Here is a 56,038-nt window from a genome sequence, read left to right as displayed (position 1 = left end):
TGTAGGGATCGGAGAAATCATACTTGGCCTTGCGTGCGTCGGTGATGCCGACCTCGTTGATGACGGCGTCGTAGCGGTTGGCGTCGAGCCCCGCGATCAGGCCATCCCACTTGCCCTCGAGAAACTGCACCTTGACGCCGAGCTTCTCGGCGATCGCCTTGGCGATCTCCACGTCGAAGCCGACCAGGGCGCCGGATTCGTCATGATAGGTGAAAGGCGCGTAGGTGCCCTCCGTGCCGACCTTGATCACGCCCGCCTGCTTGATCTGGTCGAGATTGGCGCCGGCATGACCGGCTGTGACTGCCAGAACCTGCAGCGTTCCGGCGACGAGAAGCGATTTGAGCCATTTCATTTTTCTGTGATCCCGTTTTGACCGGTGCCCCGGCGCATGGTGAGAGCGGCAAACTGGCAGATGGAAGCTCGAGAAATAAGGAACCAGATTTCAAAAATCGACCGTTCCAGAAATCCAGTTCTCAAAACCAGCGAAAAATCCGCCAAGCCAAGCCTCACGGATCGATAACAGAAACGTTTTCGGCAGGCATATGCATCCGCCGGCACTACGGAACCATTCGCGCTTCTGGCACGTTGCTGGCTGTTGTAGGGCGCTGCGACGTCATTTCAACCGTCATCCAGTGCAACGACCGCCAAAAGGAGCCGGCATGATCGAGGATGTGGCAGGACGGACACTGGTCCGGGCGGCAATGAAGGCTCCCTATCTCGAGCGCGACGAGGAGCATCTCCTGGCCATACGCTGGAGGGAAAAAAAGGATCAGGACGCGCTGCATCTGATCACCGTCGCCCATATGCGGCTGGTGATTTCGATGGCTTCCAAATTCCGCCACTACGGTTTGCCGCTCGGCGACCTCATTCAGGAAGGCCATGTCGGCCTGCTGGAGGCGGCTGCCCGCTTCGAGCCCGCCCGAGAAGTGCGTTTCTCCACCTATGCCACCTGGTGGATCCGCGCCTCGATGCAGGACTATATCCTGCGCAACTGGTCGATCGTGCGCGGCGGCACCAGCTCCGCGCAGAAGGCCCTGTTCTTCAATCTGAGGCGGCTGCGCGCGCGGCTTGCCAACGGCGCCGAGCCGCTCTCCAATGCCTCCCTGTACCGTGAGGTTTCGGCCGCGCTCGGCGTGCCGGAAGCCGACGTGGCGATGATGGATTCGCGTCTTTCGGCCCCCGACAGCTCGCTCAACACCCCGCTTGCCGACGAGAACGGCGCCGCCGAGCGGATGGATTTCCTGGTCTCGGAGGATCCGCTTCCCGACGAGGTCGTCGGCGAAACTATCGACGTCGAGCGCCGCGCGGTCTGGCTGAAGAGCGCGCTCGGCGCGCTCAATGCGCGCGAGCTGCGCATCATCGAGGAGCGCCGCCTGAGCGACGACGGCGCCACCCTGGAATCGCTTGGCGAGGCGCTCGGCATCTCCAAGGAACGCGTCCGCCAGATCGAAGCCCGCGCCATGGAAAAGCTGCGGGCGGCGCTGGTGAAGCAGAACCCCGAATTCCTGGCGGAAGCCGCCTGAAAGCCAAGGCAGCGACTCGAAGTCGTCGGGAGGCCATCAGGTCCCGGCGGCTTTTCTGCATCCGTAGCCATGGATTGTGAATTCTTTAACAGACCCTCGCGGCGTAAACTGTCTTCCTGACTGCACCAACTTTAGCGGATGGGGGTTTGCCATGCTGCGATGCTGCGCGTTCCTTGCAGCCTTGGTTCTCGTGTGCTTCACCGCGTTCGAGGCTCACGCCGATCGAAGGGTTGCCTTGGTCATCGGCAATGCCGAATACCGAAATATTCCGGCTCTCAAAAACCCGGACAAGGATGCTCAGGACGTCGCGAACACGTTCCGGCTGGCCGGCTTCGACGTGTTCGTGGCCAAGGACTTGACCAAGCTTCAGTTCGAGGAGCGGTTCCGCAACTATCTCGCCGCGGCGGACGGTGCGGATCTGGCCGTCGTCTACTATTCCGGCCACGGTTTTCAGATCGGCGGCGAGAATTTCCTGATCCCCGTCGATGCCTCGCTGAAGGATGCCGCCGACATCGAGGTCCAGGCGATCAAGCTCGACGACGTTCTGGAGCAATTGCGCTCGAAAGCGAAGATCCAGGTGATCATCCTCGACGCCTGCCGCAACAATCCTTTCCCCCGCCAGGATTACTGGCTGAGGGACCAGCTGATCGTCGCGGGCGACGCCGGCCTTGCGCAGGTGAAGAGCTCGCTGAACACGCTGATTGCCTTCGCCACGGAGCCGGGCGCGGTCGCCTATGACGGGCGCGGTGCCCTCAGCCCGTTCTCATCTGCCTTTTCGCGCCATGCACTGGCGCCCAACCAGGAAATCCGCACGGTGATGGCGGCCGTTCGCCGCGACGTGGTCAAAGCCACCAACGGCAAGCAGGTTCCGTGGGAGAATTCCTCGCTGGTCGACGAGGTGGTGCTGATGCGCCACGATGACGCCGAGGGTCAGGAGGTCACGGCCAAGCAGGAGCAGCCGGATCCGGAGAGCGGCATCCACCTCACCGGCGCCGCCGAGGCGATCGGAAATCGCGATATCAGCATCCCGGTTGGCGTCGGTCCGGTTCCGCTGAAGCTCGATTTCCCGAGCAACGATCCCGCGGTGAGCCTGAAGCTTGCAAGCTATCCGGCAACGGGAACGCTGTCGCTGCCGGACAGGACCCTGTCTCCGGATTCCAGCCTGAGGGCCGGTGAAATCGATAATTTGCGTTACGAGCCGCAGATCGGCTCAGCTGCTCCGGTCGAGATTGGCTTCCAAATCCGCGGCGGCAACGCGTCCAAGGCAGCGATGATGAAGCTGTCGCCGAGCGTCGACCCCTGCGACCAGGCGGCGGGCGCACCGCTCGACCTGCAGGGCGTCGCGCCCGGCCGTTTGCAGAACGAGATCGCCGGCGAGGCCGCGGAGGCCTGCGAGGCGGCGGTGAAGGCCTACCCCGACGTCGCTCGGTTTCGCTACGAGCTTGGGCGGGCGCTGCTGGCGTCCGGCAAGGTCGACGAGGCCAGGAAAGCTATCCAGGAAGCTGCCGACAGGGGGCACGTCCGCGCCATGTTCGAGCTCGGCCATATCGCTTCGTCCGGAATAGGACCGGCCGCGGACTCCGCGAAAGCGATCAGCTTCTATTCAGAAGCATCCGACAAGGGAGACCCCTATGCGATGGCCGCTTGGGGGCGAGCCTTGTTCAATGGTGTCGACGTCGAGCAGAATACCGGCAAGGGATTGGACCTGCTGCTCAAGGCGGCGGCCATGGGGCACGTCAACGCGATGAACGATCTCGCCGTGATCTTCAAGGATGGCCGCAACGGCGTGCCCGCCGACGAGGCCCGCGCCTTGGCTTTCCTCAAAGCCGGCATCGCGCGGCAAGAGGCATATTCGATGAGCATTCTCGGCCTTCCCGCGCGCAGCACCTTAACGGTCGCAGTGTGCAAGCCGAAGGTCGTGACGAAAATAGTCACCAAGGTAAAGGTTGTCCGCACACCCGCGCCGAAGACGCCGACGGTGACAGTCCCGACAGTGGTCAAACCACCTCAGACCGATACCGGGCCGGCGCCCTGGCGCGGCAGTAGCGGCGATCATTCGGGGTCCGGCGGCGGCCAAAGTGGTGAGGGCAGCGGAGGCAGCACCGGCGGCCAGACCAGCCCTGAAGGCGGCAGCAGTGGCGGGCTCTGATTGCTGCGGCAGCCGCGCGCCCGCCGAATAGAAGCGCGCGGCTGATTCGTTGCGGAAGCACGAAACGGGATGACGACCCTACTTGTCGGTGACGATCTTGACCTTGTCGCCGGCCGACACGCTCGCGCCCGGCGACATTGCGTTGAGCACCCGGAACAGGTCGAGCTTTCGGTCGACGCCGACCATCTGAGCGGCAAGCGTGCCCATGTTCTGGCCGGGCTGCACAGTGACCACCCGGATATGCAGCGGCTTCAGCGCCGCCTTCTCGGCCGCGCTCAACGTGCGGAAGGAGCCGCTGACGGAGCGCGCGACCGGCTCCAGCGCGGTGCTGGCCGAGGGTGCCGCAGTCAGCAGCCGGTAGACCTGTCCGCCGGCCCGGATGACCGCGATATCGAACTGCCAGCCTTGCGCACTGGCATGCGCCATCGCCGCCTCGTTGCCGTTGACCGTTTCCTGGCGCACGCTGGCATCGTCCAGTCCGGCGACCCAGCCGCTGCGGATATAGTCGGTGAGCGACACCGACTTGTCGATCGCCACGCCATCGAAGCGGATGGCGATATCGCCCGGACCGGTCGCGGTCACGGCGGCGGCCGAATTGTCGATGACGAAGCCTTCCGGCACCGAGAACGACACGCCAAGGCCGGGATGCAGGAAGGTCTGGCCGCGCACATAGCCCTCTTCCGGCGTGTCGCCGTAGAGCAGCCCGTCTATGCCGGCGAGAAAGGCATCGCGGTCGCGCGTGCCGACGCCGGGCGGTCCGAAGTTGCGGGCGAGTCGCTGCGCCAGCTCGATGCGCTGCGGCGTGTTGGGATGCGTGGCCAGGAAGTCGAGGCTGGCATCCGTGGCGCCGCTGACCGAGCGGAAATCGGTATAGGCCGACATCGACTGCAGGAAGCGGCCGGCCGCATAGGGGTCATAGCCCGCTTCGCCGATCGACTTGATGCCGATCGCGTCGGCCTGCAGTTCCTGGTTGCGCGAAAACTGCGCAAGCCTCAGCTTGCCGCGGATGAGAGCGGCCTTGGCGGTCGGGCTGTCGCCGAGCACATCGGAGACGACCTTGGTCGCCAAGCCTTCCTCGGCCTCGAGCTGCTGCCGCTGCAACCCGTGATTGGCGGTGACGTGGCCCATCTCATGCGCGATGACGGCCGCAAGCTCGGAGGAGTCATTTGCCAGCGCCAAAAGTCCGCGCGTGACATAGAGATAGCCGCCCGGCAGCGCGAAGGCGTTGACGTTGGGCGAGTTGAGGATGGTGATGCGATAGGTCTGGGTCGGATTGGCCGAGACCACCGTCAGATTGCCGACGACCTTGGCCACCATGCGCTCGAGCTTCGGATCGGAATATTCGCCGCCATAGGTGGCGAGAATCCGCGGATGCTGCGCTTTGGCCATTTCGGCCAGCCTGGCGTTGGCGACGACATTGTCGACGGTGATCGGCTTGTCGGAGGGCTGGAAGCCGGACTCCTGCACGTCCGGCGGCGTGAACATCTGGCAGCTCGCCAGCGCCACGGCAAAGCCGGCCATCGCGAAAAATCGCGCCAGCGGCTTAGTCCATACTCTCTCGATGCCGGCCGTCAGATCGGCTTCCTTTCGTAATCTTTCGGCAAATCACGGCCCACTCGGACCAGCATGGCCGGACCTAGCCACACTCCCCCGGACAAGGCAAGCAAACGCCTGATCACCCGCGACCGGTTTGGCCGTAAATTATGTCCGCTTCCGGGCAATGTGTTGTCATCCGGCAACGCTGCCGCCTCGATCGCCGATATAGCGCCGGAAGGCCTCCGGTCCAGCACCGTCGAAGAAATCGGCGGCCGACCCTCTTGCCGCGACCCTGCCCTCGTCGACGAACGCGATCCGCTGGCCGATGCGGCGCGCGTCCTGCGGCTGGTGCGTGACGAAAAGCACGGTCATCTGTCGCTCGGCGTGGATGCCGGCCATGAGATCGAGCATGTCTTCGCGCAGCGCCGGGCCGAGCGAGGCGAAAGGCTCGTCGAGCAGAAGCACCGGACGGTCCCGTATGAGCACCCGCGCCAGCGCGACGCGCTGCCGCTCGCCGCCGGAAAGCTCGCGCGGCAGCCGCTTTTCCTTGCCGGCGAGACCGACACGCCCCAGCGCTTCCGCGACCGCGCGGTGGTCGTCGGCCGTGAGCTTGAGCGATGGCGAGCGGCCAAGCCCGACATTGCCCTCGACCGAAAGATGGGCGAACAGGTTGTTTTCCTGGAACACCATCGACACCGGCCGCGCCGAGGGCGGCGCATTGTCGACATCGATCCCGCCGATCAGCACCTTGCCAGCATTGGGTGATTCGAAGCCGGCCACCAGATTGAGCAGCGTCGACTTGCCTGAACCGCTCGGCCCCATGATGGCAGTGATCCTGCCGGCGGCGAATTCGACATCGAACCGGAAGGATGCCTCGCCATAGCTGAAGGATACGCCGTCCAACGTGACGGCCAGGCCCTTCGTGGCCGCGATGCCATTATTATCCCTCGTCATGCCTTTGCCTCCCGCCCCAGCCAGTCGGCGGCGACAACCAGCATCAGGCAGACGAGGCCGAGCAAAAAGGCCAGCCCCGCGGCGTCGGCGGTCCGGTAGCTGCCCATGCGCGCGAGTAGAAGATAGGGCAAGGTCTGGACCGAATCGCTGCCGAACAGCGCGATAACGCCGAGATCGCCGAGCGACAGCGCCATGGCGAACGCAAAGCCGGTGGCCAAGGGCCGCCGCAGCGACGGCCAGTCGACCAGCCGCAGCCGGTTCCAGCCGGAAATGCCGAGCGCCAGGCAGAGTCGCTCGTGGCGCTCGCTCGCCGCGTCATAGGCAGGGCGGACGGCGCGAATGGCAAATGGCATCGCCATCACCGCATTGACCGCGACGACCATGACAGGTGCGATGGCGAACACATCGGTGATGTTGCGCAGAGCCAGGAACCAGCCGGCGCCGATCACGATCGGCGGCACGACCAGCACGAAACCGGCGCCGGTGTCGGCGGCGTGTTCGAGCAGCGACATGGCGCCGCCCGCGCGGCGCCGCAGGGCCAGTGCGCGTCGGGCGGCAATCAGCGACAGCGACAGCATCACGCAAAGCAGCGCCGAGAGAAAGGAGAGCCCGGCGCTGGTGAGCGTCGCGCGGCGCACGGCGTCCTCGCCGGCCAGCCGCCCAAGATCCGCCTCCAGCCCGGCGAGCACGGTCGCCGCCATCGGTCCGGCGACGAACAGCAGCGCAAGCACGATCAGGCCGGCATTCAACACGGCCTCGGTGGTGCTGGCCGCAAGGTAGCGGCGTGGCGCTACCGGCAGATTCGTATCGCCGGCCGTGTTGGCGCCGAGTCGCGTCAGCATGGCGACCACGACGAAGGTCAGCACGATCTGCAGAAACGTTAGTGTCACGGCCCGCGCGGGATCGAAATCGAAGCGCAGCGCCTGGTAGATCGCGACCTCCAGCGTCGTCGCCGCCGGCCCGCCGCCCAGCGTCAGCACGATGGTGAAGGAGGTGATGCACAGCATGAAGACCAGCCCGGCGACCCCCGGCAGCGCCGTGCGCAGCGCCGGCCATTCGATCAGCCGGAAGGCCGACCGAGCGTCCATACCGAGCTGGCTCGCCAGCCGCCACTGGTCGGCCGGCACGGTGCCGAGCGCCTCGAGGAACAGGCGCGTGGCCAAGGGCAGGTTGAAGAAGACATGCGCGACCAGGATGCCGGAGAGGCCGTAAATGCCCGGCCATTCCCCACCGCCGAACGTGCCGAGGATGCCGGCAAAATAACCGGCATGGCCGTAAAGCGCCAACACGCCGAGCGCGGCGACGATAACCGGCAGCGCCAGCGGCACCGTGAACAACTGCAGGATCAGGCGACGTCCGGGAAAGTTGGTGTGCCTGGACAGGGCGCGGCCGACGAACACTGCCGGCAAGACCGAAAGCAATGTCGACAGCAGCGCCTGCCAAAGCGTGAAGCGGGCGACGCGGAGCAGATAGCTGTCGAAGGCCGCGGCAGCGCTGGACGGACCGCTCGCGCCTTCGAGGATCAGGCCGGCGAAGGCGCCGCCGATGAGCAAAGTGATGGCGACAAGGGCGATGATGCCGGCGGTGATGCGAGGGTCAGGGCGCGGCGTGGATTGCACGCTGCACCACGTTGGCTCGAGCTAGCGAACGCCACGTTCCGTCGCACCCCCCTCTGTCCTGCCGGACATCTCCCTCTCTAGGAGGGAGATTGGCAGCTTTGCCGCTCTTCCTACACCGTCGGCGGCTAGCGAAATCACCGATGACCGCGAATTTCCCCCTTTGCGGGGGAGATGGCCGGCCGGACAGAGGGGGGTGCTCAAGCGCCATCCTGCGTCCTACTTGCTCATCGCCGCCAGCCATTCATCCACCCAGGCCTTGCGGTTGGCCGCCACCTCGTCCGGGCTGAACAGCAGGGTTTTGGTCGGCTTCACCAGCTTTTCGAAGGCCGGGTTGAGCGGCTTGTCGGTCTTGCCGGCCGGGAACATCCAGTTGGTCTCCGGGATGATGTCCTGGAACTTGGGCTCGGTCATGAAGGTTATGAATTTTTCCGCCAGCGGGTTCTTCGCGCCGATTTTGGTGATGCCGGCGACCTCGATCTGCAGATATTCGCCCTCCTCGAAGGACGCCGCCTGATAGCGCTCGGTGTTCTCGGCCACCATGTGGTAGGCCGGCGAGGTGGTATAGGAGAGAACCATCGGCGCCTCGCCCTTGGTGAACAGACCATAGGCCTCGCTCCAGCCCGGCGTCACGGTCAGCACCTTCGGCTTCAGCTTGGCCCAGGCTTCCGGCGCCTTGTCGCCATAGACCGACTTGACCCACAGCAGCAGCCCGAGGCCCGGCGTCGAAGTGCGCGGATCCTGGATGATGATCTTGTCGGGGCCGGCGCCCTCGACCAGTTCCTTCAAGCTCTTCGGCGGGGTCTTCAGCTTTTCGGTGTCGTAGACGACGGCGAAATAGCCGTAGTCGAAAGGCACGAAGGTGTCGTCTTTCCAGCCGCCGGGCACATTCAAATCGGCCACCGCGCCATGCGGCGCGAATAGGCCGCTCGCCTTGGCATCCGCGGTCAGGTTGGTATCGAGGCCGAGCACGACATCGGCCTTGGTGCCGGCGCCCTCCAGCTTGACGCGATTGAGCAGTGCCACGCCGTCGGCAACCGAGACGAATTCGAGATCGCAGCCGCATTCGGCCTCGAATTCCTTCTTCACCGCGGGCCCGGGACCCCAGTCGGCGGTGAAGCTTTCGTAGGTGTAGACGGTAAGCTTGTCTTTCGCCTCGGCAGGCCCGACGCCCACCAAAAGCGAAACAAGGCCGGCTGCAAGAACAAGGTTGGACAATAGCGAGCGCATCGGCGCCTCCTTCGTTCGCGTTAAAGGAATTCAGGCGTCGGATGGTCCGAAACGTCTAATCCCTCCGCCGGTACAAACCGGATCAGGTTCAGCGGGTTGGCTTTGTGCCTCTCAGCCGGTTCGCAAAATCAGCGTCCGGCACCCCGTTAGAGCATTTCGAGACATAGGCCCGGCCGATGCGGCGCGCAAGCGGAAGTTTCCTGGGCATCCATCAGGGTTCACCGCGGTAGCGAAGTGCGATTCCGTTTGGACGCGCCCGCTTCCGTTTCGTTGGCCGGGCTGGTAAGGGCGACGGCCATGGGCACATTCACCATCCTGCTTGGCGGCGATCTCGTCCGCACGCCTCGGCTCGATCGCCAGATCGAAGGCTCCCGCATCATCGCCGCCGATGCCGGTATCGGCCATGCCGATATGCTTGGCCTGCTGCCGGAGCTCTGGGTCGGAGATTTCGACTCGGTGCCGGCGAGCCTGCCGGAGAATCTGGCCGCCGTGCCGCGCAAGATTTTCCCGACCGAGAAGGATATGACCGACGGCGAGCTCGCCATTGCCGAGGCGCTGGCGCGCGGCGCCACCAGCCTGGTGCTGGCCGGCGCCTTCGGCGGCAAGCGCGCCGATCATGCCTTTCTGCATTTGGCTCTAAGCGTGCGGCTGGCCGAGGCGGGCACAACCGTGCTGCTGACCAGCGGCGCCCAGGAGGGCGTGCCCATCCTGCCGGGCAAAGCCGGCTTCGACTACGCCAACGGCACGCTGTTCTCGGTGCTCGGCTTCTCCGACCTCGCCGGCCTGACGGTCTCAGGCGCCAAATGGCCGCTGGACGGTGTCGAGGTGGCGTTCGGCTCCTCGCTTACCATATCAAATGAGGTCAAGGGCCGGCTCCATATCGCGCTCGAGCGTGGCCGGGCGCTGCTGCTCGCCCACCCCTATCCTCTTCCCGAAAGCTGACATGGCCCCGCCTCTTCTCAATCTGGATGGCATAAAACTGACTTTTGGCGGCACGCCGCTGCTCGACGGCGCGGTACTGAGCGCCTCCGCCGGCGAGAAGATCGCGCTTGTCGGCCGCAACGGTTCGGGCAAGTCGACGCTGCTCAAGATCGTCGCGGGGCTAATCGAACCGCAGGACGGCGAAGTATTCCGCCAGCCCTCGGCAACGGTGCGCTACCTGCCGCAAATGCCCGATATGGATGGCTTCGCCAGCGTGCGCGCCTATGTCGAAGCCGGCCTCGGGCCGGCCGACGACCCGCATCGCGCCACTTATCTGATGGAGCATCTCGGCCTGACCGGCGAGGAGCGGCCGAACGACCTTTCCGGCGGCGAGGCGCGCCGCGCAGCACTCGCTCGCGTCATGGCGCCGGAGCCCGATATCCTGCTCCTCGACGAGCCGACCAACCATCTCGACCTGTCGGTCATCGAATGGCTGGAAGAAGAGCTTGCCCGCACCTCGTCGGCCGTGATCCTGATCTCGCACGACCGCCGCTTTCTCGAGCGCGTCTCGCGCGCCACCGTCTGGCTCGACCGCGGCCAGACGCGCCGGCTGGACAGGGGGTTCGCGCATTTCGAGGAATGGCGCGACCAGGTGCTTGAAGAGGAAGAGCGCGAACAGCACAAGCTCGGCCGCCAGATCGTGCGCGAGGAGCATTGGCTGCGCTATGGCGTGACCGCCAGGCGCAAGCGCAACATGCGCCGGCTCGGCGAGCTGCAGGCCATGCGCCAGCGTTTTCGCAGCCATCGCGGCGCCGAGGGTTCGGCGACGATGGTGGCAAGCGACGCCGCTGAATCCGGCAAGCTGGTGATCGAAGCCAAAGGCATCGAGAAGAGTTTTGGCGACCTCACCGTGGTCAAGGGCTTTTCGACCCGTATCCAGCGCGGCGACCGTGTCGGCCTTGTCGGCCCGAACGGCGTCGGCAAGACGACGCTTCTCAAGATGCTGACCGGCGAGCTGGCGCCGGATGCCGGCACCGTGCGGCTTGGCGTCAATCTGGAAATCGCAACGCTCGATCAGAAGCGCGAGGCCGTCGACCCGCAGGAGACGCTGGCGAACTACCTGACCGACGGGCGCGGCGAGAACCTTGTGGTCAATGGCGAGCAGCGCCACGTCGTCTCCTATATGAAGGATTTTCTTTTCAAGCCGGAGCAGGCGCGCACGCCGGTGCGCGAGCTTTCGGGCGGCGAGCGGGCGCGACTGCTGCTGGCCCGGGTGCTGGCGCGGCCGGCGAACCTTTTGGTGCTCGACGAGCCGACCAACGACCTCGACATGGAGACGCTGGAGCTGCTGCAGGAACTGGTCGCCGGCTTTGCCGGAACGGTCGTCCTGGTCAGCCACGATCGCGATTTCCTTGACCGCACAGTCACCAGCGTGATCGCGCCCGACGGCGCCGGACGCTGGATCGAATATGCCGGCGGCTATTCCGACATGCTGGCGCAACGCGGCGGCTCGAAGCTGGAGGAGCGCAAGGCAAGGCCGAAGGCTGAAGCGAACGAAGCGACGGCCAGGGCCGAACAGACCAGCGCGAAAAGCCCGGCCAAGAAGCTCTCCTTCAAGCAGAAGTTCGCGCTGGAATCCCTGCCGAAGAAGATCGAGGCGGTGAGCGCGTCCATCTCAAGGCTGGAGAACAATATCGCCGACCCGTCCTTCTATGAGCGCGATCCGGTCTCGTTCCAGAAGACCATCGCCGCGCTCGACAAGGAGCGCACCACGCTGGCCTCACTTGAGGAAGAGTGGCTGGAGTTGGAGATGCTGCGCGAGGAGATGGAAGGCTAGCCGCTATAGGCAAGCCTCAGAGGCAGGCCTCGCAGATCGCAGCGATATGGCGTCTGTCGGTGCCGCAGCAGCCGCCAAGCACGGCTATCTGGCCGAAGCGGTCGCGCATGGCGCGGTAGCGCCGGCCGAGGTCGACAGGATCGCCTGGATCGAGTTCGGTCGCCGCATCCAGCTCGGCATGGCTTTTGGCGGAGGCGTTGGCCCGCACGCCGCGAATGCGCCTGATCCAGCGTCCGTCGCCGGCAAGGACGGCGTCGAAATGGCTCGGATGCGCGCAGTTGATCATGAAATATGCGGGGGCGCCGTCCGTTTCGTCGTCAACGGTCTCGATGGCGTCTCTCAGGCTCTCCCCCGAAGGCAGGCGTCCGTCCGTCTCGACGGTAAACGAAATCACCGACGGGAGCCCCACCGCCATCGCGGCACAGGCTATTCCGGCAGCCTCCTGCGCATAGGTCATCGTAATGGCGCTGACCATATCGGCGCTGGCATCGCGGAATGCCTTGACCTGATCGCCGTGATAGATCTCGGCCTCGGCGGGCGACATGACTGTGTCAACGTGGTAGCCGTCGCCACGGGGCCCGACCACCCCATTGACCAGCACGGTCATGCCACGCGCAACATAGGGCGCAGCCAGCGCCCGCGCCCATGACACTGCCTGCATGTCTATGCCCGACAATGCGACTTTCGAATAGCCGAGCTTTTCGCCCCAGTCCGGATTGGCGCGCCACGTCGGAGTATCGAGCACGAAGCCGACGCCGTGTTTGTCGGCGATGTCGAGATACTGGCGGAAATAGCGGGCCAACGTCGTCCGCCCCTCCTCCTCGCCAAGAAGCGGAAAGGCGGCGAAGCAGGGCAGATCGAGGCCTTCCAGGAAAACAAGTGAGGTCTCGAGGCCGCCATCGGTCAGGAAAACGGCTTCACCCAGCTCACGAACGTCGATCTTCGCACTGGTCATCGCCGTCTCCGGTCAGACCTGCCGCTTGCGCGACTATAGCATTTGAGGGCGAATTTGCCATGCCGGTCCGGTCGCGAAGGTCGCGCTGGTCCAAAGCTATCCATTGCAGCACTCGCGTGATGCGCATATTCTATGCGCATGTTGCGGAGGCTATCATGCGCAAGATTGCCGCAAATGCGGTCCGCCAGCCGGCAAATCTATCGATCGATTCACAGCTCATGAAGGAAGCCAAGGGGCTCAACGTGAATGTATCTCGTGCCGCCGAAGCCGGGATCGCAGAAGCCGTGGCAGCCGAGAAAACGCGGCTGTGGAAGCTCGAAAACCGCGCCACCATGGATGCCTGGAACGAGTATGTCGACACGTACGGCGTTCCGCTCAAGGAGCATCGGCAGTTCTGATGGCGCGCTATGACGCCTTTGCCGCCAGCGGCATCGAAGGCGGCTACCTCCTCGAGGTTCAATCCGACCTGCTCGACAATTTCAAGACGCGCGTCGTCGTTCCGCTTTTGCCCCTCGCGTCGGCGCCGCCGCCAATGCGGAAGCTGCATCCGGTCTTCGAAATCAATGGACGCAAGCTGGTCATGGCCACCCATCTGATCGCTACGGTGGCTGCGACGGAACTCGGGGAAAACCGTTTCAACCTCGCGAAGCATCACGACGAGATCGTTGCAGCGCTCGACATGCTGTTTCAGGGCTTCTGAGCCGCTCGGCCTCAACCGGACGTCTTCGTCGCCCAGGCCTTCAGCGCCTCATCAAACACCTTCTCGCCCGGAATGCCCTTTTCCATGGTGAGCAGGGCACGGCGTCCGGTCTTGTAGACCACCGGCACGTCGATCCAGGCCTGCCCCCTGAGCAGCGTCAGGTTGGCGTCCTCGTCGGCCTTGGTGTCGTTGAGGGCGACGAGGAAGAAGCCGTCGGCGATCTTGGCCGGGATGCCGATCAGCGGGCTGCCGGCGTCCTGTTCCGAGCTCTTCATGGCGATGCGCAGGATGTTGTCGACGCCGCCGCCGTCAAATCCTTCCGGCGTCAGGAAGATCATCTCGATGATGTGGCTGGCCGGCAGCGTCTGGTCGGTATTGCGCCGGATGGTCATGCGCAGCTGGATGTCCTTGCCGGGTATCGTCGCCTCGGCGCGGATCGCCGGCTCCGGCGGCAGGTCGCCGCCCGGCGATTCCTGCACCAGCGACCAGACGATGCTGCCGGGCTCGGCGGTGCCCTGCTGCGTGCTGGTGCGCTCCTCATAGAAGATCGCTTTCTGGCCGACCGGCACGGTCGCTTGGGCCGTCGCAGGCGCAGTCCCGGACGCGGGTGGCGGAGTCGTGCCAGCGGCAGGCGGAGTGGCCGCCGCGGCCGGAGGCGTGGTTCCGGCGGCCGGCGCGGGCGGATTGGCGGCGGCACCGGCGGGCGCCGACGGCGTGGTCCCGGCAGGCGGGCTCGCGGGCGGGGTTTGCGCAGCCTGCGGAGTGTCGGCGGCGGGCGGGGTCGCGGCCGGAGTTGGCGCGGCGGGCGGCGTGCCGGCGGCGGGCGCCGGCGTCATCCCAGGCGCGGCTGGCGGCGGCGTGGTCAGCGCGGCGACGGATTCGCCCTCGCCGATGGTGCTCTGGCCGCCGGCCGGACCAGGATCTACTTCCTTGCCCTCGGGCGTCAGCCGCTGGGTGAATTTCGCTGTTTCGGCCGGCTCATTGGCTGCAGCCGCGTTATTGCCCGCAGCCGGCGGCGCGGCCGCCGTCTCGGCGGTCGGCTTTGTCGGGACGGCAGGCTTGACCAGAGGCTCGGTCGAGACGGTCTGGCTGCTGCCGCCCTTCAAGCCGAGCATGGAGCTGAACGCATCCTTGTTCAGCCAAACGCCGTACCCGCCGCCGGCCAGCACCAGCAATGCGACAACGGCAGCAATCAACCCGCCATAGCTGCGCTTGCGCGGCGCAGGCCGCAGCCGCTGGAAAGTATCGGCCGGCTGCTCGTCATTGGCAAAGACATCGCTGTCCTCGTCCGGTTCGGCGGCGTTCATCCCGGGCAGGCCGACATCGTCCTCGCGCGGCGAGGGCATGGGCGGCGGTGCCGCGGGCACCTTGTGCCAGCCGCCGGGCTCAGTCTTCGTTGCCCCTTGCCAGCTTGGTTCCGTCTTTGCTGCGCCTTGCCAGCTCGGTTCCGCCTTCACCGGCGCCGGTGCGGGCGCCGTCTTGAAGGGCTCCGTCTTGAAGGGCTCCGGCTTGGCAGGTTCGGGCTTCGCCACCGACGGCTGCCGGACGTGGCTCGGCTGGTTCTTGTTGCGGTCGATCGAGGAGAAAATATGTTCCAGCTCCGCCAGGGGATCTTCCGCTGGAGCCGGCTTGGGCGCCGGAGCAGGCTTGGCATACTCGCGCTCGACGCTGGCGACGGCATCTTCGAGCGAACGTTTCTGCTTGCTGATGACCTCGGCCGACAACGGCGGAGAATAGTTCGCGAGTTTCTTCGCCAGCATCTCACGAGCATTCTCGTAAATCCGCTTGCGCAACTCGGGCGAGGGCTCGCTGTGCTTCGCAAGCTGTTTTTTCAGAACACCAACGAAATCTGCCATGCGTCAGTCGACCTGCAATTCTTTCCCGGCCCGGCCGCAAATCAGCCGTAGCGCCTGGAAGCGCTGTGAAACTAGTCTTGAAACGGATCGGTCACAAGTATCGTGTCGTCCCGCTCCGGGCTGGTGGAAAGCAGTGCAACCGGGGCGCCGATCAGCTCCTCGATGTGGCGGACATATTTGACGGCTTGCGCCGGCAGATCGTTCCAGCTCCTGGCGCCGGCCGTCGTTCCCTTCCAGCCTTCGAGCGTCTCATAGACCGGCTCGACGCGCGACTGGGCGCCCTGGCTGGCCGGCAGATAGTCGATCAACTCGCCATCGAGGCGATAGCCGGTGCAGACCTTGATCTCGTCCAGCCCGTCGAGCACGTCGAGCTTGGTGAGCGCGATGCCCTTGATGCCGTTGACGGCCACCGCCTGGCGCACCAGCACGGCGTCGAACCAGCCGCAGCGGCGCTTGCGGCCGGTGACGACGCCGAATTCGTGGCCGCGCGTGCCGAGGAACTCGCCGACCTCATTCTTCTGCTCGGTCGGGAACGGCCCTTCGCCGACGCGCGTCGTATAGGCCTTGGTGATGCCGAGCACATAGCCGATCGCGCCGGGGCCGGTGCCGGAGCCGGCGGCCGCTTGCCCTGCCACGGTGTTGGATGAGGTGACGAAGGGATAGGTGCCGTGGTCGATATCGAGCAGCGTGCCTTGCGCGCCCTCGAACAGGATGCGCGCACCCGCGCGGCGCTTGTCGTCGAGCACCTTCCAGACGCGGTCCATGTAAGGCAGGATCTCGCCGGCCACCGAGGTCAGCTCCTGCATGATCGCCTCCTGGGTCGCTTCCGGATGGCCGAGCCCGCGGCGCAGCGCATTGTGATGCGTGAGCAGCCTGTCGACCTTCAGGGGAAGCGTTTCCAAATCCGCCAGATCCATCACCCGCACCGCGCGCCGGCCCACCTTGTCCTCATATGCGGGACCGATGCCGCGGCGGGTCGTGCCAATCTTGGTTCCGGAATTCGAGGCGGCGTCTTCGCGGAACCCGTCCAGCTCCCGGTGCAGCGACAGGATAAGCGCGGTGTTTTCGGCGATTTTCAGGCGCTCGGGCGTCACCTCCACGCCCTGCTCCTTGAGCTTCTTTGTTTCCGCGACGAAGGCATGCGGATCGAAGACCACCCCGTTGCCGATGATCGACAGCTTGCCCTCTCTGACCACGCCCGACGGCAGGAGCGAAAGCTTGTAGACCTTGCCGTCGACGACCAGGGTATGACCTGCATTGTGGCCGCCCTGGAAGCGCACGACCACGTCGGCGCGCTCCGACAGCCAGTCGACGATCTTGCCCTTGCCTTCGTCGCCCCACTGCGAGCCGACGACCACCACATTGGCCATGTTCTTTTCCCTTGAGATGCCGCCTTGGCGGCTTGAAACGACAGGCCTCTATAGCCTCATGTGCAGGCCGATGCGACCCCTTCTTTGTCCCCGAAACCACCCAGGGCACAACAAACCAGGCACAACAAATTCCGGCTTTCGCATCATTTACTTGGCCTCGCCATCGCAATAGGCCGGCATCCTTCTTCCACCGCGCCTGCCGGTCCAGGATTAAGCAATGCATCGAGCCGCCTATCTGTTCCTGCTCTCCACCATGCTGCTGTGGGGCGGCAATTCCGTGGCCGGCAAGCTTGCCGTCGGCCATGTGTCGCCGATGACGTTGGTTTTCCTGCGCTGGGTGCTGGCGGTGCTGATCATGCTGCCCGTCGGCTGGCGGACGTTTCGCGAGGACTGGCCTGAACTGCGCCGGCATTGGCTGCTGGTCGCCGGGCTCGGCGCCTGCGGCTTCACGATCTTCAACGTCATCTTCTACACGGCGCTGAACTACACGACCGCCATCAATGTCTCGATCGAGCAGGCCGCCATACCGATCGTCATCATCCTTGCCAACTTCGTGCTGTTTAGGCTGCACGTGCAGCGCCTGCAGATCGTCGGCGTCGCGCTCACCATCCTCGGCGTCGCCCTGACCGCTAGCCATGGCGACCTCGGTCAGCTGCTGAAGCTCGAGCTCAATTTCGGCGACGCCATCATGCTGGTCGCGGTCCTCTGCTACAGCCTCTATTCGGTGGGGCTGCGCCTGAAGCCGGCCGTCCGCTGGCAAAGCTTCATGCTGGCTCTGTCGCTCGCCGCGCTTTTGACCTCGGTGCCGTTCTTTGTCTGGGAAGTGGCGGCGGGCCGCGTCATCGTCCCGGACGCGCGAGGATGGGCGGTCGCGTTCTACACCGCGCTCGGCGCGTCCGTCGTCTCGCAGATCTTCTACATCAAGGGCAACGAGCTGATCGGCGCCAATCGCGCCGGACTGTTCATCAATCTGGTGCCAATCTTCGGCACCCTGCTTTCGGTGCTGATCGTCGGCGAGCAGTTCCAATTCTATCAGGGTCTTGCGCTTGTGCTCGTGCTCGGAGGCATCGCGCTGGCCGAATACAGCGGCAGCAGAGCCGTTCTGTAGGGGAAATGCCCCGCATGCCGAAGCATGCGGAACATGATCTTTCAGGCGGCGCCGACATCGAAGTGCAGCGGTTTGGCCGAATCGATCGATTGGTGCGCCCGCAGCTGATCGAGCACCCTTTCCGGGAAGGGTGCGTCGAGATAGAGCAGCGCGATCGCATCGCCGCCCGGCCGGTTGCGGCCGAGCTGGAAGTTGGCGATGTTGACGCCGTTCTCGCCGCAGACGGTGCCGAGCAGGCCGATGATGCCGGGCGCGTCGGCATTGGTCGTGTAGAGCATGTGCTGGCCGACCTCGGCATCGAGGTTGATGCCCTTGATCTGGATGAAGCGCGGCTTGCCGTCCGAGAAGCAGGTCCCGGCGATCGAGCGGGTCATGTGCTCGGTCTTGACGGTGAGCTTGATATAGCCGTCGAAGACGCCAGATTTGTCGCGCTTGACCTCGGCGACGATGATGCCGCGCTCCTTCACCATGATCGGCGCCGAGACCATGTTGACGTCGGAGACCTGCGGCCGGATCAGGCCGGCAAGAGTGGCGCTGACCAGCGCACGCGTGTTCATCGTCGCGGTCGAGCCGTCGAACAGGATCTCCACCTCCTTGATCGGATCTTCAGTGACCTGGCCGACAAAGGCGCCGAGCACCTCGGCCAGTTTGACGAAGGGTTTCAGTCGCGGCGCTTCCTCGGCGGTGATCGAGGGCATGTTGATGGCGTTGGAAACGGCGCCCTTGATCAGGTAATCGGCCATCTGCTCGGCCACTTGCAGCGCAACGTTCTCCTGCGCCTCGGTGGTCGAGGCGCCGAGATGCGGGGTTGCCACGACATTCTGCATGCCGAACAGCGGATTGTTCTCCGCCGGCTCGGCCTCGAAAACATCGACGCCGGCGCCGGCCACCTTGCCGCTCTTCAGTGCCGCGACCAGGTCGGCCTCGACGACCAGCCCGCCGCGCGCGCAATTGATGATGCGCACGCCGTCCTTCATCTTGGCGATCGCGGCCGCATCGATGATGTTGCGCGTCTTGTCGGTCAGCGGCGTGTGCAAGGTTATGAAGTCGGCGCGCGCGAAAAGCTCGTCGAGCTCGACCTTCTCGACGCCGAGCTCTTCAGCGCGGCTGTCCGACAGGAACGGATCGAAAGCCACGACATGCATCTTCAGGCCGACGCCGCGCGTCGCGACGATCGAGCCGATATTGCCGCAGCCGATCACGCCCAGCGTCTTGCCGGTGATCTCGACGCCCATGAAGCGGTTCTTCTCCCATTTTCCCGCATGCGTCGAGGCGTTGGCCTCCGGGATTTGGCGCGCCAGCGCGAAGATCATCGCAACGGCATGCTCGGCGGTGGTGATCGAATTGCCGAAGGGCGTGTTCATCACGATGATGCCCTTGCGGCTCGCCGCCGGAATGTCGACATTGTCGACGCCGATGCCGGCGCGGCCGACGACCTTGAGCCTGGTGGCGGCATTGATCAGCTTCTCGGTGACCTTGGTTGCCGAGCGGATGGCGAGGCCGTCATACTGGCCGATCACTTCGAGAAGCTTTTCCTTGTCCTTGCCGAGATCGGGCAGGTAGTCGACCTCGATGCCGCGGTCCTTGAAGATCTGCACGGCGGTGGTTGAAAGTTTATCCGAGACGAGAACGCGGGGCGCCATGGCGGCCTCCTTGAAGAATGGGATTGATCCGTTTGGGATCGGCGGCCCGAAGGCCGCCGCGAATGACTCAGGCGGCCGCTTTCAGCGACGCCTTCTGCATGGCGAAGGCCCAGTCGAGCCAGGGCAGCAGTGCTTCGAGATCGGAGGTCTCGACGGTCGCGCCGCACCAGATGCGCAGGCCGGGGGGCGCATCGCGGTAGGAGCCGATGTCGTAGGCGACACCTTCCCGGTCGAGCGTCGAGACGATACCCTTGGCGAAAGCCGCCTGACCGTCGGCATCGAGCGCCGCCACGTCCGGATCGGTGAAGGACAGGCACACGGAAGTGTTCGAGCGTGTCGCCGGATCGACGGCCAGATGGCCGAGCCACGACGACCTGTCTGCGAACCGGTCCAGCACCGCGGCGTTGGCGTCGGCGCGGGCGATCAGCGCTTCCAGGCCGCCGATCGACTTCGCCCATTGAAGCGCATCGAGATAGTCCTCGACGCACAGCATCGACGGCGTGTTGATGGTCTCGCCCTTGAAGATGCCCTCGATCAGCTTGCCGCCGGAGGTCAGGCGGAAAATCTTCGGCAGCGGCCAGGCGGGCTTGTAGGTCTCCAGCCGCTCGACGGCGCGCGGGCTGAGGATCAGCATGCCGTGCGCGCCCTCGCCGCCCAGCACCTTCTGCCAGGAGAAGGTGACGACGTCGAGTTTGTCGAAGTCGAGCCGCTGCGCGAACGCCGCCGAGGTGGCGTCGCAGATGGTGAGACCCTTGCGGTCGGCCGGAATGAAATCGCCGTTCGGCACGCGCACGCCGGAGGTCGTGCCGTTCCAGGTGAAGACCACTTCGCGGTCGAAATCGATCTGCGTCAGATCCGGCAACACGCCGTAGCCGGCCTCGAACTTGCGCACATCGGCGAGCTTGAGCTGCTTGACGACATCGGTCACCCAACCGGAACCGAAACTTTCCCAGGCGACCATGTCGACACCGCGCTCGCCAAGCAGTGACCACAGTGCCATCTCGACCGCGCCGGTATCGGATGCCGGCACGATGCCGATCCGGTAGCCGGCCGGGACCTTGAGGATTTCGCGCGTCAGCTCGATCGCCTGCTCGAGCTTGCCCTTGCCGATCCTGGCGCGGTGGGAGCGTCCGAGCGCAGCAGCTTTCAGCGCCTCGACCGACCAGCCGGGGCGTTTTGCACAGGGACCTGAGGAGAAATTGGGATTTGCCGGACGGAGTCCGGGCTTGGTAAGCGTCGTCATCGTGGTCTATCCTTCCAGATAGTGGCCCCTCGTTGGGGAGGGGTGGCCCACGGACGGCGATATGCTTTCAGCCTTCCGGCGTCAAGAGCAAAGTTTTTGTCGCAGTCGGGATATTTGTCTGACGGCACCACGCGCTGGAAACGAAAAGAACGGCGGACCGCTCGATCCGCCGGCGGCAATTTCCGAGTTCCCTCGCTCACCAAAGATCGTAGCGCAGCCCGAGCTTGACCGTCTGATAGTCAATGCCCTTGCGGATATTGAAAGCGCCACCATCATAGGCGACGTATTTCGCCGCTGGGACGGAAAAGTATTCGTAGCCGAGATCGACCGAAACGTTCTTCGTGACTTGGTAAGAGAGCCCTGCGCCGATGGAATAGGCCAGATTGAACTTTGCCGCAGTATCGGTCTGCCCTTCATAGCCGGCCGGATCGTCGCAGAAAAATCCGCCGGTGCCGGCGCTGTTCGTAGGAACCTCCACGCAGTCGCGCGCGCCGATGCTTCTGTAGTATTTGTTGTAGGCGAGCCCGATGCCGCCGCCGATATAGGGCGTGAGCCCGACATAGGTGCCCAGGTCTACATAGCCATTGGCCATGATGCTGTAGCCCTTGTTGGAAGCGTTGTCGGAAAGGTCGCAGGCCTGGCTGGTCGCAACGGAATTGATCGTTCCGAAACCGTCGTCCACAAGCGTGTGCCCGTCGCAGGTGGCTCCCAGTCTGTCATGGGCGGCGAATTTGTCGGTCGGCAGGATTCCACCGTTCAACTCGACCCGGAGGTAGTCGTTGACGTGATAGCCCATGCCGATGCTGCCGCTGAACAAGCTGGACTCATCGCTGAAGCTGTTGAGCGGTCCCGACGAGGTTTCCTCATGCTTGAACGGGTGGCTGAAAGCGTAGCCGACGTCGCCGCGGAGGTACCAGCCGGAGCCTACCTCGACCGGCTGATAGTCCGGCGCCTGATCGACATAGATCGGCGGATCGTAGTCGGCCGACACCGCCTGTGTCGCCGGCATCAGCACGATTGCGGCGAGCGCCAGTGCGATACGCGATTTTGATGTCATGGTCCCCGGCTCCTGAGATTGGCACCAGTCGCGAACGCGAGCACAGCTGCCGTTTCAGGAGCATTGTTAACCATAGTGGTTAAGTGCCGGTTAAGGATAACAGGGGGTTACCGAATTGATTTCGATGCTGTTTTACCGGCCACCCACAAAAGAAAATCGCCCGGCTGACGCCGGGCGATCGGCAGAATTCCAGGATCTTCGAAGCGACTACTTGGTGTAGATCGGCTCCGGCTCCGGCTGGTAGGCCACCGGTGTAGTGCACCCATTGTTGCCGCCGAATTGGTAGCGCAGACCGCCGCGCACCTCATGCGTGTTGATGCCGTGGTCGAACCCCGGCCCGGAACTCGTCGAATCGAACTCGAACATGCGCCCGCCCTGGATGTGAGTGAAGCGGTAGCCTGCGTCGAGGATCACCCTGTCGGTCAGGCAGTAGGAAGCGCCGGCCATGAGCGCATAGGCGAAGCGCCAGTTAGACGAACCCGGGTTGGTTTCGGTGGTATTCGGATCGTGGACCGTGTCCCACTTGACGTGCGCGCCGCCGATGCCGGCGCCGACGTAAGGCGTGATGCCGTGATAGGTGCCGATGTCGACATAGGCATTGGCCAACAGCAGCAACGCGCTCATCCTCGACACCTCGGTGGATGTCGTTACGAGGTCCGAGGTCTGGCCGTTGAAGTCCGACTTGAACCAATAGTCGGCCGTCAGATCGGTTCGGAAGTAATCGTTGATCTTGTAGCCGACGCCGCCGCCGAGCGAGAAACCGCCCTTCAGCTTGCCGAAATCGAAATCGTTAGTGCCGGGCGGTGGCCCGTATGTAATGTAGTCGATGCCGCGCAAGGTCGACTTGTGGTAGTCGATGTCGCCGCGAATATACCAGCCGCCAACGTCGATCGGCTGAGCCTCGACCACCGGCGGCGGAGCTTCCTCCACCGGCGGTGGTTCCCCCAGGTCGGCGGCGAGGGCCGGTCCGGCCACTCCCGCCAACAGCGCGGCAAACAGTGCCATTCTTGCGGTATCGAACATGCTGTCACCCCTAAGAAGCCTCGGGACGACATCGCCCGAAGATGAACCTCGGCGTGGATAATGAATTGCAAAGGTTAAAAGCCGTTTAACCGTACCGATTAACCACGAATCCCTACAATTTTAGAGGGTATTCCGTTGTCCGGGGCTGTTGTGAGCGCGCGAAAAAGCCCGCCTGGCGGCGGGCTTGCAGGTGCGATCGTCCGATTCGCGGCGGCGATCAGGCGGCGCTACGGGTATCCGAAATGATGCCGACGATCTCGTTGACGACGGCCTCGACCAGTTGCGGATCGTCGCCTTCGGCCATGACGCGGATGAGCGGCTCGGTGCCGGACGGCCGGATAACGAGGCGGCCGGCCTTGCCCAGGCGGTTGCGCCCTTCCTCGATGGCTGCCTTGACCGGCGCCTCCTCCAGCGGCTTGCCGCCGGAGATGCGGACGTTCTTCAGAAGCTGAGGCACCGGCTCGAACTTTTTCGACAGCTCGCTGACCGGCCGGTTCTGCCGCTTGATGCAGGCCAGCACCTGCAGCGCCGAAACCAGGCCGTCGCCGGTGGTCGAGAAATCGGACAGCACGATATGGCCGGACTGCTCCCCACCGACATTGAGGCCATGCGCGCGCATGTGCTCGACGACATAGCGGTCGCCGACCTTGGTGCGGTGCAGCTGCAGCTTCATGTCGCCAAGGAAACGCTCGAGACCGAGATTGGACATCACCGTCGAGACGACGCCGCCGCCGGCCAGCCGCCCGCTCTGGTGCCAGGACTCGGCGATCAGCGCCATGATCTGGTCGCCGTCGACGATGGCCCCGTTCTCGTCGACGATGACCACACGGTCGGCGTCGCCGTCGAGCGCGATGCCGATATCGGCGCGCACCTCGTGCACCTTCTTCTGCAGGCCGGCCGGATGGGTCGAGCCGCACTCCTTGTTGATGTTGAAGCCGTTCGGCTCGACATTGATGGCGACCACCTCGGCGCCGAGCTCCCACAGCGCCTCCGGCGCCACCTTGTAGGAGGCGCCGTTCGCGCAGTCGACGACGATCCGAAGCCCGGAAAGCGACATCGAGCGCGGCAGCGTGCGCTTGGCGAATTCGATATAGCGGTCGTGGACGCCGTCGACGCGCTTGGCGCGCCCCAGCCCGTCGGAATCGGCAAGCGACAACTCGATATCCTTGTCGAGCATGCCTTCGATGCGCTCCTCGATCTCGTCGGAGAGCTTATAGCCGTCGGGGCCGAACAGCTTGATGCCGTTGTCGTAATAGGGGTTATGCGAGGCCGAGATCATCACCCCGATGTCGGCGCGCAGCGAGCGCACCAGCATGGCGACCGCCGGCGTCGGAATCGGCCCGAGCAGGAACACGTCCATGCCGGCGGCGCACAGGCCCGACACCATCGCGTTCTCGATCATGTAGCCGGAGAGCCGCGTGTCCTTGCCGAGCACGACGCGGTGCCGATGGTTGCCCCGCTGGAAAGAGAGGCCGGCGGCCATACCCACCCGCATGGCCACCTCGGCCGTCATGGGAAACTTGTTGGCGCGTCCGCGAATGCCGTCGGTGCCGAAATACTGCCCTGCCATACCTGCCAAAGTCCCCGTCGGTTTCAGCCGCCCGTATTGCCACAATTGGGCCGCATCCGATCATCACGTTTCGTGATTATATATTACCATTCCTTAGAAAATCATTGTCGCGGACGGGTCAAGTGATTCGGCGGCCTGCCACGACCTCTCGTTGTAACGGGAATATAAAAGCTCGGACAACTTTTCCGCCCGACATGGTTGGAAAAACCTTATTTGCTCGAACCGAGCGCCAGCAATTTAGCACCCTGTCGGCAGGAACACACTTTGTGAGGGCATCCGCGCGGGAAGCATCTGGCGCAGCCCGAAGTTGAGAGCTATTGATTTGGTATAGAGACCATTTGGCGCAGCAAGGGAGAAAAACGCCATGCTTATTCATAGACTTGCAACATTGACGGGCATCGCCGTCGCAACCCTGTTCCTGGCGGCGCCGGCCAACGCCCTGACCATGGCCGAGTGCAGCACCAAGTACAACGCAGCCAAGGACGCCGGAACGCTCAACGGCCAGACCTGGAACCAGTTCCGCAAGGCCCAGTGCGGCAGCGACGCTTCCGCCGCGACCGACACCAAGGCGGCGACCGATACCAAGGCGGCGACCGAGACCAAGGCTTCTGACACCAAGAAGGCAAAGTCGGCAGCTGCCTCGGACGACACAGCCAAGGGCCTGACCGCAAAGGAATGCAGCACCAAGTATCAGGCCGCGAAGGCGGCCGGCACGCTGAACGGCATGAAGTGGAACGATTTCCGCAAGGCTGAATGCGGCCCCGGCGCCACTGCCGCGGCGGCCGCCAAACCTGCCGCCAGCAAGACTTCCACCGCTGCCGCTGACGGTGGTTCGGCCAAGGGTCTGACCATGGCCGAATGCAGCAGCAAGTACCAGGCTGCCAAGACCGCCAACAAGCTCAACGGCATGAAGTGGAACGACTTCCGCAAGGCCGAATGCGGCGCCGGCGACGACGACGACACCGTGCCGGCTCCGACCGAGGCGACTTTCACCAAGGAACCGGCAAAGCCCAGCGTGGCTGCGCCGAAGGGCGTGACCTTCCCGACCGCCATCTCGCCGAAATTCGCCAACGAGACGCCAGCCAAGGCCCGCATGCACACTTGCCTCGAGCAGTACTATGCCAACAAGGACGCCAACACGCTGAACGGCCTGCGGTGGATCCAGAAGGGCGGCGGCTTCTACAGCCTCTGCAACGCCAAGCTGAAGAGCTGATCGCTCAGCGCTTACCTCCAAGACAAAGGCCCGCGCATCGCGAGATGCGCGGGCCTTTTCGTTGGACGCGCTTAAAGAGGCATATCGGCGCCGCAAAAGAACCCCCGCCGGCGAAGCTACCAATCTCCCCCTATATGGACTGAGGACATCGCGAACAGGTGTGCGAAGACATCGCGAACAGTTTCGTGCGTTTTGCGCCGGAGGTTTGGGGTGCCATGCGAGGCCAGAAGCGTGATGAGCCAGAAGGAAGATTGGCGCTTGCGCCGGACGCCGATCTTGCAGGTGCGGTCCGCGAGCGACTCGCCAATCGTCTGTGACCTCCCAAACAAAAACGCCGCGGTCTGAGCCGCGGCGTCGTTTTTTATGTTTCGTTTTCGATCGAGCCTTAGCCCTGCGGCTGCGGCTCCATGCCGCCTTCGGGCTCGGGGCCCTTCTTGCGACGGCCGCCTGTGCCGGCTTTCGGCACAGCCGAGCCGCGGCTGGGCGGCGTGTCGTCGCCAAGGTCGCGGGCGGGCTTGTGGCCGGCGATAAGCTGCTTGATCTCCTCGCCGGTCAGGGTCTCGTATTCGAGCAGCCCTTCGGCCAGCGCGATCCAGTCCTTCTTCTTCTTGGTCAGCACGGTCTTGGCGGTGGAATAGGCATCGTCGATCAGCCGGCGCACCTCGGCGTCGATGATCTGCGCGGTCTCTTCCGAGATGTTCTGCTGGCGCGCCACCGAATGGCCGAGGAAGACCTCTTCCTGGTTGTCGCCATAGGCGACATGGCCGAGCTTGTCGGAGAAGCCCCAGCGCGTGACCATGGCGCGGGCCAGCTTGGTCGCCTGCTCGATGTCGGAGGATGCGCCGGAGGTGATGTTCTCCTTGCCGAACTTGAACTCCTCGGCGACGCGGCCGCCCATCATGATCGCCAGCCTCGAGATCATGTATTTGTAGCTCATCGAATAGCGGTCGCCTTCCGGCAACTGCATGACCATGCCGAGCGCGCGGCCGCGCGGGATGATGGTCGCCTTATGCAGCGGATCGGCCGTCGGCACGTTGAGCGCCAGGATGGCGTGGCCGGCCTCGTGATAGGCGGTCAGCTCCTTCTCGGCCTGCGTCATCGCGGACGAGCGGCGCTCGGCGCCCATCATGATCTTGTCCTTGGCGTCCTCGAACTCGGCCATGGTGACGAGCCGCTTGTTGCGACGCGCCGCCATCAGCGCGGATTCGTTGACCAGGTTCATCAGGTCGGCGCCGGAGAAGCCGGGCGTGCCGCGCGCTATGACCTTGAGGTCGACATTGGGCGCCAGCGGCACGTTGCGCACATGCACCTTGAGGATCTTCTCGCGGCCGACGATGTCGGGGTTCGGCACGACCACCTGGCGGTCGAAGCGGCCCGGCCTTAGCAGCGCCGGGTCGAGCACGTCGGGCCGGTTGGTGGCGGCGATCAGGATGATGCTTTCGTTGGACTCGAAGCCGTCCATCTCGACCAGCAGCTGGTTCAGCGTCTGCTCGCGCTCGTCATTGCCGCCGCCGAGGCCGGCGCCGCGATGGCGGCCGACGGCGTCGATTTCGTCGATGAAGATGATGCAGGGGGCGTTCTTCTTGGCCTGGTCGAACATGTCGCGCACCCGGCTTGCGCCGACGCCGACGAACATCTCGACGAAATCCGAGCCGGAGATGGTGAAGAACGGCACATTGGCCTCGCCTGCGACGGAGCGGGCGAGCAGCGTCTTGCCGGTTCCGGGAGGGCCGACCAGCAGCACGCCGCGCGGGATCTTGCCGCCGAGCCGCTGGAACTTCTGCGGATCGCGCAGGAACTCGACGATCTCCTCCAGGTCCTCCTTGGCCTCGTCGACGCCGGCGACGTCCTGGAAGGTGACGCGGCCATGCGCCTCGGTGAGCAACTTCGCCTTCGACTTGCCGAAGCCCATGGCGCGGCCGGAGCCGGACTGCATCTGGCGCATGAAGAATATCCACACGCCGAGGATCAGGATCATCGGCAGCCACGAGATCAGATAGCCGAACAGCGAGTTCGAACCGTCGCTTTCAGGCCGCGCGTTGATGGTGACGTTCTTGTCCTGCAGCCTGGAGACCAGCGACGGATCGCCCGGCGAATAGGTCTGGAAGCCGTTGGCGTTGTCCGTGTAGTTGCCCGAGATACGGGCGCCGGCGATCGTCACGCTCTTGACCCGGCCGGAAGAGACATCCTGCAGGAACTGCGAATAGGCAATCTCGCTCGAAGCGCCGCGCGTCTGCGGCGTCTGGAAAAGATTGAACAAGGCGATGAGCAGGACCGCTATGATCGCCCAGAGCGCGAGGTTGCGATAATTCGGATTCATCTATTGTCCTGTTGGCGTCCGCGCGCGAACCCACGATGGTGATTGGAGGCTTGGGCCTAACATAGGGAGAGCGTCTCCCCTTGCCAAGCAGAACAGCATGCCTCGGTTAAGCTTTCGCCCATGCTCCGCCGCGATCATGGCCGCGAAAAGGCGAGGGCGGCAGCGGCGGCGCGCCGATCAGCGCGGCGACGGCGGCAGCGGGCCGGAGATCGAAGGACGGCAGGAAGCGGGTGAAGGGCGACACCGCAGGAACGATCGCCGTCGCCGGCGGCGCGGCTTCACCGCCAGCCAAATCAAGGCGTTCGCCGCCGCGCCACAGCGCGGGCTCGGCGGCCAGCGCCTTGCGCAGCAAGCTCGCCGGAACGTCGCCTTCCGGGGTAAATCGCTTGGCGGCGCCGGGACCTGCTGGCGCGATCACCAACCCGCTCGGCCTGTCGCTCAATGTGATCCTCCGCCGACCGTCCCATAGGGCCTGCTCAGCAGCCGGAACCGCGGGCAGATTGCGGGCCTCGCGGTGGAGGAAGATGCCGGTGCGGCGCGCGTCGACCACCGTCCGCGACAATGTGGCGCAAAGCGTCCCCGACCGCAGATGCTCGAACAGCGCCCGGCAACGCGCCTCGTCGACAAGGAACGTGACGCCGCCGACCGTGGCGAGCAGGATGCGAAATGCATAGACGGCGGCTTCGCTATCCTCACCACTTGCGAAATCGCGATCGAGGCGGATGAGCCCCGGAGCCGGCTGGCTAGCGAAGGCGCCGATCAGCGCCGCCGCACGCTGGCCGAGGTTCTCGCGCTCGGCGGCTGCCTGTCCGGCCTTCGCGATTGCTTCCTTGAAACGCGCCTCGCCGTCTCTGCCTGCAAGCGAGATGCGCAGGCGCGGCCGCTCGAAGCGCCGGTCGACATTGGTCGGATCCTCGGTCCAGCCGATGCCGCGACGCTTCAGCATCTCCCGCAATGCCGCGCGGCGCGTGGCGAGCAGCGGGCGGGCGATCCAGACCCGCCAATCGTAGAGCGTGGCGGGCGCCATGCCGGCGAGCCCGCGGCCGTCGCGTGGATCCTCGTCGCGGGCCTCCTCTTCACGAACTTGCCGCATCAGCACGGTCTCGGCCTGGTCGTCGGCGGTATGTCCGGTCACCACCGCGCGAATGCCTGCCGCTTCGGCTGCCTCGGCCAGCAGCCGATAGCGCGCCTCGCGCGCGGCGGCCGGCAAGCCGGTCGACGGCTTGCGACCGGACCAGACGAGCGTGCGATGCGCGATGCCGTGCTCGGCGCAAAGTCGGGCGACAGCTTGCGCTTCGGCTGCCGAGCTTGGTCTGAGGTCATGATCGATCGTCACCGCAAGCAGCCTTGCCGCGGGCAGGGTTCGGTCGAGGTGGTGCTTGAGCAGATGGAGAAGGGCGGTCGAGTCGCTGCCGCCGGACACGGCCGCAACGGCGCCGTGGGAGAAGTCGAAGTCTTGGAAAAGGCGATCCGAAAGGTCAGTCTCGGTATCGAACATCACTGCGCGTCGTCCAAAAGCGGTCCCGATTCTGGGACAACGACACGCAAGCTAGCACGAGGCCAGCGCCTTTTCCTGCTTGATGCGTTCCTTCAGCGTGCCGGAAACATCCGGGTAGCGCTTGCCGATCTCGTTGAAAGTGGCGCAGGCCACGTCGTTCTGCTTGAGGCCGACCAGCGATACGCCGAGCTTGAGCAGCATGTCGGGCGCCTTCTTGGCCTTCGGATAATCCTTGCTGGCGGCCAGGAAAACCTCCGCCGCGTCGCGGTATTTCTGCTGGCCAAGCAGGGATTCGCCCAGCCAGTAATGCGCGTCCGCCGCCTTGGCGTCCTTGGGAAAGCGCGAGATATGGTCGCGGAAACCCTGCTCGGCGGTGGGATAGTCGCCCGACAGGATGAACTGGTAGGAGTTGCGGTAGAGCTCGTCCGGATTGTTGGTCGAGGGCAGCGAGGCCATGACCGTGCCGCCGGACTTGCCTTTGCCAGCCTTGCTGCCGGTCTCGGCGGCAGGCGCGTTTGCCGTAGCCGCGGGAGCTTCCGTCTGCGAGCCCGCCTGCGGGGCGGGGTCGGCATTGACGACATTGCCGTTCTTGTCGACGGTAATGGTGCCGAAGGTCTTCGGCGGCGCGCCGGTGATCAACTTTCCCGGGTCGCCGGTCTGAGACTCGACGATGACGTCGCCGACGCTCTTGCCGCCGCCGTCCTGCGGAGCCGTGCCGGCCGGAGCTTGCGTCGCCGGAGCCGTTGCGACGTTGGTGTCGGTGCCGCTGTCGCCGGCGCCAGCATCGCCCATATTCGTGTTGCCGCTGCTGCCGTCCTGCGGCGCGGTTTCCGACTTCTTCTGGCCCGTTGGCTTCGCACCCTGCGAGCCGCCTTCGAGCTGCTGGAAGCGGAACTCGTTGTCCTCCTGCTGCTTGCGCATCTGCTCCTGCATTTGCAGGATCTGGAAATTGAGCTCCTCAAGCTTGCCGTTCATCTGGCGGATCTGATCCTCCAGACCGGTCATGCCGGCGCCGTCCTGCTGGGCGACTTGCGCCTGCTCGGTCTTCTTTTTGTCGCCGAAAATGCCCAGCGTCGGCAGATGGAAAGTGAAGCCGCTGTCCGAGGATTGCCCGCTGTCCGCCGGTGCGGCGATGCCTGCGATGCTTGATAGGAGCAGCAGCGCAAGCGTGCCGCTCAGGACCGTTCTGAAATGCATTATGTCTCTCGCCGTGAAAATCTGTTGGCCCGATGCGCCTTTCCAAATCGGAGGGGGATAAAGCGCCCTCGCGCTCTTAGCAGGACGCGAGACTTCGGCCAAATTTTGTTTCAAGCTGTCGCATATGAAAAAGGCGGCTCGGAGGCCGCCTTTCGTTCAGCGATGTTGTATTTTTGCCGCCCACAGCGCCGCGCGTCGTCAGACGCGCCAAGGACGCTGTGGCGCTTATGAGCGTTTCCGAAAATCGATATCGATTTCCGGCGCGGCGCGTCAGGAACCGGCGCCCGAGAGCGTGGTGACGGCGCGGCGGTTCTGCGACCAGCACGAGATGTCGTCGCAGACGGCGACCGGGCGTTCCTTGCCGTAGGAGATCGTCTTCAGACGGTTGGCCGCGACGCCCTTCGAAACCAGGAAGTCGCGGGTGGCAGCGGCGCGGCGGGCGCCCAGCGCCAGATTGTACTCGCGCGTGCCGCGCTCGTCGGCATGGCCTTCGATGACGATGGCATACTGCCTGTACTGGTTGAGCCACTGCGCCTGGCGCGAAAGCGTCGTCTGCGCGTCGGCGCGGATCGACGAGGAGTCAGTGTCGAAGAAGATGCGGTCGCCGATATTGACGGTGAAGTCCTGCGCCGAGCCGGGCGTGGCAGAGCCGGCGCCGTTGAGGCCGAGATCGGCGGCGCTGTTCGGGGTCTTCTTCGAGGCGCAGCCGGTGATGGCCAGAGCCGCCACCAGCGCGATCATCGCCGGATTTCTGGTAAGTGCTGCGATACGGCCCATGCCGCCTCTCCTTCGCATTCGAGTGATTTCGTTGATCACCCAGTAACCACGTTTGGGTTAACCGGCATTCAAGAAACACGGTTAATTTTTCGTTTCGAGCCGCCGTCCTCGGCCGAGTTAGCTAGGCTCACAATGCGCGGCGACCGTAGGCGGAAATGCGGCCAAAACATGAAAAAAGGGGAATTGAGAAACTGAAGAACTGAGGAGTTGAAGGAAGAAATTAGGCCAGCTTCTCTCTGAGATTTACCAGCGCCCCGGGTCCTCCATTTTCCTCAGTTCTTCAGTTCCCCGTTCTTAAATTCTTCCGTTCCTCTGCCTACTCCAGCAGCGGCGACCAGGCCGGATCCGAGGCGAAGTTCGAGGTCGGGATCTGCTGCTCGTTGCGGCCGGTAAGATCGACCGTGACCAGCTTCGGTCCGCCGGCGGAGTCGCGGAAGAACATCAGCACGCGGCCGTTCGGCGCCCATGTCGGCCCCTCCTGCTGGAAGCCGGAGGACAGGATGCGCTCGCCCGAACCGTCGGTCTTCATGACGCCGATCTGGAACTCGCCGCCCGACTGCTTGGTGAAGGCGATGAGGTCGCCGCGCGGCGACCACACCGGCGTGGAATAGACGCCGTCGCCGAACGAGATGCGGTGCGGGTTGGAGCCGTCCGCACCCATGACGTAGATCTGCGAGCGGCCGCTGCCGCCGCCGCGGTCGGAGGTGAAGACGATCTGCGAGCCGTCGGGCGAATAGGAGGGCGAAGTGTCGATGGCGGTCGAGTCGGTGAGCCGCGTGGTCGAACGGCTTCTCAGATCCATGGCGAAGATGTTGGAGTTGCCGTCATCGCGCAGCAGGCTCATGATCACCTTCTGGCCATCGGGCGAAAAGCGCGGCGCGAACGTCATGCCGGGGAAATTGCCGACCAGCTCGCGCTGTCCGGTCTCGATCTGCAGCAGATACACCTTCGGCTGTCCGCTCTCATAGGACATGTAGGTGATTTCCTGCCGGTTCGGCGAGAAGCGCGGCGTCAGCACGATCGAACGGCCGTCCGACAGGTAGCGGACGTTGGCGCCGTCCTGGTCCATGATGGCAAGACGCTTCTTGCGCGCGTTCTTGGCGCCGGATTCGTCGACGAAGACGACGCGCGTGTCGAAATAACCCTTCTCGCCGGTCAGCCGCTCGTAGATCGCATCGGCGATGATATGGGCCACGCGCCTGGTATTGGCGTCATTGGCGAAGAACTGCTCCCCGGCCATCTGCTGGCCGGCAAAGGTGTCCCATAGCCGGTATTGGGCGCGAATGCGGCCGTCGGCTTCCTTGCCGACGCTGCCGGTGACCAGCGCCTGCGCATTGATCACCTTCCAGTCGTCGAAGCGCGGCGTGGCGTCCGGGCCGGAGATCTTCTCGATGAAGGCGCTCTTGTCGATCGGCGCGAACAGGCCGGAGCGCTTGAGGTCGGCCGTGACGATCTCGGTGATCTGGGCGCCGAGCTCACCATTGGACTGGAAGTCAGTGATGGCGATCGGCAGCGGCTCGACATTGCCCTTGTTGACGTTGAGCTCGACGAGCGCCCAGGCCGGCAAGGTGGCGGCGGTCGTCATGCCCAGCGCCATGGCTGCAATCGTCAGGAGCGGCTTGAGGAAAGATCTCATGTCTTCTCGCTTCTCTTCTTTGATGGTTCAGACGCAAGGCCTATAGGCCAAGCATCTCCCTTGGGTCGAAGGTGACCCGGATGTCGTTCCAAATGTCCTGCTTGCCGGCGGGAACCTGCAGGCCGGCCACGTCGCATTTTTGAACCGCGCGCACTGCGCTTTCGTCGAACTGCCGGTTGCCGCTCGACTGCTCGACCGACGGGCGGCCGTCGAGCTTGCCGTTGGTATCGAGATTGAAGCGGACCACGACGACGAAGTTCTCCGAACCTTCCAGTCCAACCGGCAAGGTCCAGCAGCCGCCGAGCTGAGCTTCGAGCGCGCCTTGCTCGGATTTGGACAGCTTCTGGCCCTGATCCTTCTCGCCGCCGAGCGACGACTGCTGGGTGGAGCGCTTGGCGCCGCCACCCGACGGCTTCTGCTTGTCCAGAAGTGCTGAAATCTCGTCGGCGTTGAACTGCTTTTCATCCGACTTCGGCTTCGAGGAAGCTTCCTTCACCGGCTTTTCCGCGTCCTTGCGCTCCGGCGCCTTGGCGCTTTCGGCGGGAGCGGGCTGCGGCTTCGGCCGCGCTGCAGGGGCGGGTGCCGAGTCCGGAAGCTGTGCCTCCTCGGTCGGCTGCTCCTTGGCGATCGCCTCGGCGACGGCGTCCGGCTTGACCTCTTCCTTCTGGATGGCGGCGGTCGTGTCCTTCGGCGGCGCTGGCGTCGGCTCCTTGGCGGGTGTCGGCTTCGGCTCCGTCTGCTTGACCGGCTCGGGCTTGACCTCTTCCTTAGGTGTCGGCGTCGGCGCGACTTCGGTCGCCGGGGTCGGCTTCGGCTTTTCCTGCGGCTTCGGCACGTCCTCGACCGCCGGCTTCTCGGTCGGCGTCGGCGCCGGGGGCGGCGCGGATGTCTTCTCGACCGGCTTCGGCTTGGCCTCGTCCGTCGCCGGCTTGTCGGTGTCGACGCTGTTCTCGCCGACCTTCTGCGCGTCGGGGACGATATCCGGGCGCTTGGTCGGCAGCGGCGCCGGCTTGTCATGCATGACCGCTTTCTTGTCGCCCTGCAGGGTCTGCGCGATCGCTTCCATCGGCACGATGTCGACCGCGACGGACTCCACGTCGGAAGCCGGCATGGCGGGCGGCGAGGAGAGCGTGAACAGCCCGAAGGCCAGCGCCACCGCATGCAAGATCACCGAGGAGGTGAGGCCCGTCCGCATTTGGCGTCTACTGGTCCTGTTCCTGCAGCGAGATCAGGCCGATGTTCTTGTAGCCGGCGTTCTGGATGAGGCCCATCACCTTCAGCGCGGTGCCGTAACTGGTCGCTTTGTCGCCGCGGATGTAGATGCGCTCGTCATAGCCGGTCTTGGAAATCGCCTGCAGCTTGGCGACCAGCTCTTCCTGAGGGATTTCGGTTTCCTGCAGGTGAATCTCGCCGGAAGGGCCGATCGAGATTTGGATCGGCTGCGTGTCGGCGTTCATCGCCTTGGCTTTCGTCTCCGGCAGGTCGATCGGCACACCGACGGTGAGCAGCGGCGCCGCGACCATGAAGATGATCAGCAGCACCAGCATCACGTCGACCATCGGCGTGACGTTGATTTCCGACATCAGGGCATGATGACGACCGCGCCGCCGGTGGCCGCGTCCGCCTCGCCCTATGCCACCTGCGCTAGCAGCAGACATACCCATGATCGTACCTCAGGCCTTCTGCGCGACTTTTTCATCGATTTGGCGCGAGAGTATGGCGGAGAACTCATCCGCAAACCCTTCCATGCGCACGGCGAGCTTGTTCGCATCCGATGACAGCTTGTTGTAGGCGATTACGGCCGGAATGGCCGCGAGCAGGCCGATGGCCGTCGCCAGCAGCGCTTCCGCGATGCCGGGCGCCACGACCGACAGGCTGGTGTTCTTCGAGGCGGCGATCGCCTGGAAGGAGGTCATGATGCCGATTACGGTGCCGAACAAGCCGATGAAGGGCGCGGCCGAACCCGTGGTGGCAAGGAAGCCGAGCCGACCCTCCAGCCTTTCCATCTCGCGGGTCAGCGCGAGATCCATCGCCTTGTCGATGCGGGTCTGCAATGCCAGCGCCGATTTGGCGCCCTTCTCGAAGCTCTTCTTCCATTCGCGCATGGCGGCAACGAAGATCGCGCCCATGCCGGTGGTCTTGCGGTCGGCGAGCGTGCGGTAGAGCTCCTCGAGCGACTGTCCCGACCAGAACACCTGCTCGAAGCGATTGAGCGCCATCCGCATGCGGCTATAGGCGACAAGCTTGTCGATGATGATCGCCCAGGTCCAGATCGAGGCGCACAGCAACCCGATCATGACCAATTTGACCACCCAGCCGGCCTGCATGAACAAGGCCCATATCGACAAATGCGCGCCCGGGTCGGCGAGTGCGATGTTTTCCATGACTACGTCCTTAAGATTTTTCCGGGCATCGCTGGCGGCTGGCCCATGGCATCCCTTTGGTCCGATCGCGCGAAGCCTGAAGCCCGCGGGACAAGCCCCGAATGCACCGTTTCGCGGCGTTTTCGGGGCAAATCTTGGTGAAAGGAAGGCACACGAATTGCGCCAATCTTCACCAATTCCTTCATGAACCGTTATGGTTAAGGATGGGTTAGGATATGAAGCGTGGCGCATTGCCGCGCCCACCCGGCCGGCGCCACGCCTAGACGCGGCTGGTCAGTGCCCTAAGCGGGGTCGCGCTCAATCGGATTCAGGCGCCGCTCTTTAAGGCCTTGCTTGATGCATGTCGTTGTCCAGAACCGGGCAAACTTCTGCGCGACATGCATTAGGCCGAAGCCGGTTCACGGTGATCAGTCGCTCGCCTTCGGCATAAAGGCCGCGATCCATTCCTTCGGAAATCGGCGCGGCCGGCCGTTCTCGCCGATGATCGCCGCCTCGACCTTCGCCTCGACCAGCACCTCGCCGCCACGCTTCAACTGCTGCGCCATGAAGATGCGGGCACCCGAAATGTCCTCGGTGCGCGTGTCGATGGTGAGGATGTCGTCCATGCGGGCCGGCGAACGGAACTCGATTTCCATGCGCCGGACCACCCAGACGATGCGCTCGCCATGCTTGCCATCGGCAAGCTCGGTGTGATGGACGCCGGCGAGCCTGAGATAGTCCGAGCGCCCGCGTTCGAAGAATTCGAGATAGCGCGCATGGTAGACGACGCCGGAGAAATCGGTGTCGGCATAGTAGACGCGGGCCATCAGGCGATGGCCGGATTGCGTCAGCGCCCCCGAAAGCCCGGCGCTGAGCGCTGCGGATTCACCATGATCGTCCATCGCGCTTTCCTTTTCAGGCCTGAACTTTGGCGCGAGAACCGGATGGCACCGATGGGCGCGATGATCAAGACCTTGATGGCGGGGCTGCTGGCGCTTGGCGCCTGCGCGGTTTTCCGTCCGCGTGAAAAATGCTGGAGCTACCCGAGATCGATCTGCAGGATCTCTGGCGGCATGCCGAAACGGACCGGCATGATGCTGAAGCCGAGCCCACCGGAGACGATCAGGTTGCGATCATTCTCGACGACATGGCCATAGGCGTAGCGGTTGCCGAAGTCGGACGGCACGACCGGCGAATAGCCGAACAGCCGCACCTGCCCGCCATGGGTGTGGCCCGAAAGCGTCAGCGAAACCCGCCAGGGCACTTTCGGAAAGATGTCGGGCTCATGTGCGAGCAGGATGATCGGCTCGTCGCCTTGCACCTTGGCAAGCGTCCCGCCGAGGTCGTCCAGGCCCTTGAAGCCATGGCGGCCCAGGGCTTTGCTCGGCCGGATTGCCAGTTGGTCCGCAAGTCCTGCGATCCAGAAGCCATGCCCGTCCTTCTCCAGCCGCACCACGTCGTTTTCCAGCACCGGGATGCCGACGCTCTCCAGTGCCATGCGCGCGGCCGTCGGCCCGGCCTTGGCCAGTTGCGCCGCATGATCGTGCCACCAGTCGTGATTGCCGAGGATCGAGAGCACGCCGAGCGGGGCCTTCAGCCCTGACAAAGCGGCGGCCCACTCCGGTGCAGACACTTCGGCCGTGACCAGCCGCATTCCATCGACATAGTCGCCAAGCAGCACGATCAAGTCTGGCTGCAGGGCATTCGTCCTTTCGACGAGCGAGGCGATCCGCTCCGACGTCATCCAGGGATGGCAGGCATGAATGTCGGCCAGTGCTGCGACGCGCAGCTTGAGGCCCGCGGGCCAGTGCGGCGGCGTCAGCGAATAGCGTTTCACATGGGCGAGCAGCATCGGCTCAATGCCGACCGCATAGGCGCTCAACGACACCATGGACAGGAACGATCCGCCGATGAGGCGCAGAAAGCCACGTCTGGTGATCATCGGTCAGCCCCGACCCCTGGAAATGCGTCAAGCTGCCTTAGAGGCTGCAATTGTGCCTTCAGCTTGGCGGAGCTGGGGAGATTTCGCGCAGGAAGCCCTTCAAGGCGCGTCCGACGAACAAATGTCCGTTACTCTTCCTGGAACAGGCTGATCTGCTGCTGGGCGAGGTCTTTCGGTGCTTCAAGGCCGAGATGCCGCCAGGCATTGGCGGTCAGCACGCGGCCGCGCGGCGTGCGCTGGATGAAGCCCTGCTGGATCAGATAGGGCTCGATGATGTCCTCGATGGCGTCGCGCGGTTCCGACAGCCCAGCCGCGATCGTCTCGATGCCGACCGGTCCGCCGCCGAAGTTGCGGGCGATCATCGAGAGATACCGGCGGTCGAGCGCGTCGAGGCCGAGCCCGTCGACTTCCAGCCTGGTCAGCGCCTCGTCGGCAATGCGTTTGTCGACATGGCCGTTTCCGGCGACGGAGGCGAAGTCTCGCACCCGGCGCAACAGACGTCCGGCAATGCGCGGCGTGCCGCGAGCGCGGCGCGCGATCTCCAGCGCGCCGTCGTCACCGAGCGGCATCGAGAGGATGCGGGCGCCGCGGCGTACGATCTGCTCCAACTCCTCAACCGTGTAGAAATTGAGCCTGACCGGGATGCCGAAACGGTCGCGCAGAGGATTCGTCAAAAGTCCGAGCCGGGTTGTCGCCGCAACCAGCGTGAAGCGGGCGAGATCGATTTTGACCGAACGCGCCGCCGGCCCCTCGCCGATGATGAGATCAAGCTGGAAATCCTCCATCGCCGGGTAGAGGATTTCTTCCACCGCCGGATTGAGCCGGTGGATTTCGTCGATGAAGAGCACGTCGCGCTCCTCGAGATTGGTGAGCAGCGCCGCAAGGTCGCCGGCCTTGGCGATAACCGGCCCCGACGTAGAGCGGAAATTAACGCCGAGCTCACGCGCCATGATCTGCGCCAGCGTCGTCTTGCCGAGCCCCGGCGGGCCTACGAACAGCACATGGTCGAGCGCCTCGCCGCGGCTCTTGGCGGCATCGACGAAGACCTTGAGATTGGCACGCGCCGCAGCCTGGCCGACGAACTCGTCAAGCGACTGCGGCCGCAAGCTCTGGTCGGCATCCTCGCCGCGCTTGTCGGGGGCAATGAGACGGGGCGAAAGGCTCATGCGGTCTTCCTTGCATACAGCAAGGACCGGGACAAGCGCCACCTCACCGCGCCAGTTCCTTCAGGCCGAAGCGGATCAGCTTCGAGGCGTCCGCCCCTTCGCCGGCCGACTTTAGGGCCGCGGCCACCGCATTGGCGGCGATGTCGCGCGAATAGCCGAGATTGACCAGCGCCGAGACCGCGTCGGTGATGGGTGCTGCCGCCACGCCTTCGCCAAGCTCCTGCTTGAGGCTGATCGTGCCGGTGGCGGCGCCCGCATAGGCCGGCGCCTTGGTGCGCAATTCGGTGACGATGCGCTCGGCCACCTTCTTGCCGACGCCCGGTGCGCGCGACACCATGGCGATGTCGCGCAACGCGATCGCATTGGCGAGGTCGGGCGGCGCCAGCGTCGACAGCACGGCCAGCGCCACCTTGGCGCCAACGCCCTGCACATTGTTCATCAAAAGGCGGAACCACTCGCGCTCGAGCGGGGTCTGAAAGCCGTATAGCCGGATCATGTCCTCGCGCACATAGGTCTCGATGAACAGCACCACCGCCTCGCCGGGGGACGGCAGCGCGGCAAGCGTGCGCGCCGAGCAATGGGCGACATAGCCGACGCCGTGCACGTCCACGACGCAGGAATCCTCGTCGATCTCATCCAGCGTGCCCTTCAGCTTGCCGATCATGTCCTGGCCTTCATGGATGCGTTTCCGGAGAGACGATTTCGAGGTCGGGAAAATAGCTGCGATAGCGAGGAGCGTCGCGCGTCAATAGGCGGTGACCAGCTACGGCAGCATGAGCACCAATGAAAAAATCCGGCAAGGTCCGCTCTCGAACACCGCCGGCCCGCCGATAACGGGAATGTGCCACCCCAGCCAAGAATGCGGCTTCCCAGGGCAAAAACTCGCGATCCATTTCAAGCCTCTCGGCTGCTTTCCTCAGCATTGCTTCGGAAGCAACTAGGGGAGCAAGCTCGGACCAGACGATGCTGTTGATGACCAACGCGCCATCGCGTCGGCAGGAGATGATCGCGGACGAAGACCATTCCGTCAGCGGCCCAGCCGGACCCCAGACGTCAATGAGCACGTTTGTGTCAATCAACGTCGAGATTTTCACGTGGTCCCCTCAACCACTCCATGTACTCGTCCGTCGTCATGCCGCCCAAATTCAGCGTCCCCTCCATCTTGCCGAGGGCCTCTTTGAATTTGCGGGCAGCTTCCTCCTTCGAAATGTTTTCGTTGACGGCGACAAGCCGAGCGCCCTCGTCCGTAGCCACGAACTGGACCTCCGAACCCGGGCCTATGCCCAAGTGGTCCCTTATTTGTTTGGGGATCGTGACTTGCCCTTTGGTGGTCACACGCATGGTAATACTCCGAAGGTATTACTTATTGCGCAAATGAGAACAAGTCAAGAACACTACCCGGCCAGCGCCGCCATTCGGTAGGCGACGCTTTGACGGTGATGCGCATGACATATGGCGATGGCCAGGGCATCGGCGGCATCGTCGGTCTCGAACACCGCTTTCGGCATCAGCACTTTCACCATCATATGGATCTGCTTCTTCTCGCCGTGACCGACGCCGATCACCGCCTTCTTGACCGCGTTGGGCGCGTATTCCGCTACCGCCAGCCCGGCGCGCGCCGGCACCAGCATGGCGATGCCGCGCGCCTGGCCGAGCTTCAGCGTTGCTGTGGCATCCTTGTTGACGAAGGTCTGCTCGATCGCCGCCTCGTGCGGCATGGCCTGGTGCAGCACTTCGGCGAGCCCATCATGCAATTGGCAGAGCCTCGTTGCGAGCGGCGCCTTGTCGTCGGAACGCACGGTGCCGGAGGCGACGAAGCGCAGCGAATTGCCGAGGCTCTCGACGATGCCCCAGCCGGTGCGCCTCAGGCCCGGATCAATGCCGATGATGCGAATCGCTTCCCCCATGCGCCAAGTTTAACCGCGGCGCAGGGCGATGCCAGCGAATTGTGAACAAACCAGAAACGGCCTGTGCCGGGATGGGCTGCTTCGGAATTCGGTCCGACGAGTCCGTATGGCGGCGTTTTCAAGAACCGGTGCGGAGCTGACTTTAGTACACGAGCACCGGAAGCGCAGAAAACGGCGCCAGATAGCGATCAGAGCGAATTGTGGAGCAGCCTGTTAGCCGCGGGCGAAGGCCGTGTTCAGCAGGCTGATCTGATCGGAGACCGGGTTGGCGCGGCGGCCGGCGGCCGGCGTGTCGTTCATGGCGCCGCCGTAGATCTCCTCGTCCATGCGCTTCACCAGCGCCTGCAGGCGCAGCGACCGGCTCACCAGGTCCAGGAAGTCCTTTGGCAATTCGCTCCAGCCCAGCGCCTCGTCATGCGCGGAGGCGGTATCGAGCCGCACCTTGGATTTTTCCGAGGCGACCTGGTCGCGGGTCATCTCGCCGGAATTGGCCGCGCGCTGCAAAAGCAGCCAGGAGGCGACCTGCATCAGCCTCGTGGTAAGACGCATCGATTCGGCCGCATAGAGCGTCGCCGCCGTGCGCGACAGCTTCTTGGCTTCGAGCCTGCCTTTGCCGTCAAGATATTCGGCCGCCTGTTCGACCAGGCCCATGCCCTCCTGGTAAAGCGGCTTGAAGGATTGGGAGAAAACCCGGCGCTCCGCGAGCTTTATGGTTTTCGCGCTGCCCTTCGAAGGCTCGTTCATCGATACGCCCCTGCACTGCCGCAAGCCGATTCGGCATCCTTGCCGATACGGCCTGCACCCTTAAACGACTGAGGCTTGAAAATGCGCTTCGATGCCCATGAAGGCAAGCGCATGTTTAACAAACGGTTAACGCCGAGGCGCGCTGCCCGCCGGCGGCCAACGGGCAAAAAAAGAGCCGCGGATAAGGCGGCTCTCAGGAGTTTAACAGGGAGGCGTCAAACAAAGTGGCTCCAACCACTCGGTAAGAATCCAGACAAACTGGATGGGTCCTAGTAAACGCCTGTAAAGCTTAATGAAGCCTTAACGCCGCGCGGAATTTTTAAGCGAACGGACTTTTCCTGTGCCGGAACGGGACGGCTCGGCTCCCTCCCGCGCCATCAAGCCCTGGATGCACATGGCGGCGCCGAAACATCGGTCCCGCCGCCGCGACATCGTTTTGAAACACGCTCCGCGCTAAACGCCCGCTCCTCTCAATGGCTGGCGCAGTCGACGCCGCCACCAATCAAGAATGCAGGAGCACACCATGGACTGGTATTCGATCGTCAAATTCCTTCACGTCGTCTCGGCCATCCTGTGGGTCGGCGGCGGCTTCGTCCTGTTCCTGCTCGGCGTGCTCGCCGAGCGCGCCGGCAACATCCAGGACAAGCTGCAAGCGATGCGGGCGAGCGGCGAGCTCGGCGGCCGCTTCTTCGCGCCGATGTCGATGCTCACCCTGATTTTCGGCCTGATCATGTGCGGCTTCTGGGTCGGCTTTTCCGACCTGTGGATCATCATCGGCCTAGTCGGCTACGCCACGACCTTCTCGATCGGCATGCTCGTTTTCAAGCCGACCGGCGAGCGGATGGGGGCCATGGTCGCCAAGGAAGGCGTGACGCCGGCGGTTCTCGCCATCGGCCAGCGCATGATGCGCTGGGCGCGTTTCGACTACGCGGTGATGCTGGTGATCATCGCCGACATGGTGCTGAAGCCTACGCTTCACGACATCGGCATCCTCGCCGGCATGGTGCTGGTGATCGCGTCCGGCGCAGCGCTTGCGCTTGGCGGCGGCCGCCAGCTGGTGCCGAGCGCCGCTTGATCCTTCTGTGGCGGGCGGCCGGTGCGCCGCCCTGCCCGTTACATCAGGCCGGCAATACCGTCCCAGAGCAGCTTGAGCGCCACCACCGCCACCGTCGCGTATGTGAACGGGTAAAACACCTCCGGCCGCATGCGGCGCACCAGCCAGGCGCCGGCGATGGTGGAAAGCGGCGCCAGCGGCATCAGCGCAAACGATGCGGTGAGATTGGTGCTGTCGAACTGGCCAAGCGCGAAATAGGGTATGAGCTTCAGCGCGTTGGTAGCGGCGAAGAAGATCGCCGCCGTCCCTGACAGCACCTTCGGGTCGAGCCGGATCGGCAGCGCGTAGACCTGGAAGGGCGGGCCGCCGACGTGGGCGACGAAGCTGGTGAAGCCCGCAACGATGCCCCAGAACGCCGCAGCGATGCGGTTCGGCTCCACCTCGTGGTCGGCGCCGTGGCGAAACTGCAGATAGATCCAGCGCAGGACGAAGACCAGCGCGACCGCGCCGACGATCAGCCGCACCATTTCCTCCGTCACCAGGGCCGCCGTCAGCCAGCCGAGGCCGATGCCGATGACGGCGCCGGGCATCATGTCGACCAGCATCTTGCGATCATAGACGCCCCACCATGTCCACACCGAAACGATGTCCATCAGGCAAAGGATCGGCAGCAGGATGGCCGCCGCCTGCACCGGCGGGATGGCCAGCGCCATCAGCGGCACGCCGACGAAGCCTACGGCGCCGCCGAAGCCGCCCTTCGACAGGCCGACGAGGATGACCGCCGGAATGGTGGCGGCATAGAACCAGGGATCGCTGAGCAGGCCTGACATGGGAGATACGGCGACAAGAAACGGCTGGAGGATGGCGGGAGACTTGCAATAGACCACAAAGCGAAAGACCGCGATAGCCGAAGCGCCCCGCCAGCCGGTCGGCGCGATCAACTGTCCGTAATCCGGCCTGCCGAGTTTGCGGCTGGCGGCGGGCCATGCATAAGGTCACCCGCCCAGCATGAGGTTTGACGATGAGCGAAGTCCTGATCCGCCGCGCGGACAAAGCCGATCTTGCGGCGATCGTCGCGATGCTTGCAGATGACGCGCTTGGCCGCGCCCGCGAGAATGCAAGCGTGCCTTTGGTGCAAGCCTGTCAGGACGCCTTCGCGACCATAGACGGCAACCCGAACCATTTCCTGGCGGTGATGACGGACGGCGCCGAAGTCATCGGCACCTTGCAGATCAGTTTTATCCCGGGCCTGTCGTTGCAGGGCGCCTGGCGCGGCCAGATCGAGGCGGTGCGCGTCGCGGCGAGCCGGCGCGGAGGGCAGTGCCTGCTGGAATGGGCCATCGAAAGATGCCGCGAGCGCGGCTGCAGGGTGGTGCAACTGACGACCAACAAGAGCCGGCTCGACGCGCACCGCTTCTACGAACGGCTCGGCTTCAAGGCGAACCACATCGGCTACAAGCTGGATCTTTGACGCACCCGCGCCGGCGATGCCGCCGACCTCTCATCGCCGCGCCTGAACCAGAAGAAACATCGGCCGCTCGACCTCTTTGGCCAGTTCAGGCCTGGCGGCGATCTGCCCTTCAGTTGGACAGAATTCCTCCACGCGGCCGATGGTGAACCCGGCCTGGATCAGGTTGTTGAGCGTGGTGCCGAGTGTGCGGTGGTACTTCACCACGCCCTCGGAGAACCAGTCGGTCGTGCGCGGCCCTTCCACCAGATACTGATCGACGGGCCAGACGTTCCTTCCTGCGGCGTCCACGGACCAGCCCGGATTGCTTGGAGCCATGAAGATCGGATGCTCCGTCGAGAAGACGAAGAATCCGCCGGGGACCAGGGCCTGGTAAACCGTCGCGAACAGCCGCGCGGCATCGCTGACATAATGCAGGGCAAGCGAGCTATAGGCGAGGTCGAAGCGCGCCTTCGGCAGGCTGAGCTCGTCGAGGTCGACCCGCTCATAGGCTGTGGCTTCGTCGGAGCCGGCGGCGCGTGCTCGGGCGAGCATCCTTTCCGACAGGTCGAGGCCCAGAACCTCCTTGGCTCCGTGCGCCCGCGCCCAGCGGCAGAACCAGCCGAAGCCGCAACCGAGATCGACGATGCTTAGACCACCCACCTTCGGCAGCATGGCGCGCAGAACCGGCCACTCGGGCGCGCCGTCCAACCCTTCCACCGAACGATGCAGACGGCTGTAGCCCTCGAAGAAATCGGCCTTGTCGTAGATATTTTGCGCCATGCTCTTCCCGTGCTTTCGCTTGCTAACTTAGCGGTCGTTTCGTTAGCGTCCATCAGGAGCTTCAACAGGCCGTCTGTCAGTCCTTGAAGATTGGCGCAAGCCGCTGCTGCCGTGACGCTTTTCAGCGGCGATCTTCGCCCGCCTCCTGTTCAAGCCGGACGCTTTGCTCTATGCCGCAATGCCACCATGTTCGCCCGGCATAGGCGAAAACCGGGATCGAAGACCGATGAATGAAGCAACCCCGCCCAATCGCTGCCGAATCGTGCTGATCGCGCCGCCGCTTGTGACTCCCGAGCACATCTGCACCGCCTTCGACGGCGGCGACGTCGCCTCGCTGATCCTGCCCGAAAACGGCATGGATGACGCCGCCTTCCAGGCCTTCGCCGAGAAGATCGTGCCGATCGCGCAGGCCGCCGGCGTCGCCGTCATCATCGCCGGCGACAGCCGCATCGCCGGCCGCGTCCATGCCGACGGCATCCATGTCGAGGCAAACCGCCAGGAACTGGCCGAGACGATCGAGCGCTTGGCCGACAGGATGATGGTCGGGGCGAGCGGCGCCAAGACCCGCGACAAGGCGCTGGAGCTCGGCGAGGAGCGGCCCGACTACATGTTCTTCGGCCGCTTCGGCTATGACAACAAGCCCGAGCCGCACCACCGCAATCTCGCTCTCGGTGAATGGTGGGCGCAGATGATCCAGATTCCTTGCATCGTGATGGCCGGCTCCGAGCTTGCGTCGGTGCAAACGGTAGCGGCCACCGGCGCCGAGTTCGTGGCGCTCTCCAGCGCCGTCTTCGCCGACGGACTCGATCCGCGCGCGGCGGTCGCCGCCGCCAACGCGCTGCTCGACCAAACCGCGCCGCGCTTCGAGGACTGACGTGCGCTGGCCCCGGCTTTCCTTCGCGGCGTTGGCCGCTGCCTTGACGATCCAGGCGCCCGCTGCGCTGGCCGCCGAGACCCCGCCGGTGCCGCAGCCCAGACCGGACACGACCACACCCGACACGAGCGCGCCGGATACAAGCGCCCCTGCTACCGGCGCCCCGAATACAAGCATTCCGAATATAAGCGCCCCAAATACCAGCGCCCCGAATACTGGCGACCCGAATGCTGCCGCCCCGAATACTGGCGCGGCCCACGCCGATAAGCCGATCGAAACACCGCTGCCACAGCCGGCAACGCTTCAACCGCCATCGGCCGACACCATCAATCCCGATCGCTTCGGCGCCAAGCTCCCGGACGCTGCCTACGGCGCCTTCCAGCGCGGCCTCTACAAGACCGCCTACAACCTTGCCATGGTGCGGGCCAAGAACGGCGACCCCGCGGCGCAGACACTGGTCGCCGAGATCCTGTCGCGTGGGCTGGGCGTGCCGCTCAACGCGGCAGAGGCCGCGAAATGGTATGGGCTCGCCGCCGAGCAGGGCGTGCCGGAAGCGCAGTTCCAATATGCGCTGATGCTGCTCGACGGACGCTATGTGAAGAAGGACGCCAAGGAAGCCTATGCGCTGATGCAGGCCGCCGCCGAGGCGGGCAACCGCCTGGCCCAGTTCAACTTCGCCCAATTGCTCGTCCAGCAGGATCCGGGCGATGCCGGCATCGCCAAGGCGGCTGTGTATTATGAGCGCGCCGCCAGTACCGGCCTTGCCGACGCCGAATATGCGATGGCGCAAATCTACGCCAACGGCGCCGGCGGCAAACCGCGCGACGACGCCAAGGCACGCACCCTGCTGGCGCAGGCCGCCCGGCAGAACTACGACACCGCGCAACTTGACCTCGCCGCATGGATGATCGAGGGGCGCGGCGGCGATCGCGACCTGAAATCGGGCTTTGCCTGGATGAGGCGCGCGGCCGAAGGCGGCAATGTCGCCGCCCAGAACCGCCTCGCCAAACTCTATATGGGCGGCATCGGTACCGACCCCGATCTGATCCTGGCCGGAGCCTGGTATATCGTCGCCCGGCGCGCCGGCCTGATCGACCCGCAGATGGACGATTTCCTGCAGGGCCTCGACGACGGTCAGACCAAGCAGGCGCTGCAGAGGGCGAACCGGCTGCCCTGAAAAAAGACGGCTCACGGCAGCGGCCATCTCCATGAGCGTTCGCGACGCCCTCCCTTGCCACTCAATGCGATTTGTGGTCTTGGAGGCGCCAAAGCGCGCTCCGCGCCAAAAATCTCATTCCGGATCAGTTCAACATGGCCAAGATCAGTGGCAGCGAAATCCGTCCCGGCTATGTCATCGAGCATGACGGCGGCCTCTGGGTCGCGGTCAAGACCAACACCGTGAAGCCCGGCAAGGGCGGCGCCTACAACCAGGTCGAGCTGAAGAACCTGATCAACGGCACCAAGCTCAACGAGCGCTTCCGCTCGGCCGAGACCGTCGAGCAGATCCGGCTGGAGATGAAGGATTTCTCCTTCCTTTACGAGCAGGGCGACGCGCTGGTTTTCATGGACACCGAAAGCTACGAGCAGCTCGAACTGAACAAGGATTTCGTCGGCGAGCGCGCCGCCTTCCTGCAGGACGGCATGATGGTCACGGTCCAGCTCTACGAGGAGCGGCCGATCGGCATCTCGCTGCCCGACCAGGTGACGCTGACCATCATCGAGGCCGACCCCGTGGTGAAGGGCCAGACGGCGGCGTCTTCTTACAAGCCTGCAGTGCTGGAAAACGGTGTCCGCGTCCTGGTGCCGCCCTTCATCTCGGCCGGCGAGCGCATCATCGTCGACACCAACGAGATCACTTACGTGCGTCGCGCAGAATAAAACGGCCAACACAGGAAGAAGAAGAATGGCGCGTTCCGCTCTCCTCAATGTCATGGTCCAGGCCGCGATGAAGGCCGGCCGGTCGCTGTCGCGCGATTTCGGCGAGGTGCAGAACCTGCAGGTCTCGATGAAGGGGCCTGGCGACTATGTCAGCCAGGCCGACCGCAAGGCCGAAGAGATCGTCTTTACCGAACTGTCGAAGGCGCGGCCGGGCTACGCCTTCCTGATGGAGGAGCGCGGCGCCGTCGACGGCGAGGACGGCCAGCATCGCTGGATCGTCGACCCGCTCGACGGCACCACCAACTTCCTCCACGGCATCCCGCTCTTCGCGGTCTCGATCGCGCTCGAGCGCCAGGGCCAGATCGTCGCCGGTGTCGTCTACAATCCGGCCATGGACGAGCTCTATACCACCGAGCGCGGCGGCGGCGCCTTCATGAACGACCGCCGGCTGCGCGTCGCCGGACGCGCCAAGCTCACCGATGCCGTGATCGGCTGCGGCGTGCCGCATCTTGGGCGCGGCCAGCACGGCAATTTCCTGATCGAGTTGCGCAATGTCATGGCCGAGGTCTCCGGCGTCCGCCGCCTTGGCTCAGCCTCGCTCGATCTCGCCTATGTCGCGGCCGGCCGCATGGACGGGTTTTGGGAAACCGGCCTTTCGGCCTGGGACATCGCCGCCGGCGCCCTGCTCATCCGTGAAGCGGGCGGCTTCGTTTCGGATATGGATGGCGGGCAGGACATGCTGGAGGCCGGCTCCATCGTCGCCGGCAACGAGCTTATCCAACGTGCGCTCTTGAGGACGGTAAAGAAGCCCCTGGCTGCGCGCTGAAGCGCGCCTATCGCATCACCCCGAAATCGGGAATCGATTTCGCTGATCTCCGTTTCGGAACAGATAAGCGCAAATCAAAGGGCTGCAGCCTCCTTTGCGCGTCGAAAGGACGCGCGGCGCGCTCGTCGCAAAACCGCAACCGAAGCTTGAAATACTGATCCGCGACTGCCCAGATTATGGTTGCAGGATCATTCATGAACGACGCTCGCGCAAATGCAACGATCGAAATCCCCTTTGTCGGCCGCTGGCACTATTCGCGCGCCGAGATGATCGCCGATGGCATCGTCCATGCTGTGGGCATCGTGCTGGCGATCGCCGCCGGCTCTGCCTTCCTGGCTTTAGCCGCCTTCCATTCCGGCCCGGGTGAGTATGTCGCCGCCGTCTTCTACGTTGTGTCGCTGCTCACCGTGCTGTCGGTATCGCTGGCCTATAATTTGTGGCCGATATCGTGGCCGGCGAAGTGGATCCTGCGCCGCTTCGACCATGCCGCGATCTATCTGCTGATCGCCGCCACCTACACGCCTTTCCTGGCCCAGCTCCAAACGTCCGCGCTTGCCGTGCCGATGATCGTTATCGTGTGGAGCGCGGCGGCACTGGGCATCGCCATCAAGATGTTCCTGCCTGGACGCTACGACCGGCTGGCGATCCTCTTCTATCTCGCCATCGGCTGGAGCGGCGTCGTGCTCGCCGGACCGCTGGTCGCGACTCTGCCGCCAGCCTCCGTCATGCTGCTGGTCGCGGGCGGCATCGTCTATTCATTGGGCGTCATCTTCTTTGCCTGGAAAGGCCTGCGTTTCCACAATGCCGTCTGGCATGGCTTCGTCGTCACCGGCGCCGGGCTGCACCTGGCCGCCATGGTCGACTGTCTGGTCATCAGCCGTTTTTGAAACGACCCGCGCGGGGCGATATTGTCAAGCACCATTCAATTTGGTCACAATTCCGTTTAGAGTCGCGGCAATTCTGCGGCGGGTGGCATCGGAAACGGGGCACGGATGGCTTTTCTCAGATCCTTCGGCAGGCGCTCGGATGTCCTGGTCTACGATCCGCACAAGCTGTCGAGCCCGCAGGTCTTCCTGCTCACGATGGTGATCTTCCTGGTCATCGTCGCCTTCATCGCCGCCATCCTCACCCGCCAGATCTCCACCGCCTTCTCCAGCAACCCCGGCCTCAACGGGCTGATCATCGGCGTGCTCGCCGTCGGCATCCTGCTCGCCTTCGCCCAGGTCGGCCGGCTGTTCAGAGAGGTGCGCTGGGTCAACTCCTTCCGTGCCGGCTCCGAGACCACCGAGCCGGTGCTCCTGGCGCCGATGAAGGCGATGATCGGCCGCTCGTCGACGATCGCCTTCTCGACCTCTTCGATGCGCACCATGCTCGATTCCATCGCCACGCGCCTCGATGAAAGCCGCGACACCTCGCGCTATCTTGTCGGACTGCTGGTGTTTCTTGGCCTGCTCGGCACCTTCTGGGGCCTGCTCAACACCATCGCCTCCATCCGCGAGACGATCGAGGCGCTCGACCCCGGCAGCGGCGATGCCGCCGCCGTGCTTGACGCGCTGAAGCAGGGCCTGTCGGCGCCGCTCGCCGGCATGGGCACGGCCTTCTCGTCCTCGCTGTTCGGCCTCTCCGGCTCGCTGGTGCTCGGCTTCCTCGACCTGCAGGCCGGCCGCGCCCAGACCCGCTTCTACACCGAGCTCGAGAACTGGCTGTCCTCGGTCACCGATCTCTCGTCCGATATCGTCGTGTCGGAATCGGCGCGCGCCGAGCCGTCGGAGGAGATCCGCCTGCTGTCGGAACGGCTGCGCAGCCTGCAGGAGAACGGCGGCGGCTCCAACCCGCGCGTCGCCACCGCCATGGCCAACCTGGCGGACGGCATTTCCGGGCTGGTCAAGAACATGCGCTCGGAGCAGCAGATCATGCGCGACTGGGTCGAGGCGCAGTCGGACGAACAGAAGGCGATGCGCAACACGCTGGAAAAGATCGCTGACGCCCTGAAGAAGACCGGAGTGCACTGACGTGGCGCTGGCAAGGAGGCGCGCCGATCGCCGCATCGACTACTGGCCCGGCTTCGTCGACGCGCTGTCGACGCTTCTGCTCGCCATCATGTTCCTGCTGACGGTCTTCGTGCTGGCGCAATTCCTGCTCAGCCGCGAAATCTCCGGCAAGGACACGGTGCTCAGCCGCCTCAACTCGCAGATCAACGAGCTGACGCAGTTGCTGGCGCTGGAGCGCTCGAACAGCCAGGACAAGGAAGATACGCTCGCCAATCTGCAGGCCTCGCTGTCGGCGGCGGAGGCGGAAAAGAGCCGCCTTCAGCAATTGCTGGAACAGGGTGCCGGCGCCGGCGACGCGGCCAACAAGCGGGCGGACGCGCTGTCCGGCGAACTCAGCAACCAGCGCCAGATCAGCCAGCAAGCGCTGAGCCAGGTCGAGATCCTCAACCAGCAGATCGCGGCACTGCGCAAGCAGATCGCGGCGCTCGAGGACGCGCTCAACGTGTCCGAGCAGCGCGACCGCGAGTCCAACACCAAGATTGCCGATCTCGGTCGCCGCCTGAACGTGGCGCTGGCGCAGCGCGTCCAGGAACTCAACCGCTACCGTTCCGATTTCTTCGGCCGGCTGCGCGAGATCCTCGCCGACCGCGAGAACATCCGCATCGTCGGCGACCGCTTCGTCTTCCAGTCGGAAGTGCTGTTCCCGACCGGCTCCGACGAGATCAACGATGCCGGCAAGGTCGAGATGAAGAAGCTCGCCGATGCCGTCATCGAGCTGCAGAGGGAAATCCCGCCCGAGATCAGCTGGGTGCTGCGCGTCGACGGCCACACCGACAACAAGCCCTTGTCCGGCACCGGCCGCTATCGCGACAACTGGGAACTGTCGACGGCCCGTGCGACCTCGGTGGTGAAGTTCCTGATCGAGAACGGCGTGCCGGCGAACCGGCTGGTAGCCGCCGGCTTCGGCGAATTCCAGCCGCTCGATCCGGCCGACACGGATGAGGCGCGCAGCAAGAATCGCCGAATTGAACTGAAGCTCACCGAACGTTGATCCGGCATCACGCGAACTCACGCGAATTTGTTCGCGGGCTCAACTCTAGCGCGCAGAGGCTCTCCGGCAAGGCCTGAAAACATTATCTTTTTTTAATTACACTCGGCGACTTGGCGGCCCTAGTTTGCTGCGCAGGGCCGGGAACCGCCGGCGATGCCTCCCATCGCGACGCGACGGAACCGGACGGCCCACTAGCTCGGAAGCGGAGCGGGATGGCCGCTCCTTCCCCAGCAGGAGGACGCGCCGTCATGCGCGCTTTAACATCTCTCAAGACTGCAACTCTCGCCGCGGTTCTGATCGCCGCCCCGCTCGCCGGCGCCTACGCCGCCGGACATCACAAGGGCGCTCTCGACGCAACCGATCCAACCGACTTCACCGGACCGCGGGTGACCAGCCTGATCGAGCAGGTCCAGGGTGTGGATCAGGGCATCGCCGACGCGCGGCAAGCAAACGACATCTCGGCCTCGGAAGCGCAGCAACTGCATATGCGCGCCGCGCACATCAGCCAGGTGGCCGAGCACGTAGCCGCTTCGGATCACGGCAGGATTCCGGCTGCGCAATATCACGACCTGCTGCGCCGTCTCGACAATGTCGACCAAAAGCTGAGAACCGATACCGGCAGCGGCTTCCTGATGGGCGACGGCGCCGACGGCGGTCACTATCCGAACGGCTGAGCGGTTTCGGTCCGCGACTGCCGTTTCGAGACCAGGAAGGGACGATCTGGCGCCCGAGGGACCTGGCCCGAGGGCGTCCTTTTTTCAGTCACCGGCCGAGCCAAAGCGCGATAATGGCAAGCACCGCGGGCAGCGTCTGGATGACCAGGATCTTGCGGCCGACGGTCGCCCCGCCATAGAGGCCGGCGACGGCAACGCAAAGCAGGAAGAACATCTTGATTTGGAAGCCGCCGGTGCCGAGATAGAGCCCCCAGATCAGGCCTGTCGCAAGAAAGCCGTTATAGAGCCCCTGGTTGGCGGCGAGCACTTTCGAGGCGCTGGCGAAGTCCGGCTTGAGGTTGAACGCCTTGTGGCCGCGCGGCGTGTCCCACAGGACCATCTCCAGATAGACGATGTAGCAATGGATCAGCGCCACCAGCCCGGTCAGGATATTGCCGATCATTGTCCCCTCCGCTCGTTGGCCCCAACCTTTGATCACGTAGCGCTGTTGCAAGGCAAGATGGGCTGATCCGGAACGGGCGGATCAGGGTTGCCAAGCTGCGCGCCTTGGTATCTTTTCGCGCCAACCCCTTTGCAGCCGGAAACCATCCATGTCCTTCCAAAAACTCGATCAACTCGGCCATAGGCTCGAAGCGCTGGAACATGCGCTGGCCATTCTCGGCGCCGATGAGGCGACCCACATGGCTGTTGGCGGCGGCGAGAAGCGCGCCGAGGCGATGTCGGCCCTGGCCGGCATGCTGCACGCCCAGGCTACCGCGCCGGAGATCGGCGACTGGATCGCCGCCGCTGAAGCCGAACCGCTGAACGACGAGCAGCAGGCTGCGGTGAGGGAACTGCGCCGGCAATACACCAACCTCACCTGCCTGCCGGTCGAATTTGTCGAGCGCCAGACGACGGCGCGCATGCGCTCCGAGCAGCTCTGGCGCGACCTGCGCGCCAAGAATGACTGGGCGGGCTTCCTGCCGGCGCTGGAAGGCGTCGTGGCGCTGGTGCGGGAAGAAGCGGCGCTGCGCGCCGAGGCCCTCGGCCTCGCCCCCTATGACTCGCTGATGGAGCAGTACGATCCGGGCAACCGCGCCGCCGACATCACGCCGGTGTTTGTCGAGCTGAAGGCTTTCCTCAAGGATTTCCTGCCGCATGCGCTGGCGATGCAGGATGCGCGGCTGGCGAAGCACGCGCTCAAGCCGCTCTCCGGCAGCTACGCCGTCGAGAAGCAGCGCGAGCTTGGTCTTGCCATGATGGCGGCGGTCGGCTTCGACCTCACCCATGGCTCGCTTGCGGTGTCGCACCATCCCTTCTGCGGCGGCGTGCCGACCGATGTGCGCATCACCACCCGCTACAAGACTTCCGATTTCCTGTCGGCGCTGATGGGAGTGCTGCACGAGACCGGTCACGCGCTTTACGAACAGAATCTGCCGAAAGCCTGGTCGCACTGGCCGCTCGGCAAGGCGCGCGGCATGGCCGTGCATGAGAGCCAGAGCCTGTTCGTTGAGAAGCAGATCGGCCGCAACCCCGCCTTCTGGCGCTGGGCGCTGCCGGTTGTCGAGAAGCATCTCGGCGAAGCCTGGTCGATCGACGACATCCTGCCGCATGTCCATCATGTGGAACGCGGCTTTATCCGCGTCGACGCCGACGAGGTCACCTATCCGCTGCATGTCATCCTGCGTTACGAGCTCGAGCAAGAGCTCGTCTCAGGACGGCTGGAGGCGGCCGACCTGCCCGAGGCCTGGGATGCCAAGACGCGCGACTATCTCGGCCTGTCGACCATCGACAACCCGGCCGACGGGCCGATGCAGGACGTGCACTGGCCGGGCGCCGCCTTCGGCTATTTCCCGTCCTACACCTTGGGGGCCATGATGGCGGCACAGCAGTGGGCCGCCTTGACCAGGGAGCATCCGTCAGCCGACGGAGATCTCGCCAAGGGCGACTTCAGCGCCATCAATGAGTGGCGACGCGACAAGATCTGGTCGCAGGGCTCGCGCTGGTCGACGCCGGACCTGCTCGAGCGCGCCACCGGCGAGAAGCTCAACGCCGTTTACTTCACCGAGCACCTGCGCAAGCGCTACGGCGACTGATAGCGCCTGCCGGCGGCGCTACTCCGCCGCGCCCTTGAAGGCGCTCGCTCCGGTCTCGAACTGCAGCTTGGCGAGCCGCGCATAGGTGCCGCCCTTGGCGACAAGGCTCTGATGCGTGCCTTCCTCGACGATGCGTCCGCCGTCCATGACTAGGATCCGGTCGGCCTTGAGCACCGTCGCCAGCCGGTGGGCGATCACGATGGTGGTGCGGCCGCGCATCAGCCGCTCCAGCGCCGTCTGCACCAGCGTTTCGCTTTCGGCGTCGAGCGCCGAGGTCGCCTCGTCGAGCAGCAGGATCGGTGCGTCACGCAGAATGGCGCGGGCGATCGCCACGCGCTGGCGCTGGCCGCCCGAAAGCGTCACACCGCGCTCGCCGACCTGGCTGTCATAGCCCTTTTCAAGCTTGCCGATGAATTCGTCGGCAAGCGCCGCCTTTGCCGCCGCCTCGATCTCGGCATCGCTGGCGCCCGGCCGGCCGAAGCCGATATTGTCGGCAGCACTGGCCGCGAAGATGGTGACGTCCTGCGCCACGATGGCGATGCGCTGGCGGATTGCGGCCGGATCGGCCTGGCGCAGATCGACGCCGTCGATGACGACACGGCCGCTCTCCGGATCGTAGAAGCGCAGGATAAGCGAGAAGACGGTGCTTTTTCCCGCGCCCGAAGGACCGACGATCGCCACCGTCTCGCCGGGCTTCACCTGGAAGCTTAGCCCATGCACGGCGGCCCGGTCCGGCCGCGCGGGATAGGAGAAGGAGACATCGTCAAAGCTGATCGCGCCCTTGGCCTTGGCCGGCAGCGGCTGTGGATCGGCGGGCGCCTGAATGGCGGGCTTCTCGGCCAGGATCTCGGTCAGACGCTCGGCGGCGCCCGCCGCCTGCGACAGCTCGCTCCACACTTCCGACAGCGCGCCGAGCGCGCCGGCGGCGAACACCGAATAGAGCAGGAACTGGCCGAGCGTGCCGGCCGACATCGTGCCGGCAAGCACGTCGCGCGAGCCGAACCAGAGCACCGCCACCACCGATGAAAAGATCATGAAGATGGCGAAGAAGGTGAGAAAGGAACGGGCGAAGACCGACGTGCGCGCCGCCTCGAAGGCGGCCTCGACGGCGGCCGAGAAGCGCCCCGTCACCAGCTTCTCGTTGGTGAAGGCCTGCAGCGTGCGCACGGCGCCGATCTGCTCGCTGGCATAGGCAGTGGCTTCCGCCAGCGTATCCTGCGCCAGCCGCGACTTGCGCCGCACCGAACGGCCGAAGGCGACGAGCGGCAGCACGATCAGCGGGATGGCGGCCAGTACCAGGCCGGAGAGTTTCGGGCTGGTGAAGACCATCATCGCCACGGCACCGACGCCGAGGATGAGATTGCGCAGCGCGACCGATGCCGTGGCGCCGACCGCCGACTTCACCTGCGTGGTATCCGCGGCAAGCCGCGACACGATCTCGCCCGACTGCGAGCGATCGAAAAAGGCCGGCGAGAGCGTCGTGACATGGGAGAAGACATCGCGGCGGATGTCGGCGACGACCCGCTCGCCGAGCGTGATGACGAAGTAGTAGCGGCTGGCGGACGCCGCCGCCAGCACTGCCGCCATCAGCACCAGCGCGGCGAAATACTCGGCAATGAAGGTAGTGCCCGCCGCCTGGAAGCCGTGATCGATCATGCGCCGCACGGCCATCGGCAGGGCCAGCGTCGTCCCTGCCGCGACGATCAGCGATATGATCGCTCCGACCGCCAGTTTGCGGTACCGCATGACGTACGGAAAAAGGTTCCTGAGCGGCCGGACCGAGCGCCTGCGCTCGTCACCACTGACACCGATATCCGCCATGAGCGTTTCCTCTGGCCGCGTGTTCGTCATGCGCTTCAATATGCGCCTGCCGCGGCCTTGTGATTCAATTCCGGCTGATGTATAGGCTCGCCGACCGTTTTAGAAGCCGTGGCTTTTCATTAGCTGCGGCTTCGAGTTTTAAAAAGGGGCGCATCGACGCAGGCCATCGGCCCGTCACCAGCGCCGGCAAGCCAGGAACACGACAATGAAGGCCGATATCCATCCCGACTACCACACCATCAAGGTCGTCATGACCGACGGCACCGAATACCTGACCCGCTCGACCTGGGGCAAGGAAGGCGACACGATGAACCTCGACATCGACCCGACCACGCACCCGGCCTGGACCGGCGGCCAGCAGACCCTGCTCGACCGCGGCGGCCGCCTGTCGAAGTTCAAGAAGCGTTTCGAAGGTTTCGGCCTCTAAGCCTTTCTAGAGCGTCGGACCATCAGATTGAATCGCGAAGGATTCCGCTGATGTAAGGTTTGTGATTCACTTCCTTGTGGAGG

General features: G+C 64.5%; 53 protein-coding genes and 1 riboswitch (1 of these 54 cut by a window edge). Of the genes, 20 read left to right on the top strand and 33 right to left on the bottom strand.

The window, feature by feature from the left end; genetic code table 11:
* Window positions 1–352, bottom strand: partial view of an amino acid ABC transporter substrate-binding protein gene (locus CK218_RS17130; protein WP_095778113.1) — the 5' portion only. The gene continues 422 nt to the left of window position 1, outside the view; only the first 352 of its 774 coding nucleotides appear in the window; its start codon is at window positions 350–352; its stop codon lies off the left edge, out of view.
* 307 nt (window positions 353–659) lie between these two features.
* On the opposite strand from CK218_RS17130, the gene CK218_RS17125 reads away from it, so the two are divergent.
* Both CK218_RS17125 and CK218_RS17120 read left to right on the top strand, forming a co-directional pair.
* On the top strand, window positions 660–1,523 hold the full coding sequence (locus CK218_RS17125) for an RNA polymerase factor sigma-32 (protein WP_067001865.1): 864 nt from the start codon (window positions 660–662) through the stop codon (window positions 1,521–1,523).
* Between the two features lie 235 nt (window positions 1,524–1,758).
* Window positions 1,759–3,672, top strand: coding sequence for a caspase family protein (locus CK218_RS17120; RefSeq protein ID WP_245435069.1), 1,914 nt, complete (start codon window positions 1,759–1,761; stop codon window positions 3,670–3,672).
* Window positions 3,673–3,750: 78 nt separating this feature from the next.
* Here CK218_RS17120 and CK218_RS17115 read toward each other — a convergent pair whose 3' ends face one another.
* The 4 genes from CK218_RS17115 to thiB form a co-directional block, all read right to left on the bottom strand.
* A complete protein-coding gene (locus CK218_RS17115; RefSeq protein ID WP_095778111.1) occupies window positions 3,751–5,193 on the bottom strand; it encodes a M48 family metalloprotease in 1,443 nt (480 codons plus the stop codon).
* 207 nt (window positions 5,194–5,400) lie between these two features.
* Window positions 5,401–6,162 (bottom strand): thiamine ABC transporter ATP-binding protein, encoded by a 762-nt coding sequence (thiQ, locus tag CK218_RS17110; RefSeq protein ID WP_067001857.1) that lies wholly within the window; start codon window positions 6,160–6,162, stop codon window positions 5,401–5,403.
* Complete coding sequence (thiP, locus tag CK218_RS17105) at window positions 6,159–7,781, bottom strand: thiamine/thiamine pyrophosphate ABC transporter permease (protein ID WP_095828356.1); 1,623 nt, start codon at window positions 7,779–7,781, stop codon at window positions 6,159–6,161. The genes thiQ and thiP overlap by 4 nt, the downstream gene beginning before the upstream one ends.
* Window positions 7,782–7,997: 216 nt before the next feature.
* A complete protein-coding gene (thiB, locus tag CK218_RS17095) occupies window positions 7,998–9,008 on the bottom strand; it encodes a thiamine ABC transporter substrate binding subunit (protein WP_095828355.1) in 1,011 nt (336 codons plus the stop codon).
* A 42-nt stretch (window positions 9,009–9,050) separates the two neighbouring features.
* Window positions 9,051–9,164, bottom strand: a riboswitch (TPP riboswitch).
* Between the two features lie 141 nt (window positions 9,165–9,305).
* Between thiB and CK218_RS17090 the strand changes: the two genes are divergently transcribed.
* The gene (locus CK218_RS17090) at window positions 9,306–9,950 is read left to right on the top strand and encodes a thiamine diphosphokinase (protein WP_095828354.1); all 645 of its coding nucleotides are present in this window, start codon (window positions 9,306–9,308) and stop codon (window positions 9,948–9,950) included.
* A gap of 1 nt (window position 9,951) precedes the next feature.
* Entirely contained in the window at window positions 9,952–11,766 is a 1,815-nt protein-coding gene (locus CK218_RS17085; protein ID WP_067001845.1) for an ABC-F family ATP-binding cassette domain-containing protein, read from the top strand.
* Between the two features lie 16 nt (window positions 11,767–11,782).
* Here CK218_RS17085 and CK218_RS17080 read toward each other — a convergent pair whose 3' ends face one another.
* Complete coding sequence (locus tag CK218_RS17080) at window positions 11,783–12,721, bottom strand: homocysteine S-methyltransferase family protein (RefSeq protein WP_095828353.1); 939 nt, start codon at window positions 12,719–12,721, stop codon at window positions 11,783–11,785.
* A gap of 155 nt (window positions 12,722–12,876) precedes the next feature.
* Between CK218_RS17080 and CK218_RS17075 the strand changes: the two genes are divergently transcribed.
* Together CK218_RS17075 and CK218_RS17070 are read left to right on the top strand one after the other, a co-directional pair.
* Window positions 12,877–13,119: a type II toxin-antitoxin system CcdA family antitoxin gene (locus CK218_RS17075; protein WP_067002201.1), complete on the top strand. Its 243-nt coding sequence runs from the start codon at window positions 12,877–12,879 to the stop codon at window positions 13,117–13,119.
* Complete coding sequence (locus tag CK218_RS17070) at window positions 13,119–13,421, top strand: CcdB family protein (protein ID WP_067001839.1); 303 nt, start codon at window positions 13,119–13,121, stop codon at window positions 13,419–13,421. The genes CK218_RS17075 and CK218_RS17070 overlap by 1 nt, the downstream gene beginning before the upstream one ends.
* 11 nt (window positions 13,422–13,432) lie before the next feature.
* Here CK218_RS17070 and CK218_RS17065 read toward each other — a convergent pair whose 3' ends face one another.
* Window positions 13,433–15,277, bottom strand: a complete 1,845-nt coding sequence (locus CK218_RS17065) for a hypothetical protein (RefSeq protein WP_095828352.1) — start codon at window positions 15,275–15,277, stop codon at window positions 13,433–13,435.
* A 71-nt stretch (window positions 15,278–15,348) separates the two neighbouring features.
* Entirely contained in the window at window positions 15,349–16,647 is a 1,299-nt protein-coding gene (locus tag CK218_RS17060; RefSeq protein WP_067001833.1) for an adenylosuccinate synthase, read from the bottom strand.
* 217 nt (window positions 16,648–16,864) lie between these two features.
* Between CK218_RS17060 and CK218_RS17055 the strand changes: the two genes are divergently transcribed.
* Window positions 16,865–17,755 carry a DMT family transporter gene (locus CK218_RS17055; RefSeq protein WP_095828351.1) on the top strand — a complete coding sequence of 297 codons (891 nt, stop codon included), beginning with the start codon at window positions 16,865–16,867 and terminating at the stop codon, window positions 17,753–17,755.
* 41 nt (window positions 17,756–17,796) lie between these two features.
* Here CK218_RS17055 and serA read toward each other — a convergent pair whose 3' ends face one another.
* The 5 genes from serA to glmM all read right to left on the bottom strand — a co-directional run bounded on the left by serA (window position 17,797) and on the right by glmM (window position 24,291).
* Entirely contained in the window at window positions 17,797–19,398 is a 1,602-nt protein-coding gene (serA, locus tag CK218_RS17050; protein WP_067001828.1) for a phosphoglycerate dehydrogenase, read from the bottom strand.
* Window positions 19,399–19,465: 67 nt separating this feature from the next.
* Entirely contained in the window at window positions 19,466–20,641 is a 1,176-nt protein-coding gene (locus CK218_RS17045) for a phosphoserine transaminase (protein ID WP_095828350.1), read from the bottom strand.
* Window positions 20,642–20,837: 196 nt separating this feature from the next.
* A complete protein-coding gene (locus tag CK218_RS17040) occupies window positions 20,838–21,698 on the bottom strand; it encodes an outer membrane protein (protein WP_067319444.1) in 861 nt (286 codons plus the stop codon).
* Between the two features lie 207 nt (window positions 21,699–21,905).
* Window positions 21,906–22,721: an outer membrane protein gene (locus CK218_RS17035; protein WP_067001819.1), complete on the bottom strand. Its 816-nt coding sequence runs from the start codon at window positions 22,719–22,721 to the stop codon at window positions 21,906–21,908.
* Between the two features lie 217 nt (window positions 22,722–22,938).
* Entirely contained in the window at window positions 22,939–24,291 is a 1,353-nt protein-coding gene (gene glmM / locus CK218_RS17030; RefSeq protein ID WP_067001816.1) for a phosphoglucosamine mutase, read from the bottom strand.
* Between the two features lie 364 nt (window positions 24,292–24,655).
* Between glmM and CK218_RS17025 the strand changes: the two genes are divergently transcribed.
* Window positions 24,656–25,504 carry a hypothetical protein gene (locus CK218_RS17025; RefSeq protein WP_095828349.1) on the top strand — a complete coding sequence of 283 codons (849 nt, stop codon included), beginning with the start codon at window positions 24,656–24,658 and terminating at the stop codon, window positions 25,502–25,504.
* A gap of 385 nt (window positions 25,505–25,889) precedes the next feature.
* On the opposite strand, the gene ftsH is transcribed toward CK218_RS17025, so the two are convergent.
* The 16 genes from ftsH to CK218_RS16945 form a co-directional block, all read right to left on the bottom strand.
* A complete protein-coding gene (gene ftsH / locus CK218_RS17020; protein ID WP_067001810.1) occupies window positions 25,890–27,824 on the bottom strand; it encodes an ATP-dependent zinc metalloprotease FtsH in 1,935 nt (644 codons plus the stop codon).
* Between the two features lie 106 nt (window positions 27,825–27,930).
* Window positions 27,931–29,322, bottom strand: a complete 1,392-nt coding sequence (tilS, locus tag CK218_RS17015) for a tRNA lysidine(34) synthetase TilS (RefSeq protein WP_095828348.1) — start codon at window positions 29,320–29,322, stop codon at window positions 27,931–27,933.
* Between the two features lie 51 nt (window positions 29,323–29,373).
* Window positions 29,374–30,519, bottom strand: coding sequence for a tol-pal system protein YbgF (gene ybgF, locus CK218_RS17010; protein WP_095828347.1), 1,146 nt, complete (start codon window positions 30,517–30,519; stop codon window positions 29,374–29,376).
* A 270-nt stretch (window positions 30,520–30,789) separates the two neighbouring features.
* Window positions 30,790–31,296: a peptidoglycan-associated lipoprotein Pal gene (gene pal / locus CK218_RS17005; protein WP_067001802.1), complete on the bottom strand. Its 507-nt coding sequence runs from the start codon at window positions 31,294–31,296 to the stop codon at window positions 30,790–30,792.
* Window positions 31,297–31,612: 316 nt separating this feature from the next.
* Window positions 31,613–32,893 carry a Tol-Pal system beta propeller repeat protein TolB gene (tolB, locus tag CK218_RS17000; protein WP_245299761.1) on the bottom strand — a complete coding sequence of 427 codons (1,281 nt, stop codon included), beginning with the start codon at window positions 32,891–32,893 and terminating at the stop codon, window positions 31,613–31,615.
* Window positions 32,894–32,972: 79 nt separating this feature from the next.
* On the bottom strand, window positions 32,973–34,127 hold the full coding sequence (locus CK218_RS16995) for an energy transducer TonB (RefSeq protein ID WP_095828346.1): 1,155 nt from the start codon (window positions 34,125–34,127) through the stop codon (window positions 32,973–32,975).
* Between the two features lie 7 nt (window positions 34,128–34,134).
* A complete protein-coding gene (gene tolR / locus CK218_RS16990) occupies window positions 34,135–34,596 on the bottom strand; it encodes a protein TolR (protein ID WP_067001793.1) in 462 nt (153 codons plus the stop codon).
* 9 nt (window positions 34,597–34,605) lie between these two features.
* Window positions 34,606–35,316 (bottom strand): protein TolQ, encoded by a 711-nt coding sequence (tolQ, locus tag CK218_RS16985; protein WP_067001789.1) that lies wholly within the window; start codon window positions 35,314–35,316, stop codon window positions 34,606–34,608.
* Window positions 35,317–35,723: 407 nt separating this feature from the next.
* Window positions 35,724–36,197, bottom strand: a complete 474-nt coding sequence (ybgC, locus tag CK218_RS16980) for a tol-pal system-associated acyl-CoA thioesterase (protein ID WP_067001785.1) — start codon at window positions 36,195–36,197, stop codon at window positions 35,724–35,726.
* A 137-nt stretch (window positions 36,198–36,334) separates the two neighbouring features.
* Entirely contained in the window at window positions 36,335–37,237 is a 903-nt protein-coding gene (locus CK218_RS16975; RefSeq protein WP_067001780.1) for a metallophosphoesterase, read from the bottom strand.
* 128 nt (window positions 37,238–37,365) lie between these two features.
* Window positions 37,366–38,403 (bottom strand): Holliday junction branch migration DNA helicase RuvB, encoded by a 1,038-nt coding sequence (gene ruvB, locus CK218_RS16970; protein ID WP_067002199.1) that lies wholly within the window; start codon window positions 38,401–38,403, stop codon window positions 37,366–37,368.
* Window positions 38,404–38,446: 43 nt separating this feature from the next.
* Window positions 38,447–39,067, bottom strand: coding sequence for a Holliday junction branch migration protein RuvA (gene ruvA / locus CK218_RS16965; RefSeq protein WP_095778095.1), 621 nt, complete (start codon window positions 39,065–39,067; stop codon window positions 38,447–38,449).
* 10 nt (window positions 39,068–39,077) lie between these two features.
* Window positions 39,078–39,497, bottom strand: a complete 420-nt coding sequence (locus tag CK218_RS16960; protein WP_082980671.1) for a type II toxin-antitoxin system VapC family toxin — start codon at window positions 39,495–39,497, stop codon at window positions 39,078–39,080.
* Window positions 39,475–39,744: an AbrB/MazE/SpoVT family DNA-binding domain-containing protein gene (locus CK218_RS16955; RefSeq protein ID WP_095828345.1), complete on the bottom strand. Its 270-nt coding sequence runs from the start codon at window positions 39,742–39,744 to the stop codon at window positions 39,475–39,477. The genes CK218_RS16960 and CK218_RS16955 overlap by 23 nt, the downstream gene beginning before the upstream one ends.
* A 53-nt stretch (window positions 39,745–39,797) precedes the next feature.
* On the bottom strand, window positions 39,798–40,310 hold the full coding sequence (gene ruvC / locus CK218_RS16950) for a crossover junction endodeoxyribonuclease RuvC (RefSeq protein ID WP_067001770.1): 513 nt from the start codon (window positions 40,308–40,310) through the stop codon (window positions 39,798–39,800).
* 213 nt (window positions 40,311–40,523) lie between these two features.
* A complete protein-coding gene (locus CK218_RS16945; protein WP_095828344.1) occupies window positions 40,524–41,054 on the bottom strand; it encodes a DUF1465 family protein in 531 nt (176 codons plus the stop codon).
* 523 nt (window positions 41,055–41,577) lie between these two features.
* Here CK218_RS16945 and CK218_RS16940 point away from each other — a divergent pair.
* Window positions 41,578–42,129: a DUF2269 family protein gene (locus CK218_RS16940; protein WP_095799969.1), complete on the top strand. Its 552-nt coding sequence runs from the start codon at window positions 41,578–41,580 to the stop codon at window positions 42,127–42,129.
* Window positions 42,130–42,167: 38 nt separating this feature from the next.
* Here the strand turns inward: CK218_RS16940 and CK218_RS16935 are convergent, their stop codons facing one another.
* Window positions 42,168–42,938, bottom strand: a complete 771-nt coding sequence (locus tag CK218_RS16935) for a sulfite exporter TauE/SafE family protein (protein WP_095828480.1) — start codon at window positions 42,936–42,938, stop codon at window positions 42,168–42,170.
* A gap of 191 nt (window positions 42,939–43,129) precedes the next feature.
* On the opposite strand from CK218_RS16935, the gene CK218_RS16930 reads away from it, so the two are divergent.
* Complete coding sequence (locus tag CK218_RS16930; RefSeq protein WP_095828343.1) at window positions 43,130–43,579, top strand: GNAT family N-acetyltransferase; 450 nt, start codon at window positions 43,130–43,132, stop codon at window positions 43,577–43,579.
* Window positions 43,580–43,609: 30 nt separating this feature from the next.
* Here CK218_RS16930 and CK218_RS16925 read toward each other — a convergent pair whose 3' ends face one another.
* A complete protein-coding gene (locus CK218_RS16925; protein WP_095828342.1) occupies window positions 43,610–44,338 on the bottom strand; it encodes a class I SAM-dependent methyltransferase in 729 nt (242 codons plus the stop codon).
* A 226-nt stretch (window positions 44,339–44,564) separates the two neighbouring features.
* On the opposite strand from CK218_RS16925, the gene CK218_RS16920 reads away from it, so the two are divergent.
* The 8 genes from CK218_RS16920 to CK218_RS16885 all read left to right on the top strand — a co-directional run bounded on the left by CK218_RS16920 (window position 44,565) and on the right by CK218_RS16885 (window position 51,632).
* Entirely contained in the window at window positions 44,565–45,212 is a 648-nt protein-coding gene (locus CK218_RS16920; RefSeq protein ID WP_095828341.1) for a thiamine phosphate synthase, read from the top strand.
* Window positions 45,213–45,396: 184 nt separating this feature from the next.
* Window positions 45,397–46,389, top strand: coding sequence for a tetratricopeptide repeat protein (locus CK218_RS16915; protein ID WP_245425996.1), 993 nt, complete (start codon window positions 45,397–45,399; stop codon window positions 46,387–46,389).
* 134 nt (window positions 46,390–46,523) lie between these two features.
* Window positions 46,524–47,090 (top strand): elongation factor P, encoded by a 567-nt coding sequence (gene efp, locus CK218_RS16910; RefSeq protein WP_095828479.1) that lies wholly within the window; start codon window positions 46,524–46,526, stop codon window positions 47,088–47,090.
* Between the two features lie 25 nt (window positions 47,091–47,115).
* Window positions 47,116–47,916 carry an inositol monophosphatase family protein gene (locus CK218_RS16905; RefSeq protein WP_095782578.1) on the top strand — a complete coding sequence of 267 codons (801 nt, stop codon included), beginning with the start codon at window positions 47,116–47,118 and terminating at the stop codon, window positions 47,914–47,916.
* A 194-nt stretch (window positions 47,917–48,110) separates the two neighbouring features.
* Entirely contained in the window at window positions 48,111–48,803 is a 693-nt protein-coding gene (locus tag CK218_RS16900) for a hemolysin III family protein (protein ID WP_179294528.1), read from the top strand.
* A 105-nt stretch (window positions 48,804–48,908) separates the two neighbouring features.
* Window positions 48,909–49,928: a MotA/TolQ/ExbB proton channel family protein gene (locus tag CK218_RS16895; protein WP_067001748.1), complete on the top strand. Its 1,020-nt coding sequence runs from the start codon at window positions 48,909–48,911 to the stop codon at window positions 49,926–49,928.
* 1 nt (window position 49,929) lies between these two features.
* Entirely contained in the window at window positions 49,930–50,958 is a 1,029-nt protein-coding gene (locus CK218_RS16890) for a peptidoglycan -binding protein (RefSeq protein WP_067319478.1), read from the top strand.
* Between the two features lie 248 nt (window positions 50,959–51,206).
* On the top strand, window positions 51,207–51,632 hold the full coding sequence (locus tag CK218_RS16885; protein WP_067001742.1) for a hypothetical protein: 426 nt from the start codon (window positions 51,207–51,209) through the stop codon (window positions 51,630–51,632).
* Between the two features lie 88 nt (window positions 51,633–51,720).
* Here CK218_RS16885 and CK218_RS16880 read toward each other — a convergent pair whose 3' ends face one another.
* Window positions 51,721–52,074 (bottom strand): DUF1304 domain-containing protein, encoded by a 354-nt coding sequence (locus CK218_RS16880; RefSeq protein ID WP_095782580.1) that lies wholly within the window; start codon window positions 52,072–52,074, stop codon window positions 51,721–51,723.
* Between the two features lie 148 nt (window positions 52,075–52,222).
* Here CK218_RS16880 and CK218_RS16875 point away from each other — a divergent pair, with 148 nt between their 5' ends.
* Window positions 52,223–53,707 carry a carboxypeptidase M32 gene (locus CK218_RS16875; RefSeq protein ID WP_095828339.1) on the top strand — a complete coding sequence of 495 codons (1,485 nt, stop codon included), beginning with the start codon at window positions 52,223–52,225 and terminating at the stop codon, window positions 53,705–53,707.
* A gap of 18 nt (window positions 53,708–53,725) precedes the next feature.
* On the opposite strand, the gene CK218_RS16870 is transcribed toward CK218_RS16875, so the two are convergent.
* Window positions 53,726–55,528 (bottom strand): ABC transporter transmembrane domain-containing protein, encoded by a 1,803-nt coding sequence (locus CK218_RS16870; protein WP_095778197.1) that lies wholly within the window; start codon window positions 55,526–55,528, stop codon window positions 53,726–53,728.
* Window positions 55,529–55,733: 205 nt separating this feature from the next.
* Here CK218_RS16870 and rpmE point away from each other — a divergent pair, with 205 nt between their 5' ends.
* Window positions 55,734–55,955 (top strand): 50S ribosomal protein L31, encoded by a 222-nt coding sequence (gene rpmE, locus CK218_RS16865; RefSeq protein WP_040974396.1) that lies wholly within the window; start codon window positions 55,734–55,736, stop codon window positions 55,953–55,955.
* Window positions 55,956–56,038: the final 83 nt, after the last annotated feature.

Source organism: Mesorhizobium sp. WSM3879, assembly GCF_002294915.1.
GTDB lineage: Bacteria > Pseudomonadota > Alphaproteobacteria > Rhizobiales > Rhizobiaceae > Mesorhizobium.
Note: the sequence above shows the minus strand (reverse complement) of the source record. Positions and strands in the feature narration are given on the sequence as shown.

What these genes read in the sequence shown, in the direction of transcription:
- CK218_RS16885 (WP_067001742.1), top strand. Translation starts at nt 51,207, where the DNA reads ATGCGCGCTTTAACATCTCTCAAGACTGCAACTCTCGCCGCGGTTCTG.
- CK218_RS16900 (WP_179294528.1), top strand. Translation starts at nt 48,111, where the DNA reads ATGAACGACGCTCGCGCAAATGCAACGATCGAAATCCCCTTTGTCGGC.
- CK218_RS16945 (WP_095828344.1), bottom strand. Translation starts at nt 41,054, where the DNA reads ATGAACGAGCCTTCGAAGGGCAGCGCGAAAACCATAAAGCTCGCGGAG.
- CK218_RS16870 (WP_095778197.1), bottom strand. Translation starts at nt 55,528, where the DNA reads ATGGCGGATATCGGTGTCAGTGGTGACGAGCGCAGGCGCTCGGTCCGG.
- CK218_RS17065 (WP_095828352.1), bottom strand. Translation starts at nt 15,277, where the DNA reads ATGGCAGATTTCGTTGGTGTTCTGAAAAAACAGCTTGCGAAGCACAGC.
- rpmE (WP_040974396.1), top strand. Translation starts at nt 55,734, where the DNA reads ATGAAGGCCGATATCCATCCCGACTACCACACCATCAAGGTCGTCATG.
- CK218_RS16955 (WP_095828345.1), bottom strand. Translation starts at nt 39,744, where the DNA reads ATGCGTGTGACCACCAAAGGGCAAGTCACGATCCCCAAACAAATAAGG.
- CK218_RS16920 (WP_095828341.1), top strand. Translation starts at nt 44,565, where the DNA reads ATGAATGAAGCAACCCCGCCCAATCGCTGCCGAATCGTGCTGATCGCG.
- CK218_RS16925 (WP_095828342.1), bottom strand. Translation starts at nt 44,338, where the DNA reads ATGGCGCAAAATATCTACGACAAGGCCGATTTCTTCGAGGGCTACAGC.
- ybgF (WP_095828347.1), bottom strand. Translation starts at nt 30,519, where the DNA reads ATGCATTTCAGAACGGTCCTGAGCGGCACGCTTGCGCTGCTGCTCCTA.
- CK218_RS17035 (WP_067001819.1), bottom strand. Translation starts at nt 22,721, where the DNA reads ATGTTCGATACCGCAAGAATGGCACTGTTTGCCGCGCTGTTGGCGGGA.
- CK218_RS17040 (WP_067319444.1), bottom strand. Translation starts at nt 21,698, where the DNA reads ATGACATCAAAATCGCGTATCGCACTGGCGCTCGCCGCAATCGTGCTG.
- CK218_RS17025 (WP_095828349.1), top strand. Translation starts at nt 24,656, where the DNA reads ATGCTTATTCATAGACTTGCAACATTGACGGGCATCGCCGTCGCAACC.
- CK218_RS17060 (WP_067001833.1), bottom strand. Translation starts at nt 16,647, where the DNA reads ATGGCCAATGTGGTGGTCGTCGGCTCGCAGTGGGGCGACGAAGGCAAG.
- CK218_RS16875 (WP_095828339.1), top strand. Translation starts at nt 52,223, where the DNA reads ATGTCCTTCCAAAAACTCGATCAACTCGGCCATAGGCTCGAAGCGCTG.
- ruvA (WP_095778095.1), bottom strand. Translation starts at nt 39,067, where the DNA reads ATGATCGGCAAGCTGAAGGGCACGCTGGATGAGATCGACGAGGATTCC.
- tilS (WP_095828348.1), bottom strand. Translation starts at nt 29,322, where the DNA reads ATGTTCGATACCGAGACTGACCTTTCGGATCGCCTTTTCCAAGACTTC.
- CK218_RS17115 (WP_095778111.1), bottom strand. Translation starts at nt 5,193, where the DNA reads ATGGCCGGCTTTGCCGTGGCGCTGGCGAGCTGCCAGATGTTCACGCCG.
- ruvC (WP_067001770.1), bottom strand. Translation starts at nt 40,310, where the DNA reads ATGGGGGAAGCGATTCGCATCATCGGCATTGATCCGGGCCTGAGGCGC.
- ruvB (WP_067002199.1), bottom strand. Translation starts at nt 38,403, where the DNA reads ATGAGCCTTTCGCCCCGTCTCATTGCCCCCGACAAGCGCGGCGAGGAT.
- ybgC (WP_067001785.1), bottom strand. Translation starts at nt 36,197, where the DNA reads ATGGACGATCATGGTGAATCCGCAGCGCTCAGCGCCGGGCTTTCGGGG.
- CK218_RS17085 (WP_067001845.1), top strand. Translation starts at nt 9,952, where the DNA reads ATGGCCCCGCCTCTTCTCAATCTGGATGGCATAAAACTGACTTTTGGC.
- CK218_RS17125 (WP_067001865.1), top strand. Translation starts at nt 660, where the DNA reads ATGATCGAGGATGTGGCAGGACGGACACTGGTCCGGGCGGCAATGAAG.
- glmM (WP_067001816.1), bottom strand. Translation starts at nt 24,291, where the DNA reads ATGGCAGGGCAGTATTTCGGCACCGACGGCATTCGCGGACGCGCCAAC.
- ftsH (WP_067001810.1), bottom strand. Translation starts at nt 27,824, where the DNA reads ATGAATCCGAATTATCGCAACCTCGCGCTCTGGGCGATCATAGCGGTC.
- tolR (WP_067001793.1), bottom strand. Translation starts at nt 34,596, where the DNA reads ATGGGTATGTCTGCTGCTAGCGCAGGTGGCATAGGGCGAGGCGGACGC.
- CK218_RS17070 (WP_067001839.1), top strand. Translation starts at nt 13,119, where the DNA reads ATGGCGCGCTATGACGCCTTTGCCGCCAGCGGCATCGAAGGCGGCTAC.
- serA (WP_067001828.1), bottom strand. Translation starts at nt 19,398, where the DNA reads ATGGCGCCCCGCGTTCTCGTCTCGGATAAACTTTCAACCACCGCCGTG.
- efp (WP_095828479.1), top strand. Translation starts at nt 46,524, where the DNA reads ATGGCCAAGATCAGTGGCAGCGAAATCCGTCCCGGCTATGTCATCGAG.
- CK218_RS17055 (WP_095828351.1), top strand. Translation starts at nt 16,865, where the DNA reads ATGCATCGAGCCGCCTATCTGTTCCTGCTCTCCACCATGCTGCTGTGG.
- pal (WP_067001802.1), bottom strand. Translation starts at nt 31,296, where the DNA reads ATGGGCCGTATCGCAGCACTTACCAGAAATCCGGCGATGATCGCGCTG.
- CK218_RS16940 (WP_095799969.1), top strand. Translation starts at nt 41,578, where the DNA reads ATGGACTGGTATTCGATCGTCAAATTCCTTCACGTCGTCTCGGCCATC.
- thiB (WP_095828355.1), bottom strand. Translation starts at nt 9,008, where the DNA reads ATGCGCTCGCTATTGTCCAACCTTGTTCTTGCAGCCGGCCTTGTTTCG.
- CK218_RS16935 (WP_095828480.1), bottom strand. Translation starts at nt 42,938, where the DNA reads ATGTCAGGCCTGCTCAGCGATCCCTGGTTCTATGCCGCCACCATTCCG.
- CK218_RS17080 (WP_095828353.1), bottom strand. Translation starts at nt 12,721, where the DNA reads ATGACCAGTGCGAAGATCGACGTTCGTGAGCTGGGTGAAGCCGTTTTC.
- thiQ (WP_067001857.1), bottom strand. Translation starts at nt 6,162, where the DNA reads ATGACGAGGGATAATAATGGCATCGCGGCCACGAAGGGCCTGGCCGTC.
- CK218_RS16880 (WP_095782580.1), bottom strand. Translation starts at nt 52,074, where the DNA reads ATGATCGGCAATATCCTGACCGGGCTGGTGGCGCTGATCCATTGCTAC.
- CK218_RS16995 (WP_095828346.1), bottom strand. Translation starts at nt 34,127, where the DNA reads ATGCGGACGGGCCTCACCTCCTCGGTGATCTTGCATGCGGTGGCGCTG.
- tolB (WP_245299761.1), bottom strand. Translation starts at nt 32,893, where the DNA reads ATGGCGCTGGGCATGACGACCGCCGCCACCTTGCCGGCCTGGGCGCTC.
- CK218_RS16895 (WP_067001748.1), top strand. Translation starts at nt 48,909, where the DNA reads ATGGCTTTTCTCAGATCCTTCGGCAGGCGCTCGGATGTCCTGGTCTAC.
- CK218_RS16905 (WP_095782578.1), top strand. Translation starts at nt 47,116, where the DNA reads ATGGCGCGTTCCGCTCTCCTCAATGTCATGGTCCAGGCCGCGATGAAG.
- CK218_RS16930 (WP_095828343.1), top strand. Translation starts at nt 43,130, where the DNA reads ATGAGCGAAGTCCTGATCCGCCGCGCGGACAAAGCCGATCTTGCGGCG.
- CK218_RS17090 (WP_095828354.1), top strand. Translation starts at nt 9,306, where the DNA reads ATGGGCACATTCACCATCCTGCTTGGCGGCGATCTCGTCCGCACGCCT.
- CK218_RS17075 (WP_067002201.1), top strand. Translation starts at nt 12,877, where the DNA reads ATGCGCAAGATTGCCGCAAATGCGGTCCGCCAGCCGGCAAATCTATCG.
- tolQ (WP_067001789.1), bottom strand. Translation starts at nt 35,316, where the DNA reads ATGGAAAACATCGCACTCGCCGACCCGGGCGCGCATTTGTCGATATGG.
- CK218_RS17045 (WP_095828350.1), bottom strand. Translation starts at nt 20,641, where the DNA reads ATGACGACGCTTACCAAGCCCGGACTCCGTCCGGCAAATCCCAATTTC.
- CK218_RS16975 (WP_067001780.1), bottom strand. Translation starts at nt 37,237, where the DNA reads ATGATCACCAGACGTGGCTTTCTGCGCCTCATCGGCGGATCGTTCCTG.